At 61.1% G+C, this 57,671-nt stretch carries 48 protein-coding genes; 29 read left to right on the forward strand and 19 right to left on the reverse strand.

Annotated features, from left to right (window positions below; all coding sequences use genetic code 11):
- Positions 1-281 precede the first annotated feature (281 nt).
- The gene (rhtA, locus tag KVG87_RS16400; protein WP_016770790.1) at positions 282-1,169 is read left to right on the forward strand and encodes a threonine/homoserine exporter RhtA; all 888 of its coding nucleotides are present in this window, start codon (positions 282-284) and stop codon (positions 1,167-1,169) included.
- Between the two features lie 169 nt (positions 1,170-1,338).
- A complete protein-coding gene (locus tag KVG87_RS16405) occupies positions 1,339-1,620 on the forward strand; it encodes a hypothetical protein (RefSeq protein WP_041478482.1) in 282 nt (93 codons plus the stop codon).
- On the opposite strand, the gene KVG87_RS16410 is transcribed toward KVG87_RS16405, so the two are convergent.
- Positions 1,621-2,190, reverse strand: coding sequence for a TetR/AcrR family transcriptional regulator (locus KVG87_RS16410; RefSeq protein WP_217851589.1), 570 nt, complete (start codon positions 2,188-2,190; stop codon positions 1,621-1,623).
- Between the two features lie 91 nt (positions 2,191-2,281).
- Between KVG87_RS16410 and KVG87_RS16415 the strand changes: the two genes are divergently transcribed.
- Entirely contained in the window at positions 2,282-3,010 is a 729-nt protein-coding gene (locus KVG87_RS16415) for an SDR family oxidoreductase (protein ID WP_217851592.1), read from the forward strand.
- 41 nt (positions 3,011-3,051) lie between these two features.
- A complete protein-coding gene (locus KVG87_RS16420; RefSeq protein WP_125917374.1) occupies positions 3,052-3,648 on the forward strand; it encodes a 2-hydroxychromene-2-carboxylate isomerase in 597 nt (198 codons plus the stop codon).
- 44 nt (positions 3,649-3,692) lie between these two features.
- Here the strand turns inward: KVG87_RS16420 and KVG87_RS16425 are convergent, their stop codons facing one another.
- The 5 genes from KVG87_RS16425 to KVG87_RS16445 all read right to left on the reverse strand — a co-directional run bounded on the left by KVG87_RS16425 (position 3,693) and on the right by KVG87_RS16445 (position 8,391).
- On the reverse strand, positions 3,693-5,501 hold the full coding sequence (locus tag KVG87_RS16425; protein WP_217851594.1) for an aminopeptidase P family protein: 1,809 nt from the start codon (positions 5,499-5,501) through the stop codon (positions 3,693-3,695).
- A 68-nt stretch (positions 5,502-5,569) separates the two neighbouring features.
- Positions 5,570-6,736 (reverse strand): aminotransferase class V-fold PLP-dependent enzyme, encoded by a 1,167-nt coding sequence (locus tag KVG87_RS16430; RefSeq protein ID WP_217851596.1) that lies wholly within the window; start codon positions 6,734-6,736, stop codon positions 5,570-5,572.
- 205 nt (positions 6,737-6,941) lie between these two features.
- On the reverse strand, positions 6,942-7,556 hold the full coding sequence (locus KVG87_RS16435) for a LysE family translocator (RefSeq protein ID WP_076563682.1): 615 nt from the start codon (positions 7,554-7,556) through the stop codon (positions 6,942-6,944).
- Between the two features lie 101 nt (positions 7,557-7,657).
- Positions 7,658-7,927: a hypothetical protein gene (locus KVG87_RS16440; RefSeq protein ID WP_217851598.1), complete on the reverse strand. Its 270-nt coding sequence runs from the start codon at positions 7,925-7,927 to the stop codon at positions 7,658-7,660.
- 101 nt (positions 7,928-8,028) lie between these two features.
- Positions 8,029-8,391 (reverse strand): antibiotic biosynthesis monooxygenase, encoded by a 363-nt coding sequence (locus KVG87_RS16445; RefSeq protein ID WP_016770724.1) that lies wholly within the window; start codon positions 8,389-8,391, stop codon positions 8,029-8,031.
- Positions 8,392-8,484: 93 nt separating this feature from the next.
- Between KVG87_RS16445 and soxR the strand changes: the two genes are divergently transcribed.
- From soxR to KVG87_RS16495, 10 genes are all read left to right on the forward strand, one after another.
- Entirely contained in the window at positions 8,485-8,937 is a 453-nt protein-coding gene (gene soxR / locus KVG87_RS16450; protein WP_056788635.1) for a redox-sensitive transcriptional activator SoxR, read from the forward strand.
- Between the two features lie 111 nt (positions 8,938-9,048).
- On the forward strand, positions 9,049-9,507 hold the full coding sequence (locus KVG87_RS16455) for a VOC family protein (RefSeq protein WP_217851600.1): 459 nt from the start codon (positions 9,049-9,051) through the stop codon (positions 9,505-9,507).
- Between the two features lie 215 nt (positions 9,508-9,722).
- The gene (locus tag KVG87_RS16460; RefSeq protein ID WP_016770800.1) at positions 9,723-10,922 is read left to right on the forward strand and encodes a PepSY-associated TM helix domain-containing protein; all 1,200 of its coding nucleotides are present in this window, start codon (positions 9,723-9,725) and stop codon (positions 10,920-10,922) included.
- A complete protein-coding gene (locus KVG87_RS16465; protein ID WP_016770801.1) occupies positions 10,919-11,461 on the forward strand; it encodes a PA2404 family protein in 543 nt (180 codons plus the stop codon). The genes KVG87_RS16460 and KVG87_RS16465 overlap by 4 nt, the downstream gene beginning before the upstream one ends.
- Positions 11,458-11,796, forward strand: coding sequence for a hypothetical protein (locus KVG87_RS16470; protein ID WP_016770802.1), 339 nt, complete (start codon positions 11,458-11,460; stop codon positions 11,794-11,796). Before KVG87_RS16465 ends, KVG87_RS16470 begins: the two co-directional genes overlap by 4 nt.
- Entirely contained in the window at positions 11,793-12,368 is a 576-nt protein-coding gene (locus KVG87_RS16475) for a DUF6162 family protein (protein WP_217851603.1), read from the forward strand. Before KVG87_RS16470 ends, KVG87_RS16475 begins: the two co-directional genes overlap by 4 nt.
- Before the next feature lie 35 nt (positions 12,369-12,403).
- Entirely contained in the window at positions 12,404-13,333 is a 930-nt protein-coding gene (locus KVG87_RS16480; protein WP_217851606.1) for a metal ABC transporter substrate-binding protein, read from the forward strand.
- A gap of 134 nt (positions 13,334-13,467) precedes the next feature.
- Positions 13,468-14,181 carry a metal ABC transporter ATP-binding protein gene (locus KVG87_RS16485; RefSeq protein ID WP_164568664.1) on the forward strand — a complete coding sequence of 238 codons (714 nt, stop codon included), beginning with the start codon at positions 13,468-13,470 and terminating at the stop codon, positions 14,179-14,181.
- Positions 14,181-15,080, forward strand: coding sequence for a metal ABC transporter permease (locus KVG87_RS16490; protein ID WP_007917717.1), 900 nt, complete (start codon positions 14,181-14,183; stop codon positions 15,078-15,080). Before KVG87_RS16485 ends, KVG87_RS16490 begins: the two co-directional genes overlap by 1 nt.
- Positions 15,081-15,986, forward strand: a complete 906-nt coding sequence (locus KVG87_RS16495) for a metal ABC transporter substrate-binding protein (RefSeq protein ID WP_217851608.1) — start codon at positions 15,081-15,083, stop codon at positions 15,984-15,986. It abuts the gene before it with no gap.
- 176 nt (positions 15,987-16,162) lie between these two features.
- On the opposite strand, the gene KVG87_RS16500 is transcribed toward KVG87_RS16495, so the two are convergent.
- The 5 genes from KVG87_RS16500 to KVG87_RS16520 all read right to left on the reverse strand — a co-directional run bounded on the left by KVG87_RS16500 (position 16,163) and on the right by KVG87_RS16520 (position 20,729).
- A complete protein-coding gene (locus tag KVG87_RS16500; RefSeq protein WP_016770808.1) occupies positions 16,163-16,387 on the reverse strand; it encodes an MbtH family protein in 225 nt (74 codons plus the stop codon).
- An 82-nt stretch (positions 16,388-16,469) separates the two neighbouring features.
- A complete protein-coding gene (locus KVG87_RS16505) occupies positions 16,470-17,882 on the reverse strand; it encodes an aspartate aminotransferase family protein (protein WP_217851610.1) in 1,413 nt (470 codons plus the stop codon).
- Between the two features lie 142 nt (positions 17,883-18,024).
- A complete protein-coding gene (locus KVG87_RS16510; protein WP_217851612.1) occupies positions 18,025-18,510 on the reverse strand; it encodes a GNAT family N-acetyltransferase in 486 nt (161 codons plus the stop codon).
- A gap of 216 nt (positions 18,511-18,726) precedes the next feature.
- Complete coding sequence (locus tag KVG87_RS16515; RefSeq protein WP_217851614.1) at positions 18,727-20,052, reverse strand: ATP-binding protein; 1,326 nt, start codon at positions 20,050-20,052, stop codon at positions 18,727-18,729.
- The gene (locus KVG87_RS16520; protein ID WP_039759813.1) at positions 20,049-20,729 is read right to left on the reverse strand and encodes a response regulator; all 681 of its coding nucleotides are present in this window, start codon (positions 20,727-20,729) and stop codon (positions 20,049-20,051) included. Before KVG87_RS16520 ends, KVG87_RS16515 begins: the two co-directional genes overlap by 4 nt.
- Positions 20,730-20,883: 154 nt before the next feature.
- On the opposite strand from KVG87_RS16520, the gene dsbD reads away from it, so the two are divergent.
- The 3 genes from dsbD to dsbG are packed head-to-tail and all read left to right on the forward strand — an operon-like array spanning position 20,884 to position 24,244.
- Positions 20,884-22,617: a protein-disulfide reductase DsbD gene (gene dsbD, locus KVG87_RS16525; RefSeq protein ID WP_217851616.1), complete on the forward strand. Its 1,734-nt coding sequence runs from the start codon at positions 20,884-20,886 to the stop codon at positions 22,615-22,617.
- Complete coding sequence (locus KVG87_RS16530; protein ID WP_217851618.1) at positions 22,617-23,498, forward strand: TlpA disulfide reductase family protein; 882 nt, start codon at positions 22,617-22,619, stop codon at positions 23,496-23,498. Before dsbD ends, KVG87_RS16530 begins: the two co-directional genes overlap by 1 nt.
- On the forward strand, positions 23,474-24,244 hold the full coding sequence (dsbG, locus tag KVG87_RS16535) for a thiol:disulfide interchange protein DsbG (RefSeq protein ID WP_217851620.1): 771 nt from the start codon (positions 23,474-23,476) through the stop codon (positions 24,242-24,244). Before KVG87_RS16530 ends, dsbG begins: the two co-directional genes overlap by 25 nt.
- 122 nt (positions 24,245-24,366) lie before the next feature.
- Here dsbG and KVG87_RS16540 read toward each other — a convergent pair whose 3' ends face one another.
- The gene (locus KVG87_RS16540) at positions 24,367-25,182 is read right to left on the reverse strand and encodes an alpha/beta fold hydrolase (RefSeq protein ID WP_217851623.1); all 816 of its coding nucleotides are present in this window, start codon (positions 25,180-25,182) and stop codon (positions 24,367-24,369) included.
- A 192-nt stretch (positions 25,183-25,374) separates the two neighbouring features.
- Entirely contained in the window at positions 25,375-38,373 is a 12,999-nt protein-coding gene (locus KVG87_RS16545) for a non-ribosomal peptide synthetase (protein ID WP_217851625.1), read from the reverse strand.
- A 370-nt stretch (positions 38,374-38,743) separates the two neighbouring features.
- Between KVG87_RS16545 and KVG87_RS16550 the strand changes: the two genes are divergently transcribed.
- A complete protein-coding gene (locus tag KVG87_RS16550) occupies positions 38,744-39,298 on the forward strand; it encodes an RNA polymerase factor sigma-70 (RefSeq protein ID WP_008088195.1) in 555 nt (184 codons plus the stop codon).
- Positions 39,299-39,433: 135 nt separating this feature from the next.
- On the opposite strand, the gene KVG87_RS16555 is transcribed toward KVG87_RS16550, so the two are convergent.
- From KVG87_RS16555 to KVG87_RS16565, 3 genes are all read right to left on the reverse strand, one after another.
- Positions 39,434-40,447, reverse strand: a complete 1,014-nt coding sequence (locus KVG87_RS16555) for a GNAT family N-acetyltransferase (protein ID WP_217851627.1) — start codon at positions 40,445-40,447, stop codon at positions 39,434-39,436.
- 85 nt (positions 40,448-40,532) lie between these two features.
- The gene (locus tag KVG87_RS16560) at positions 40,533-41,330 is read right to left on the reverse strand and encodes a substrate-binding periplasmic protein (RefSeq protein WP_217851629.1); all 798 of its coding nucleotides are present in this window, start codon (positions 41,328-41,330) and stop codon (positions 40,533-40,535) included.
- Between the two features lie 93 nt (positions 41,331-41,423).
- Positions 41,424-42,047, reverse strand: a complete 624-nt coding sequence (locus KVG87_RS16565; RefSeq protein ID WP_217851631.1) for a TetR/AcrR family transcriptional regulator — start codon at positions 42,045-42,047, stop codon at positions 41,424-41,426.
- 184 nt (positions 42,048-42,231) lie between these two features.
- On the opposite strand from KVG87_RS16565, the gene KVG87_RS16570 reads away from it, so the two are divergent.
- The 8 genes from KVG87_RS16570 to ppnP all read left to right on the forward strand — a co-directional run bounded on the left by KVG87_RS16570 (position 42,232) and on the right by ppnP (position 51,649).
- Complete coding sequence (locus KVG87_RS16570) at positions 42,232-44,016, forward strand: acyclic terpene utilization AtuA family protein (RefSeq protein ID WP_217851633.1); 1,785 nt, start codon at positions 42,232-42,234, stop codon at positions 44,014-44,016.
- 12 nt (positions 44,017-44,028) lie between these two features.
- Positions 44,029-44,913 (forward strand): SDR family oxidoreductase, encoded by an 885-nt coding sequence (locus KVG87_RS16575; RefSeq protein ID WP_073472477.1) that lies wholly within the window; start codon positions 44,029-44,031, stop codon positions 44,911-44,913.
- 3 nt (positions 44,914-44,916) lie between these two features.
- Positions 44,917-46,533: a geranyl-CoA carboxylase subunit beta gene (gene atuC / locus KVG87_RS16580; RefSeq protein WP_217851635.1), complete on the forward strand. Its 1,617-nt coding sequence runs from the start codon at positions 44,917-44,919 to the stop codon at positions 46,531-46,533.
- A 30-nt stretch (positions 46,534-46,563) separates the two neighbouring features.
- On the forward strand, positions 46,564-47,721 hold the full coding sequence (gene atuD, locus KVG87_RS16585; protein WP_217851637.1) for a citronellyl-CoA dehydrogenase: 1,158 nt from the start codon (positions 46,564-46,566) through the stop codon (positions 47,719-47,721).
- A complete protein-coding gene (locus KVG87_RS16590) occupies positions 47,718-48,515 on the forward strand; it encodes an enoyl-CoA hydratase/isomerase family protein (protein WP_217851640.1) in 798 nt (265 codons plus the stop codon). The genes atuD and KVG87_RS16590 overlap by 4 nt, the downstream gene beginning before the upstream one ends.
- Before the next feature lie 203 nt (positions 48,516-48,718).
- On the forward strand, positions 48,719-50,680 hold the full coding sequence (locus tag KVG87_RS16595) for an acetyl/propionyl/methylcrotonyl-CoA carboxylase subunit alpha (protein ID WP_217851642.1): 1,962 nt from the start codon (positions 48,719-48,721) through the stop codon (positions 50,678-50,680).
- A 70-nt stretch (positions 50,681-50,750) separates the two neighbouring features.
- Complete coding sequence (locus KVG87_RS16600) at positions 50,751-51,293, forward strand: 3'-5' exonuclease (protein ID WP_217851643.1); 543 nt, start codon at positions 50,751-50,753, stop codon at positions 51,291-51,293.
- Between the two features lie 71 nt (positions 51,294-51,364).
- Positions 51,365-51,649: a pyrimidine/purine nucleoside phosphorylase gene (ppnP, locus tag KVG87_RS16605; protein ID WP_024013687.1), complete on the forward strand. Its 285-nt coding sequence runs from the start codon at positions 51,365-51,367 to the stop codon at positions 51,647-51,649.
- A 72-nt stretch (positions 51,650-51,721) separates the two neighbouring features.
- On the opposite strand, the gene KVG87_RS16610 is transcribed toward ppnP, so the two are convergent.
- Positions 51,722-52,528, reverse strand: a complete 807-nt coding sequence (locus tag KVG87_RS16610; RefSeq protein ID WP_217851644.1) for an MOSC domain-containing protein — start codon at positions 52,526-52,528, stop codon at positions 51,722-51,724.
- A gap of 190 nt (positions 52,529-52,718) precedes the next feature.
- A complete protein-coding gene (locus tag KVG87_RS16615) occupies positions 52,719-53,654 on the reverse strand; it encodes a chemotaxis protein CheV (protein WP_016770829.1) in 936 nt (311 codons plus the stop codon).
- 454 nt (positions 53,655-54,108) lie between these two features.
- Between KVG87_RS16615 and KVG87_RS16620 the strand changes: the two genes are divergently transcribed.
- The 3 genes from KVG87_RS16620 to KVG87_RS16630 all read left to right on the forward strand — a co-directional run bounded on the left by KVG87_RS16620 (position 54,109) and on the right by KVG87_RS16630 (position 56,592).
- A complete protein-coding gene (locus tag KVG87_RS16620) occupies positions 54,109-54,579 on the forward strand; it encodes a hypothetical protein (protein ID WP_217851858.1) in 471 nt (156 codons plus the stop codon).
- 463 nt (positions 54,580-55,042) lie between these two features.
- Positions 55,043-55,936, forward strand: coding sequence for a sensor histidine kinase (locus tag KVG87_RS16625; RefSeq protein WP_217851860.1), 894 nt, complete (start codon positions 55,043-55,045; stop codon positions 55,934-55,936).
- Positions 55,933-56,592: a response regulator gene (locus tag KVG87_RS16630; protein ID WP_041478445.1), complete on the forward strand. Its 660-nt coding sequence runs from the start codon at positions 55,933-55,935 to the stop codon at positions 56,590-56,592. Before KVG87_RS16625 ends, KVG87_RS16630 begins: the two co-directional genes overlap by 4 nt.
- Here KVG87_RS16630 and yegS read toward each other — a convergent pair.
- Positions 56,576-57,493 (reverse strand): lipid kinase YegS, encoded by a 918-nt coding sequence (yegS, locus tag KVG87_RS16635; protein ID WP_217851645.1) that lies wholly within the window; start codon positions 57,491-57,493, stop codon positions 56,576-56,578. The two genes, KVG87_RS16630 and yegS, sit on opposite strands and share 17 nt — an antisense overlap.
- Positions 57,494-57,671 lie beyond the last annotated feature (178 nt).

A 57,671-nucleotide genomic window follows, 5' to 3' on the forward strand; every position in this document is an offset into this window, starting at 1 on the left:
GCACATCACTGCTCTTTCAACTCCTTCCAGGCTTCGATGATCTGAAGCAAGCCGCTGTCGAAAACTGCCTAACTCTTTGAATCTCAAGGAGTTTTCCGTTTCGACTGCGCCGGAAGTGGGGCGAATTATAGACCTCTGGAATCTGCCGTCAACCGTTAATTTCGCTTTTCTTTCAAATCAGCAAAAACGCTTTCTATATATAGACGCGACCCCATCCAATGCGCAGTATATTGCCCACTACCACAACAATACTGTGTTTTTGCCTTGGATGCTGCCGCGCAATGAATGATCAACCTCGCTCCCTTGCTTCCACATTGTTTCCGGTTTGCCTGCTCATGATAGCCATGGCGTCCATCCAGTCGGGCGCTTCTCTGGCCAAAAGCATGTTCCCCATTATCGGCGCACAAGGAACAACCACTCTTCGATTGATCTTTGCCAGCGTGATCATGCTGCTGATACTGCGCCCATGGCGTGCAAAGCTGACCGCCAAGTCTCTTCGTACCGTGATCGTCTACGGGATGGCATTGGGCGGAATGAACTTCCTCTTCTATATGTCGCTGCGCACAGTGCCGCTAGGCATCGCCGTTGCGCTGGAATTCACCGGCCCTCTGGCTGTAGCTATATATGCCTCTCGCCGCGCCATAGATTTTGTATGGATTGCGCTTGCTGCGGCCGGCTTGCTTCTATTGATACCCACCGGCGCTACCACTGCCGGTATTGACCTGGTCGGAGCGGGCTATGCGTTGGGCGCCGGGGTCTGCTGGGCGCTGTACATTCTGTTCGGGCAGAAGGCCGGCGCCGACAACGGAGTGACGACGGCAGCACTCGGCGTGATGATCGCCGCGCTGTTCGTGGCGCCGATCGGAATCGTTCATGCAGGCGCTGCGCTGCTTACACCATCACTGATACCGATTGCTATCGGAGTCGCCATTCTGTCCACCGCCCTGCCCTATACCCTGGAGATGGTCGCCCTGACCCGTATGCCCGCGCGCACCTTCGGCACGCTCATGAGTATCGAACCGGCCTTCGGAGCACTATCAGGTCTGCTTTTTCTCCAGGAATACCTTTCATTGTCACAATGGCTGGCCATCCTGTGCATTATTCTGGCGTCAGTGGGCGCAACCATGACCATGGGCAGTGGAGCAAAGCCTGCTGTCGCTGCCGACTGAAGCGTAATAGAAAGTGGGGTCTGGTAATTGGCGCTCATTTAGGCCATGTTTAGCTGCGTAACCCATCGCCAGGCATGGATTTTTTCGCAAAGGACGGCACAACGCTGCAAACGCGAGCGAATACAGGCAGACCCGAGCACCAGACTCGCGGCCGCTATTAAGGATGGTAATGAAACGAATTTTGCTAATGATCGCCCTGCTGGCGATCGCGAGTTGCGCGGCGACTTCGGAAACCCAGGTCAAACGCGGCAAGAAGGGACTGCACATCAACTGTTCCGGTCTTTCATCCTCATGGGACAAGTGCTACACCAGCGCAGCCAACTCCTGCGCTCCCAAGGGCTACAAGGTAATCGCCAAATCCGGGGATGCCGTCGAGGAACCTGGCGATTATCCGTTCGGCCTGAACCCCGCCGGTTATACCAGCCGCAGCATGATCGTCATCTGCAAATAACTACTCGGCTCGTGGCAAAGCGAGCTGACGAGTGATTTGCTCATGACTCGAGCGCAACACCGTACGCTGCACGTCCGGTGTTGCCAGCATTCGCGCGACCACCAACGCCCCCACACATTGCGACAGCACCGACCAGGCCAGACTCTCGCTTTCCAGTATCTCAGCCCAGCCCTGCTGAAGGCGGCAGATCCATTCTTCAGCCTGCTCACGCACCTGTACATCGGCACGGGCAATCTCCGCGCCCAATGTCGGCAGCGCGCAACCGGCCTCGGGTTGCTCGACGTGGGCCATGCTCAGGTACTGCTTCAGACAACGCTCCAGCCGCTGCCGATCTGCACCGCCCTGGCCACCAAGGCGCTCAAGACTTTCACTCAACTCTCGCTCGACGATGGCAGCGAACAACGCATCCTTGGATGAAAAGTGGCTGTAGAACGCGGCGCCACTCAAACCGATGGCTTTCATCAGGCCATCCACGCCCACCGTGGAAAACCCCGATTTCTTTGCCGACAGCGCGCTGCTTTGCAGCAATCGTTCGCGGGTTTCCGATTTGTGTCCGGCCGAATAACGCATGTCCTCTCCTGAAATAGCTCGCCTTGACGCTGCCCGAATCCTAGCATAACGTTCGTTAACTAAACGATCGTTAACCAAAAAGGGTTCACCCATGAATAACAAGAAGGTCGTGTTGATTGTCGGGGCCGGCGATGCCACCGGCGGGGCCATTGCCAAACGCTTTGCCAGTGAGGGTTTTATTGCCTGCGTAACCCGGCGCAGCGCCGACAAACTGCAGCCTCTGGTTGACGCAATCATCGCTGAGGGCGGTGAGGCCCATGGTTTTGCCTGCGATGCGCGCAAGGAAGATGACGTCATCGCCTTGATCGAAGACATCGAAACCCGCGTCGGCCCGATTGACGCCTTTGTCTTCAACATCGGCGCCAACGTGCCTTGCAGCATTCTCGAAGAAACTGCGCGCAAATATTTCAAGATCTGGGAGATGGCCTGCTTCTCCGGTTTTCTCAATGCCCGTGAAGTGGCCAAGCGCATGGTCACTCGGCAGCGCGGCACGATTCTGTTCACTGGTGCCACGGCCGGGCTGCGCGGTGCTTCTGGATTTGCCGCTTTCGCCGGAGCCAAACACGGCATCCGCGCACTGGCGCAAAGCATGGCGAGAGAGTTGGGACCGATGAACATTCATGTCGCCCACGTAGTGGTTGATGGTGCGATCGACACCGACTTCATCCGCAGCAGCTTTCCCGAAAAATACGCGACCAAGGATCAGGACGGCATTCTCGATCCAGAGCACATCGCCGAAAACTATTGGTATCTGCACAGTCAGCCACGGGATGCCTGGACCTTCGAGCTGGACCTGCGCCCATGGAACGAACGCTGGTAAGCCCTCCCCCCTCATTACAACAATAAGAGAGCGATTTGATCATGACGAAAACCGTGGAATTCTATTTCGACCTCGGCAGCCCGACCACCTATCTGGCGCACACCCAGCTAGCGAAAATCTGCGCCGATACCCAGAGCGAACTGATCTACATCCCGATGCTATTGGGTGGCGTGTTCAAAGCCACCGGCAACGCTTCGCCGGCAATGATTCCGGCCAAGGGCCGCTACATGTTTCAGGACCTCGATCGCTTCGCCAAACGCTACGGCGTACAGCTCAGATTCAATCCGCACTTTCCAATCAACACGCTGATATTAATGCGTGCCGTCACTGGCATGCAGATGCGCCAGCCGCAGCGTTTCGCCGAGTTCGTCGATTGCCTGTTCAAGGCGCTTTGGGTAGAAGGCCGTAACCTCAACGATCCGCAAACCGTTGCCGCCGTGCTGACTGAAAACGGCTTCGCCCCCCAAGAGATAATGGCGCTGACCAACGATGAATCAGTAAAAGCCGCACTCAAGGAAAACACCGAAGCCGCCATCAAGCGCGGCGTTTTCGGTGCCCCCAGCATGTTCATTGGCGATCAGTTGTTCTTCGGTCAGGATCGACTCGACTTCGTGGAAGAGGCATTGCGCCAGGATTGAAGCCGAGCCCTAAGGCACCGCGAGCGGTGCCTTGGGTAAATCGATCAAATGGCCACAGTGCGCTCGTTCAGCCAGCTCAGCGCCGCACCATCCAGCAATGGACTCAGTCGCTCACGCACTTCACTGTGATAAGCATTGAGCCACTGCTTTTCTTCCTGAGTCAGCAGGTCAGCAATCAGGCAGCGGGTATCGATCGGGCACAGCGTCAGGGTTTCGAACTTGAGGAAGTCGCCGAATTCGCTGCTGCCGGCCTCACGGTTCATCGCCAGGTTTTCGATGCGCACACCCCAGCGACCCGGACGATAGGTGCCGGGCTCGATCGAGGTGATCATCCCCGGCTGCATTGCCGTTTGTGGCGCCGGTGCCGCCTGATAGGCAATTACCTGCGGACCTTCGTGAACGTTGAGGAAATAGCCCACGCCATGACCTGTGCCGTGACCGTAGTCGACGTTGTCAGCCCAGATCGGCGCACGAGCGATGGCGTCGAGCAGCGGCGACAGAATGCCTTTCGGAAATCGTGCCCGCGAAAGCGCAATCACGCCTTTCAACACGCGCGTGCAATCCTGTTTCTGCTCCTGGGTCGGCGTACCCACCGGGACCATGCGCGTGATGTCTGTGGTACCTCCGAGGTATTGACCACCGGAATCGATGAGCAACAGACCATCACCCTCGATCAACGCATGCTCCTCTTCAGTAGCGTGATAGTGCGGCATCGCACCATTGGCGTTGAACGCGGCAATAGTGTTGAAGCTCAGCGAAACGTAATCGGGACGCCGCTCACGGGCAGCGGTAAGTTTCTCGTCGATGGTCAGTTCGGTGATGCGCTCGCGCCCCCACGCTGACTCCAGCCAGGCAAAGAATTCGCACAACGCCGCGCCATCCTGCTCCATGGCTTCACGGATGTGCTGCGCGTCGGCTTCGCTTTTCTGCGACTTGGCCAGCGTGGTCGGGTTGAGGCCTTCGACCAGTTTCACGCCACTGTCCAGGTTATCCAGCAACCCCGTGGTCACTCGCGCCGGATCGACCAGCAGGCTCGCGCCACTCGGCACAGACCGCAACGCATCGGCCACTTCGCTGTAGTCACGCAGCGTTACGCCATCCTGCTCCAGTACGGCGCGCAGATCGGCATCGACCTTGCTCAGCGCCACGAACAGCGTGGCCTGTTGCTGATTGATCAAGGCGAACGAAACAAACACCGGATTGAACGAAACATCACCGCCACGCAGGTTGAACAGCCAAGCGATGTCGTCGAGGGTGGCGATGAAATGCCAATCGGCGCCACGCTCTTGCAAGGCTTCGCGCAATTTCGCCAGTTTCTCGCCACGGCTGATAGTCGCTTGCGGCGGCAGATGCTGATAGATCGGCGCGTTCGGCAGGCTCGGGCGATCACGCCAGACTTCCTGCAACAGGTCGAAATCGGTGCGCAGGCGAGCACCGCGTGCCTCGAGCTTGCTGCTCAGTGTGCGCGCCGAAGCCACCGCCATTACCGCACCATCGACCGCAACCACGCCGCCCTCGGGGGTTTGCTCGGCCAGCCAGTCCAGCGGGCTCGGTTGCCCCGGTTGCAGCTTGACCAGTTCGATGCCGCTGCCGTTGAGCTCTTTCGTCGCCTGTTCCCAGTAACGACTGTCGGCCCACACGCCGGCGAAATCCGCAGTGACGATCAGCGTACCGACCGAACCGTGGAAACCCGACAGCCATTGCCGGCCCTGCCAGTAACCCGGCAGGTATTCCGAAAGATGCGGGTCGGCGGACGGCACCAGCAGCGCATGGATGCCTTCGCGGCGCATCAGTTCACGGGTATGCGCCAGGCGCTGAGGCACCGATCCTTCGGTCAAGGTGTGGGAACTCATCATGTCTCCTGCTAATCGCGTCATCGTTATTGTTCGTAGCCTTCGCGGCCATGGAAAGCGTCGGCTGTTTAAAGCCCCGTCGCCCAGAATGCCGGAGCACTGGCGCAGGCGGTTGTGATCAGGTCAACGGCCTTGTCGACATCCTCGACGGTGGTAAACCGCCCGAGGCTCAAGCGAATGGTGCGCCCCGCCAGCCGCGCATCATGCCCGAGCGCGAGCAGCACGTGGGACGGCGCATTACTTGCGGAATTACACGCCGACGTCGCGGAAAACGCGATCGAATGGCTCAATGCGGCGCTGTTGAACTCGCCCTCGCTGAAGGTCAGGCTCAGGGTGTGCGGAATACGTTGCGAGGCACTGCCATTGAGGCGCACGCCGGGCAACTTCAAAAGCTGTTCGAGCAAGCGTTCGCGCAAAGCGATGATGGATTTTTTCTCTTCATCGAATGCGTCGGCGGCCAAAGCGAAAGCAGCGCCCATCCCGGCAATCTGATGAGTCGCCAGGGTTCCGGAGCGCAGGCCACCTTCATGACCGCCGCCGTGGATCTGTGCCTGCAAGCGTTGCTGCGCCTGCGGGCCGACATACAAGGCGCCGATGCCCTTGGGGCCGTAGAGTTTGTGTGCGGAAAACGACATCAGATCCACCGGCCAGCGGCTCAGGTCGATCGCGACTTTGCCCGCGCCTTGCGCCGCATCCACATGAAACAACGCCTGCCGAGTGCGCACCACTTCGCCAATCGCCTCGACATCGTTGACCGTGCCCAACTCATTGTTGACCAGCATCAGCGAGACCAGAAAGGTGTCGTCACGCATCGCTTCGCTGACCGCTTGCGGCGTGATCAAGCCTTCCGCGTCCGGCACCAGATAGGTCACGGCAATGCCCGAATCCTGCAATTGCCGCGCGGTGTCGAGAATGGCCTTGTGTTCGATCTGACTGGTAATGATATGGCCGCCGGGAATGCCACGGGCCTGAGCGACGCCTTTGAGGGCGAGGTTGTTGGATTCGGTGGCCCCGGAGGTCCAGACAATCTGCTCAGGCTGCGCGCCGACCAGATCGGCAACTTGCCGACGTGCCTGCTCGACCGTCTGCCGGGCCTGCTGGCCGAAAGCGTGGGAGCTGGACGCCGGGTTACCGAAGTTACCGTGAAAACCCAGACACTCGATCATCACCTGGATGACCCGCTCATCCACCGGGGTGGTGGCGGCGTAATCGAAATACAACGGACGTGTGTTCATAAAGGACTCGCAGAGCGTGTTCCGGGATCAGGAGGCTCGTGTCTGCAAACGACAATGCACAGCCTCGTGAGCTGTGCATGGGTTCGAGAGCGTCATCAATACCTGATCGGATGCCGTTAAAGAAGTAGGGCTTCATTTAAAAGTGCGTAGGAACGCTCCTGAAACCGAGCTTAACAGGCATCGGGCCGGCGATTGAAGCAATGCGTCAGTGAAAGCTTTCCAGAAGTAACGGATACAGCGAGATCACCAACAGCGCCGCCATGCCCCAATTGAACACGCGCAACCAGCGCGGATCTTTCAGCACATTGCGCAACAGCGTGCCGCACGCCGCCCACAGGCCGACACTGGGCAGATTGATGATGGCGAACACCGCCGCGATGATCACGACGTTATAGAAATAACCCTGCATCGGCGTGTACGTGCTGATGGCACCGATGGCCATGATCCATGCCTTGGGATTGACCCACTGGAACGCTGCGGCGCCCAGATAGCTGATTGGTTTAGCCTCGCCGTGGGCACTGTCGCCGACCGGGCCGGAGTGGGCGATCTTCCACGCCAGATACAACAAATACGCCGCGCCGACATATCGCAGCACCGTATACAGAATCGGATAGGCCTGAAACACCGCGCCAAGGCCGAAGCCCACCGCTACCACCAACAGGAAGAAGCCGCAGCTGATGCCGAGCATGTGCGGAATGGTGCGGTTGAAACCGAAATTCACTCCGGAAGCCAGCAACATGGTGTTGTTCGGCCCCGGTGTGATCGAGGTGACAAGGGCAAACAGGGCGAAGGCCAACAGCAGATCAAGTGAGAGGTTCATCGAGGCAGTCCATCCAGGGTCATTCAGCTGTTGACCCTATCCCACACGGCCCGGCAAACCCACGGACAGTTAGGGAAAACTTCAAGCAGTACAGTTTGCTTTCAGCTTTGACGACCGTGCAGCTGTATGGCACGTTCGGCACTCATCTCACCCTGTTGGTCGAAGCCAAAAGTCTTCTGCGGCTGACCGAGCAATTGGGCTTTTTTCGCGTGGTATTCGTCGAACGACAAGCCGCTGCGGTTCAGCGCTTCCAGCGCCAGTTCGCGGGATTCTTCAGCGGTGTAAGGGCGCAGCTCGGGCGAAACATGGCCGGCACAACCGGCGAGTACGGAAACAGCGAGCATCAGCGAAACAGTCAGTAAACGGTTCATGGGAGCGTCCTGGCGAGCAATGTGGGGTCGATGGAGAAAGGCTACGCCCGGGCACGCTCGCGCAGAAATCAACGCTCTCAATAGTGGCTATCAGCTTTGCGCTAATACTGGCTGACCGGCAAACGGCAGTGCAGCGCGTCGTCGTGGCTGCGGGCGATACTGCTGTGCACCTGGAACGAATTGAAGGTCACGGTTTTCGCCCGATGGGTGCGGATCAACTGCCAGAAATCCTCTTCGCCGCTTTCGAAACTGCGAAATGCCGCCTCCCCCGCTTCGCGACTTTGCCACTGCAAAAAACTCAGCACGCGGCGGCCGTCGTCGCTGGCCTGCACGCTGGCGCTGAGAAACCCGTCGTATCGCTGGGCCAGCCCCTCGGTCTGCGTCGCCAATGCCGAGACCAGCGCTGCTTGCTGGCGGGGTTCGATTTCGAATTCGATCAATTGGGTAAAGCTGCGATTGCTCATGGAAAGCCCCCACTCATGTTGAAGCGAGCCTTGCGACCCGAAGAGCTGCAGGGTAAAACCTCTAGTTAAGTCAAGGTCAAGAGTATTTTCCGCATGATCAGCAAGGACCAGGTGCACAAGCCTCTCACCGTGGGCGAGGTTGCTGCGCGCAGTGGCGTCGCAGTCACGGCGCTGCACTTTTATGAAGCCAAAGGTTTGATCAAGAGTGAACGCAATGCCGGCAACCAGCGCCGCTATCCGCGCGCCGTCCTGCGCCGGGTGGCGTTGATCAAAGTTGCGCAACGGCTGGGGATACCGCTGGCGGAAATCGGCGAAGCGCTGAAGATCCTGCCGCAGGATCGCGCGCCGTCGGCGGCGGACTGGAAAATGCTGTCTGAACAATGGCAGCGCGAGCTCGATGAACGGATCAGGCAACTTACGCTGATGCGCGATCAGCTCACCGGGTGCATCGGCTGCGGCTGTCTGTCCATGGAGGCGTGTCCGTTACGCAATAAAGGCGACATGCTCGGTGACCGAGGGCCAGGCCCGCACTTTCGCGATGAGTGATGACGCTGCTCGTCGGCGAACAATTTGCGCAGCAAGGACGGTTCTATAGTGATTGCTCCGGGTAAATCCGGTGTAACCACATCTGTTGAAAACAAAAACAGGGAGAACGTCATGAGCGTCAAACCCATTCCCGAGGGGTATCACAGCATTACCCCGTATCTCGGCATCCAACAGGCCGCCGAGGCCATCGAGTTCTACAAGAAAGCCTTCAACGCCAGCGAAGTCATGCGCCTGACCATGCCCGACGGCAACATCGGCCACGCCGAGCTGCGCATCGGCGACAGCGCGATCATGCTCGGCACGCCTTGCGATCAGGGGCCGCTGAGCAATCCGCAGCAGGCAGTGTCGATCGGCTTGCACCTGTATGTCACCGATGTCGACCAGTCCTTTCAACAAGCGCTGGATGCCGGCGCGCAAAGCGTCTCCGAGGTCAAAGACCAGTTTTACGGTGATCGCAGCGGCACGCTGAGAGATCCGTTGGGCCATCTGTGGTTTCTCGCCACGCACAAGGAGGATCTGAGCGAAGAGCAGATTCGCCAGCGGGCGATGGAGATGTTCAGCCAAGGCTGAGGGCTTTTTGCCTCGGATCGACCGGCAAAAATGCACTGCCGATGTAATTGCGAAACATTTACTTTCATATCCGCTTTCGGGATTTTCTTCGCTCATCCGTCTTATAGGAATGCAGGCCGTTCGCGTAGGCAAAAGCCACGAACGGCCTCCCGGGGGAGTTCCGTGCTGCGAAGCCCGTAGCCCGGCCCCTTCCACCGCAATCAAGACGCGCAATCATGTCGAAGAAATCCCGTTCCAAACTGTGGTTCCTGGTGCATAGCTGGCTGGCGTTGCCGATCTGGTTCTTTGTGCTGATCGTCTGTGTTACCGGCACGCTGGCGGTGGTCAGCCAGGAGATTGTCTGGCTGGCCAACCCGCAAATGCGCGCCAGTCAGCCGTCGGACGATGCGCCGCGACTGAGCTACGACCAGATTCTCGCCGCGATCAAACAGGCCGAGCCGCAAACCCTGGTGCAGAGCATCAATCGTCCGGACGAGTCGCACTTTGCCCTCGATGTCGAAGTCAGCTACCCCGACGGGCGCTCGTTGACGGTCTATGTCAATCCGTACACGGGGGTCATTCAGGGCACCGCGCCAGCCTTCGATTTCAAGGCCTTTACCCGCGCCCTGCATGGCTGGTGGCTGGTGCCGTTCACCAATGGCTATAGCTGGGGCTGGTATCTGGTGTCATTGCTCGGCGTGCCGATGCTGGTGTCGCTGATTACCGGGCTGGTGGTGTACAAGCGCTTCTGGAAAGGTTTTCTGCGCCCGACCCTGCGCGTACGCCATGGTGCGCGGATCTTCTGGGGCGACTTTCATCGCCTGTGCGGCATCTGGTCGATCTGGTTCATCGCGGTGATCTCGATCACCGGCATCTGGTTCCTGATCAAGGCGATCCTGTTCGATAACCAGATTTCCATTTCCAGCGAGCCGATCATCCCGGCGATGTCCCGCGAAAGTGTGCCGATCTCGGCCGCCGGCACCCCGCCGCCGCGCATCAGCCTGGACCGCGCCATCGAAATCGCCCAGCAGAAGATTCCGGGGCTGGAAGCCAGCTACGTCAACCTGCCGGGCAATGCCTACTCGCACATGAGCGTCAGCGGCCGTGGCTGGTATCCGCTGATGTATCAGACCGCGACTCTCAACCCGTACAACGGCGAAATGGCCTCCTCACGGTTGCTGTCCGATCGCTCCTCGCTGGAATTCGTCACCGAATCCATGCGCCCGCTGCACACCGGCGACTTCGGTGGAATCTGGATCAAGTTGATCTGGTTCTTCTTCGGCCTGTTGCTGAGCATGATGATCCTCAGCGGCCTGCTGATCTGGACCAAGCGCACCGCGTTGGCCACCGCCAATGCGCTGAAACGCGAGGACAAGAAAAACCGCGTCACCGCCCAACCGGCGCTGCGCCGTGAACCTTCGGAGGCGAGCCTGTGAACAAAGCCATCTCGGTCACACCGCCGTCGCGCCTGTCGCGTTTCTGGCACAAGTGGCGTTTCCACATCAATGTCCTGCTGTTGCTGATCCCGCTGGGCTTCATGCCGAAATACTTTGCCGATGCCTCGCTGTTTCGCGGCGACAGTGGCCTGGGCCAGCGTGAGATAGGCACCGTTCAGGTCGGCCCGTGGAGCCTGCGCCTGGCCGAACTGCGCGACGAGGCGCCGCACCTTAGCGGTCCGGCCGGCTATATGAAGGATTTCACTGCCGCCGTTTGTGATACCTGCGTCGAACAGGTCAAGGCCACTTACCTGCGCATCGGCAAACCGCGCAGTCTGCGCGCCGCTGGCACGATCTTCTTCGGCACCCCGTACCGCATGGGCACGCAAATGCCGATCCCGGCAAAGACCAAACCTGACGCCGAGCTGTGGATCACCATGGAAGGCTGGGACGGCAGCATGCACCAAGCCGCGATTCCCCTGAGCCAAGCCTCCCCCGCCACGGTTGCGTGGCTGAACAAACAAGGAGCCAAACCATGACTCGCTCACCCCTTCAGACCCGTTTGCTCGCCAGCGCTGCACTGCTGCTGAGCGCCGGTTTCAGCGCCAGCGCCCTGGCGCACAATCCGATGTGCGAATGCAAAGCCATCGATGCCGAACAGATCAAATGCACCGGCGGTTTCTCCGACGGCAGCGGCGCGCCGGGGGTGACCCTCGATGTGATCGGCTATGACGAAACCATTCTGGTGCCGGGCAAACTCGGTGACGACTCAACGCTGACGTTCAAGAAGCCCGGCAGCGAGTTCTATGTGCTGTTCGACGCCGGCCCCGGCCACGTTGTGGAAATCGACCAGGCGGATATCGAAGCCCCATGAGTAGCCCGACGACGCAAGTGGTACGCCCGGCCGGCGCCGGCCATGAAACCCTCAACGTGCTGCTGTTGTGCTTGCTGATCCTCGCGGTCGCCGGCTCGGTGGTGGCGTGGCGCGGGGTTTCCCATGAACCGGAGCCGGTCGCCAGCAACCAGTACGACGCCCGCCGCGATCTCAGCGCCGCTGAGCAAGGCATCTATGCCGACCTGCGCGTGACCCTCGACGAAATCCGTCTGCTGCGCGAAGAGCAACAAGCCCTGCCGACGCCACAGGTGCTGGCCGAAGAAGGTTTCGCGCCGTTCGCGCAGGACGCCAGTTCGGTCAGCCGTGGCGGTCACGCATGGCAGATGTTCGCCGATCGTGCCTATTTCGGTCGGAGTGCGACGCCTGATGTCGCCGGTTCGTTTTTGATGCGTGTCGGCACTGACGCCAACGCGGCGCCGGACATCTGGCTGAACCGCAGCGCCGACCTCGCGCCTGCGGAGGATCTGTCCGACGCGGCGCTGTCCGCCGCTGGCTGGAAACAGATCGTCGCGCAATTCGATGCCGGGGTTACCCGCGAACATCGCCATTGATTCCTCGCCTTTATCCGAGAGAAGACTGCTTGCCCATGTCCATTTCATCTCCTCGCCGTCCATTGTTACGTCTGTTTCTGCTTGGCCTGTGCTCCTGCCTGCTGAGCCCGTTGGCCAGCGCCGAGCAAGGCAAACGCCTGCGTATCGGCATCACTCTGCATCCGTATTACAGCTACGTCGCCAACATCGTCGGCGACAAGGCAGAAGTGGTGCCGCTGATTCCTGCGGGCTTCAATCCGCACGCCTACGAACCACGCGCCGAAGACATCAAGCGCATCAGCGGACTGGACGTGATCGTGCTCAACGGCGTCGGCCATGACGACTTCGCCGACCGGATGATCGCCGCCAGCGAAACACCCAACGTCAAAACCATCGAAGCCAACGAGAACGTGCCGCTGCTGGCGGCCACCGGTGTCGCTGCGCGCGGCGCCGGCAAAGTGGTCAATCCGCACACGTTCCTGTCGATAAGCGCCTCCATCGCCCAGGTCAACAACATCGCCCGCGAGCTGGGCAAGATCGATCCGGACAATGCCAAGACCTACACCCAGAACGCGCGTGCCTACGGCAAACGCCTGCGGCAGATGCGCGCCGACGCCTTGGCCAAACTGACCCAGGCACCGAACGCCGAACTGCGCGTGGCCACGGTGCACGCGGCTTACGACTATCTGTTGCGCGAATTCGGTCTGGAAGTGACGGCCGTGGTCGAGCCGGCCCACGGCATCGAGCCAAGCCCGAGTCAGCTGAAAAAGACCATCGACCAGTTGCGTGAACTCGACGTCAAAGTGATCTTCTCGGAAATGGATTTCCCGTCCAGCTACGTCGACACCATCCAGCGCGAATCCGGGGTGAAGCTGTACCCGCTGTCGCACATTTCCTACGGCGAATACACCGCCGACAAGTACGAAAAGGAAATGACCGGCAACCTCAACACCGTGGTTCGGGCGATTCAGGAGTCGGGGGCATGACGTCGAAAGAAACCCTGATCCCTGACAGCACCAATAACCCGGTGGGAGCGAGCCTGCTCGCGAAGACGCCGGATCAGGCAACATCTTCGCTGAATGACACTCCGCATTCGCGAGCAGGCTCGCTCCCACAGGGGATGACCGGGCCATCGCTGGAGTTTACGGAAGTGAGCCTGACGCTGGGGCGCACGACGATTCTCGACAAGGTCAGCTTCCAGGTGCAGCCCGGCAGCGTGCATGCGCTGGTCGGCCCCAATGGTGGTGGCAAGAGTTCGCTGATCAAGACCCTGCTCGGGCAGATGCCGCATCAGGGCCGGCTCAGCCTGCACTGGCCCGGCGAGCCCGGCACCATTGGTTACGTTCCGCAGGCGCTGGAGTTCGATCGTGGCTTGCCGATGACCGTCGACGATTTCATGGCCGCCATGTGTCAACGCCGCCCGGCCTTTCTCGGCTTGAGCAAACACTATGCCGGCGCCATCGGCGAAGCGCTGGAGCGGGTCGGCATGCAGGACAAGCGCAAGCGGCGCATGGGCGCGCTGTCCGGCGGTGAGCGCCAGCGGGTGCTGCTCGCGCAGGGTTTGATTCCGGCGCCGCAGCTGCTGGTGCTCGACGAGCCGATGTCGGCCCTCGATGAGGCCGGGATCCAGGTGTTCGAACGTCTGCTCACTGACTGGCGCGCAGCGGGCATCACCGTGCTGTGGATCGAGCATGATCTGGAAGCGGTGGGTCGGCTGGCCGATCGGGTTACCGGTCTCAACCGCCGCGTGCTGTTCGACGCCACACCGCAACAGGCGCTGACTCCGGAGCGTCTGCTGACGCTGTTTTCCACCCATCCACGGAGCGCGGTCTGATGAGTTACGAAGCCTTTCGTTTGATGGTCCAGGGTTGGGCGTCTTCCGGTTATCTGCCGGAAGCGCTGGCCTACGGTTTCGTGGTCAACGCCTTGCTCGCGGGCCTGCTGATCGGCCCGGTGCTGGGCGGGCTCGGCACGCTGGTGGTGGTCAAGCGCTTCGCGTTCTTTTCCGAAGCAGTCGGCCATGCCGCGTTGACCGGTGTTGCCATCGGCATCCTGCTCGGCGAACCCTACACCGGCCCGTACGGCAGTCTGTTCGGCTACTGCCTGCTGTTCGGCATCCTGCTCAACTACCTGCGCAACCGCACCGGGCTGGCACCGGATACGCTGATCGGTGTGTTTCTCTCGGTGTCACTGGCACTGGGCGCGAGCCTGCTGCTGATTCTCGCCGGCAAGATCAACGTGCACATTCTGGAAAACGTGCTGTTCGGTTCGGTGTTGACCGTCAACGGCAATGATCTGGCGGTGCTGGCCATCGTCGGTTCGCTGGTCATGGCCCTCGCCCTGCCGCTGTACAACCGCATCATGCTCGCCAGTTTCAATCCGCAACTGGCGGCGGTGCGTGGCGTAGCGGTCAAGACCCTGGATTACCTGTTCGTGATTCTGGTGACCTTGATCACCGTCGCCGCCGTGAAGGTGATTGGCGCGATTCTGGTCGGTGCCTTGCTGGTGATTCCAGCGGCAGCGGCGCGCTTGCTTAGCCAGTCGCTCAAAGGTTTTTTCTGGTGTTCGGTGCTGATCGCTACCGTCAGCACCCTGTGCGGGATTCTTGCGCCGATCGTATTCGATCTGCCGATCCCGTCCGGCGCCGCGATCATTCTGGTCGCCGGCATCGCTTTCGCCCTCGCCGCCATTGCGCGCGGCGTCGTCCCCAGCCTGAAAGGGAACCTTGGATAAATGGCTTTTTCATTGCGTAACCTGACTCTGGCCATGGCCCTGTGTGGCGTGGTCTGCACTCCGTTGATGGCGGCTGAAACTGCGAAACCGTTGCGCGTTCTGGCCTCGTTACCGATCACCTATGGATTGGGCGAAGCATTGCTCAAGGGCACGAACGTCAACCTCGAACGTGCGGCGCCGGCCAACCTTCCGGGTAGCCGTCAGACTGCGTATTTCACCGGCCGTGGCGCTCCGGCGCTGAGCAAACTGGCCACCGGCGCGGACGCGGTAATCGGTCTGCGTTCGCTGTGGGCCGATGATCCGCTGTACCCGATCGCGCGGCGCAGCAATATCCGTATCGTCGAAGTCGACGCTGCGCGCCCGGTCGACGGTGCGCTGCCCGGCATCGCCGTGCAGCCGGGCCTGCAGGTTGATGATCTGAACAGTCAGCCATGGCTGGCGAGCAACAACATGGGGCGCATGGCCGATGTGATGGCCGCAGACCTGGTGCGCCTGGCACCGAGCGCCAAACCTTCGATCGAAGCCAACCTGGCGGCGTTGAAACAGCGCTTGCTGAAACTCAGCGCGGACACCGAAGCGCGCCTGGCCGAAGCGGACAACCTCAGCGTAATGAGTTTGAGCGATCACTTCGGCTATCTGATTGGCAGCCTCAACCTTGAACTGGCCGGACAGGACGCGCGGCCTGATGCCGAGTGGACGCCAGAGGAGTTGAAGAAGCTGACGGCGACGCTAAAGGACAATGACGTGGCAGTGGTGCTGCACCATCGCCAGCCAGCGGAGCCGGTGAAAGCGGCGATTGCCGAATCCGGCAGCCGTCTGGTGGTGTTGAGTACCGATGCGGCGGATCCGCTGGCGGAGCTGGAGGGGAATGTGGATTTGTTGCTCAAGGGGTTGAGCGGAGCGTAGTTTCAGTAAGTCCGCGTAATCGTTCTTCGCGAGCAGGCTCGCTCCCACAGTTGAAATGCGATCCCCTGTGGGAGCGAGCCTGCTCGCGAAGAGGCCCGCACCCACAACGTCACTCTCCAGACATGAAAAAACCCGCTGACCATCACTGGCCCAGCGGGTTTCTTTTGCCCGGTAGCTTATTGGGCCGCGACTTGTGCATCCATCTTCTGGCGCAGGCTCAACGGGCGCATGTCGGTCCAGACTTCTTCGATGTAGGCCAGGCATTCCTTTTTCAGGCCGCTCTTGCCCACGGTGCGCCAGCCTTGCGGCACAGCTTTGTAATCGGGCCAGATCGAGTATTGCTCTTCGTGGTTGACCACGACCTGAAAGAGGATGTCCTCGCGGTCGAATACTGACGTCATGCTGGTTCTCCATCGTTGTAAGGTCGGCTGCACAAAGAATGCAGCCGGGTATGTAGAAAGAACGTTCGCCGCGCGGAAAAATTTACAGCGCGGTGGTGGCAGCGGCCAATGCGCGACCGAAGATCTCGGCCACCCGGTCGACTTCCGCGGCAGTGATCACCAGCGGCGGCAGGAAGCGCACCACTGCGCCATGGCGACCGCCCAGCTCCAGAATCAGGCCACGCTTGAGGCATTCACGCTGAACCAGCGGCGCCAGACGCGCAAACGCTGGCGGATGACCGAGCGCGTCGGGCGCGCCGTTCGGGTCCACCAGTTCGACGCCGAGCATCAGGCCGCGACCACGAATATCGCCCATCTGCGGGAAGTCGCGTTGCAGGATGTGCAGATGCTCGCTGAGTCGATCACCCATGGCGGCTGCGTGCTCGCAAACCTTGTGCTCCACCAGATAGCGCATCACCGCTGAACCGGCGGCCATGGCCATCTGATTGCCACGGAACGTGCCGGCGTGGGCGCCCGGTTGCCAGGTGTCGAGCCAGTCGCGGTAAACCACCACCGCCAAGGGCAGGCTGCCGCCGATGGCTTTGGACAGTACAACCACATCCGGAACGATGCCCGCGTGTTCAAAGGCAAACATCTTGCCAGTGCGGGCGAACCCGCTCTGGATCTCATCGACAATCAGCGCCACACCAGCCTTCTCGGTGATCCGGCGCAAGCCGCGCAACCACTCGATGTCCGCCGGTATCACGCCGCCCTCGCCCTGCACCGCCTCGACGATCACCGCCGCCGGCAATTGCACGCCAGCCTCGGGATCGTTGAGCAGGCTTTCCAGATAACTCAGATTGGCGTTGACGCCCGCTGCGCCGCCAAGACCGAACGGGCAGCGGTAATCGTAGGGGAACGGCATGAACTGCACGCCGTTGCTGAGCAAGGCACCCAGTGGTTTTTTCGGCCCCAGGCTGCCCATCAGGCTCAACGCACCTTGGCTCATGCCGTGATAACCGCCGGAAAATGACAGCACGGTGCTGCGCCCGGTTGCGGTGCGCACCAGTTTCAGCGCGGCTTCCACGGCGTCGGTGCCGGTCGGGCCACAGAACTGGATCTTCGCTTGCGCCGCCAGCTCCGTCGGCAGCAGTCCGAACAGGTCCTGGACGAATTGATCCTTGACCGGCGTAGTCAGGTCGAGGGTGTGCAGCGGCAACTCATCGGCCAGCACTTGCTGGATCGCCTCGATCACTACCGGGTGGTTGTGCCCCAGCGCCAGCGTGCCGGCGCCGGCCAGGCAGTCGATGAATGTACGTCCTTCAACATCCTCGACATACAAGCCCTTGGCACGCTTGAGCGCCAAGGGAATACGCCGAGGATAGCTGCGCGCGTTGGACTCCTGCCGGCTCTGTCGCGCCAGCAACGGTGATTCGTTGAATTCGTACAAGGTTTCCGCCGGCGCCGAGGCGACCCGGGCCGACGACGCTTCGATAAGACTGGTGGCGACTGACATCTCTCGACCCCTCAATTCGCTATGGATAGTGACCAGAACAGCACACCGACAGGTGCGCGTTCCGGTCGCGGGGCGCACTTGCAGGTTTTCCTGTTCTGGAAACGCTTCAGCGCGGTGCGGATTTACACCCTTGATCGAGTTGTCACGGCAGTGAGGACAAAGGTTTGCGCAGCGGCACGGTTTGCAAGCCGATGGAGTGGCCGGGTGGCGCTGCCTGTTGGTAACCCAGATGCCGATAGAACGCCTCGGCGGTGCGGGTGCTGTTGAGGTGCACATGCTGCACACCACGAATGCGCAACCAACCCTCGAGATTGTGCATCAGCGCCCTGCCGACGCCCCGGCGAAAGGATTCCGGCTGGACGTAACACAGCAGGATTTCGCCACTGACCCGGGCCATGCCCACACCAACCGGTTTGTCTTCGAACGAAGCGATACAGAGATAAAAGTGTGGGTCGGCGAGCCGGCTACTGATGAAATCGGCGGAGGAGCGCTTGAGCCAGTCGCTGACCAGAAGTGGATGGTTGCGGTGATCGAGTGCACATCCGATACGGATCGAGCGCTCGACAATACGGTTGATGATGCCGGTGTCGGCCAGAGTGGCCGAACGAACGCAGACGGGTGCTTCCATGGCGCAGTTCCCTCAATCCATTGAGTCAAAGCTGCGTTGACCTTAGCCCCGGCCCTGGCGGATAGCGAACGCCGAGAAGTTACATTTGATGTGGAAGAACGTGATCATTTGTGGGAGCGAGCCTGCTCGCGAAAGCGTCAGGCCAGTCAACGTCGATGTTGAATGACTTACCGCATTCGCGAGCAGGCTCGCTCCCACAGGGGATCTGAGGTGAGATCAGAGGGCTTGCAACGGCATGGTCAGTTCGACCCGCAAGCCGTCCGGGCGGCTGTCGAAATGCAGGGCACAATCACAGCGCTGAACAATCGCCTGGACAATTGCCAGCCCCAGCCCGCAACCGGTGCTCTGCCCGTTGCGCCAGAAGCGCTGGGTCAGATGCTGCAAATCATCCGGCGCAATGCCCGGACCATGGTCACGCACGACAAAACGCACACGATTGCCGATGCTCTCTAGGTTTACCTCGACCGCGCAATCTTCAGGCGTGTGACGCAAGGCGTTGTCGAGCAGGTTACGCAGTGCAGCAATCGCCAGCACGGCAGGCATTTGCAGCGGCGCGGCGGACAGATCGTCAGGCACGTGCAGTTTGATCCGCAGCCGTTCACCGCCAGTGGCGTCCTGAATCGCCAGTCTGGCCACTTGCTCGGCGCTGCATTGCGAGCCGTCATCGAACGACAGGCTGCCTTCGACCCGCGCCAGCAACAGCAACTGTTCAAGGGTGCGATGCAAGCGATCGGCACCCTCCTCGGCGCGCGCGAGCGACTGATCGCGGGCGCTGCCGTCGGTCATGCGCGCCACTTGCAGGTGGGTCTTGATCGCCGTCAGCGGACTGCGCAGTTCATGCGCGGCGTCACCGGTCAAGCGACGTTCACGCTCGATGGTCTTGCCGATGCGCTGGAACAATTGATTCTGGGTTTCCAGCAACGGCTTCAATTCGCTGGGAAACGCCTGCAACTGCAATGGTTCAAGAGAGTCGGCATTGCGCCGCATCAGCGCCTCGCGCAGTCGATTGAGTGGCGCCAGCCCCTGACCGATGCCCAGCCACAGCAGGCACAGGCAACCCAGCAAGGCCACACCGACCGGCACCGAAGCAGCGAGCAGAATCGACATGTTCAAGGCTTCGCGCTCGATCTGCCTATCCGCCGTAGTGATGCGCACATCGCCGCGGGCCAGGGTGAAACTGCGCCACGGTGCGCCGTCGATCATCTGATCGTGGAAGCCCATTTTTTCCGCTTCCAGCGCTTGCTCGGGGTTGTTATGGCTTCGCGCGAGAATCTCGCCGCGCAATGAGCTGACCTGACAAGCCATGCCCCCGGGAATATTCAGCTGTTCGGCGCTGAAATGGGTGCCCTCGCCCTTGCTCGGCAGCGTCGGCAATTGCTCGAGCAAGCCGGCGACCATGCGCGCGGAGGCCACCAGACGCTGGTCGAGGGAAAACATCATCTGATTGCGCAGATCGCTGAGCATCCACGCCGCCGCCAGCGCCCAGATCAGCGCGAACGCCGCGCCAAGCGTCAGGCTCAGGCGCAGTCGCAGACTCATCATTTGCCTTGCTCTGCGCCATCGGCAGGCCCGAGGCGATAGCCCAGACCGCGCACGGTTTCAACGATGCCTTTGCCAAGCTTGCTGCGCAGATGATGGATGTGCACGTTCAGCGCGTTGCTTTCCAGCTCGTCGTTAAAGCCGTAGACGCTGTCCTTCAGTTGCTCGGTGGACAGCACCCGGCCGCGATTGTGCAGCAGCGCCTGCAACAGCGACTGCTCACGACGCGACAGGTCCACCGGTTGCCCGGCCAGACGGGTTTCGCGGCTGCTCGGGTCGTAGGTCAGCGCGCCGTGCTCGATCAGATTGACGCTACGACCGGCCACCCGGCGCAACAGGGTTTGCAGGCGAGCGAACAGTTCGCGCAGGTCGAAAGGCTTGAGCAGATAGTCGTCGGCGCCGGCCTGCAGACCATCGACACGATCGGTCACCGAGTCACGGGCAGTTAGGATGAGAACCGGAATTTCCAGGCCGCTCTGCCGCAACTGTTGCAGCAACTTGAGGCCATCTTCGTCCGGCAGGCCGAGATCGAGCACCATCACATCGAATTCGGCGACCTTGAGCATCGCCCGCGCCTTGGACGCGGTGTTGACGTGCTCGACGGTCAGACCCTGGGCGGTGAGGCCGGCAACGATGCCGCTGGCAATCAGCTCGTCGTCTTCGCAAACCAGTACGTGCATGGTGAATCCCACAGAAAAAAGCGGATTAGGCAGTTGGCCGATTAAGCTGACATTATGGCGCCCAACGTCACTGCGACAAGGGCATGGCGGTTAATCATCGGTTAATCGCCGCTGCCCATTGTGCACCTCACTTGCACAGGGACAAGGCTTCTCCATGCGTCATTTTTTTGTTTTGTTTGCGTTACTGATCTCGGGCCTGGCCCAGGCTGGAAACAATCCTTTCGATACGAAACCGGACTTCTTGCCGGTCGACCAGGCGTTCGTGTTGACTTCCGAGCATCTGGATTCAGGCGAAACCCAGCTGTTCTGGCAGATCACCGACGGCTATTACCTGTATCAGAAACGCCTGAAATTCGATGGTCTCGCCGCTGATCAGCAGCCGGTGTTGCCTGAAGGCGAATCCCACAGCGATGAGTTCTTCGGCGAGCAGCCGGTCTATCGCCAAGGGCTTGAAGTGAAAATCCCGGCGGCGGCCAGCGGTCAGATCAAAGTCAGTTATCAGGGCTGCGCCGATGCCGGTCTGTGTTATCCACCGCAAACCAGGGTGATCGATCTGGGTGGCAAAGCCGCAGCAACAACAGGCGCTGAAGCCCCGGATCAGGCTTTGGCCAGCAGTCTGCAACAACGAGCGCTGGGCTGGAGTCTGCTGGTGTTCTTCGGACTTGGTCTGCTGTTGGCGTTTACCCCGTGTTCGCTGCCGATGCTGCCGATTCTGGCGGGGATGATCGTCGGCAGTGGCGCCACACCACGGCGCGGGTTTGCCTTGGCCAGCAGCTACGTGATCTGCATGGCACTGGTTTATGCGGCGATGGGCGTGATTGCTGCGCTGCTCGGTGCGAACTTGCAGGCGTGGTTGCAGAATCCGTGGTTGCTCGGTGCATTTGCGGCGATTTTCGTGATCCTGGCGCTGCCGATGTTCGGCTTCTTCGAGCTGCAACTGCCGGTGGTCCTGCGTGATCGCCTGGAACATGCGTCGCGCAGCCGCAGCGGCGGCAGCCTGATCGGCGCCGGTGTGCTGGGCGCATTGTCCGGTCTGTTGGTCGGGCCGTGCATGACCGCGCCACTGGCCGGCGCGCTGCTGTACATCGCGCAGAGCGGTAACGCGTTGCACGGCGGTCTGATTCTGTTTGCACTGGGCATCGGCATTGGTGTGCCGCTGTTGCTGCTGGTCACCGTGGGCAACCGATTCCTGCCGAAACCCGGGGCGTGGATGAATCTGCTCAAGGGCATATTCGGCTTCCTCTTTCTTGCCACTGCATTGTTGATGCTGCGCCCGGTACTGGATCCGTCGTTGTGGCTGGGGCTGTGTGGCGCTCTGCTGTTGATCGCCGCTTACAGCTCATGGAAACAATCCGAAGGTTTTGGCCACGTCGCGCAAATGTTTGGCGCCCTGTCCTTGTTGCTCGGTTTGTGGGGCAGCGTGTTGGTGATTGGTGCGGCGGGCGGCAGCGATGATCCGTATCAGCCATTGCAGGTCTACAGCGCCGGCGGTGCAGCCAGTGCAGCGCCAAGTGGCCACGATGCCTTCATCACCATCAAGGAACCGACCGCCCTGCAACGCGAACTCGACGCGGCCAAGGCTCAGGGCCAGTGGGTGTTGCTCGATTACTACGCCGACTGGTGTGTGTCGTGCAAAGTCATGGAGAAGAAGGTGTTCGGTGAGGCCAAAGTCATGCAGGCCCTGAGCGATGTGCGCCTGCTGCGCCTGGATGTGACCGCCGACAACGCTGCCAGCCGCGAGCTGCTCAGTCGCTATAAAGTGCCGGGGCCGCCGACGTTCATCTGGATCGGCGCTGACGGCGAAGAACGCCGCAGCCAGCGCATCACCGGCGAGGTCGATGCCGATACCTTCCTGCAACGCTGGTCCGCCACCCGAGATGCCAACTGATGCTGACGTTCACCCTCGGCACCTTCGCCATCGCGCTCAACCACCTGCTGCTGATCAGTGCTCTGGCGCTGGCGACGTTTGTCGGCTGGCGAGTCGCCAAGCGCGGCGGCGAGAACCCCGAGTCAGCGCTGTTCAGTCTGTTCTTGCTGGGCATGCTTGCGGCGCGCATTGCGTTTGTCGCGCTGTACTGGTCGCACTATCGCAATGACCCGTGGCAGATCATCGATCTGCGTGACGGCGGTTTCCTCGCCTGGCCCGGGGTCATCGTGCTGTTGCTGGCGGCGTTGTATCGCGGCTGGCGCCGGCCCGCTTTGCGTCGACCGTTGGGCTTCGGCGTGGTGAGTGGCGTGGCGTTCTGGCTGCTTGCCACCCTCTCGCTGAATATCTACGAACAGGGTACGCGCCTGCCGGATATATCCCTGCGCAACGCCGCTGGCGAAACCATCAAGCTCAGTGAGTATCAGGGCGGGCCGCTGGTGATCAACCTGTGGGCGACCTGGTGCCCGCCATGCCGGCGAGAAATGCCGGTGCTGGAAAACGCCCAGCAGCAGCGCCCGGATCTGACGTTTCTGTTCGTCAATCAGGCCGAGAGCATGCAAAGCGTGGCCACGTTCCTGGAAACCCAGGGCCTGAGCCTGAACAACGTGCTGTTCGACCGCCGCGGCCGTCTCGGTCAGGCCGTGGGTTCCATGGCGTTACCGACTACGCTGTTCTATAGCCCGGACGGTCGCTTGCTGACCAGTCACCTCGGTGAACTGTCGAACGCCAGCCTCGCCCGCGCCCTGGAAACCTTCGACACTTCACCTTCAAGCCCGAATCAGGCCGTTGCCCCGGCCAACTCTGCAAGGAAACTGCCATGCCCCGCCTCCGCCACCTGCTGACGCTGACCCTGGGCACTGCCCTGCTGCACTTGCCGTCGGTGCAGGCTGCTGAAGAACTGCCCGCCGCAATCAAAAAGATCGAAGCCAAGGGCGCGAAAATCGTCGGCCAGTTCGACGCCCCCGATGGCCTGCGCGGGTACGCCGCGCAATACCAGAATCGCGGCATGGCGCTGTACCTGACCCCGGACGGCAAACACGTCGTGGTGGGTAATCTGTACGATGCCGACGGCAAGGACCTGAGCAGCGAGCCGTTGCAGAAACTGGTCTACGCACCGATGTCCAAGGAAGTCTGGGCCAAGTTCGAGGCGAGCAACTGGATTCAGGACGGCAACAAGGATGCACCGCGCACGGTGTACCTGTTCAGCGATCCGAACTGCCCGTACTGCAACATGTTCTGGGAACAGGCGCGACCATGGGTCAAGGCCGGCAAAGTGCAGTTGCGCCACATCATGGTCGGCATCATCCGCGAAGACAGCCCTGGCAAATCAGCCGCGCTGCTGGCGGCGAAAGACCCGGCCAAGGCCCTGGAAGATCATGAAAAGGCCGGTAAGGGCAGCGCGCTCAAGGCCTTGAAAGACATTCCGGTCGCCGTGCAAACCAAACTTGCGGACAACATGCAGTTGATGGAAGACCTCGAACTACAGGCCACCCCGGCAATTTTCTACATGGATGACAAAGGCGAACTGCAACAACAGCAAGGCGCGCCTTCGCCGGACAAGCTGGTGAAGATTCTCGGGCCTAAGTAGTTTTTCATTGCTTGGACCGGCCCTTTCGCGAGCAGGCTCGCTCCCACAGTTGACTGCATTCCCTCAGCAAGAATGCGATTAACTGTGGGAGCGAGCCTGCTCGCGAATGAAGCTCACTCGGTCTAGCGGTTGCGCTCGGCCAGAAACGCCAGCAGTGCCTCAGTCACAAACCCGGGATTCTCCAGATTGGAGATATGCCCCGCCTCCGGTACCAGCACGCACGGGCAACCGATCAATTCAGCCATTTCCCGTGCTTCCGAGGGTGGCCGGGGTTTGTCCTGGTCACCGCACAGCACCAGCGTCGTCGCCGGGTTCAGCTCGCCCAGGCGTGGCAACAGGTCGTCGCGACCAAACGTGATGCGTCCCATCGGGACGATGCTTTCGCGCAAACGCTCGGGCGAGTAGCTCTGCAGTTTTGCGCGGAAGCCCTGATACAGCGCCGACTGCGGGTCGATGCCCGGGCGGAAGAAGATCGGTACGACGATGTCGAGCAATTGTTCGGAGATAGTGCCGCTGTCTTCGATCTGCTTGAACAACGAGAAGTAATACTGCCGGGTCGGTTCCGGCTCGACGCCGACGTAGGTGTCCATCAGCACCAGACCGTTGAGACGTTGCGGGGCGGACAGCGCCAGGCGCGCGCCCCACATGCCGCCGACCGAAAGCCCGACGAGGGTGACGTGGTCGATGTCCAGATGATCAAGCAAGGCCTGCGCCTGTCGGGCGATGTCATCCAGCGATGTCGTTCCTTCAGGTAACTTGCCGGACTCGCCATGGCCCCACAGATCCAGGGCGATGACGCGATAGTGCGGGGTCAGCGCGGCGATCTGCGGCGCCCACATCGCTTGGTCCCAAAGGTAACTGCCGGCCAGCAACACGGCGGGGCCGGTGCCTTGATCAATGTAGTGCAGTGCTTGTCCGTCAACCGTGAAAAAGGGCATCGACCACCTCCGCGAGAAAAAACAGAAACGGCAGACTGAGCTGCCGGTTGTTGATCGTCAAGGATGGAAATGTACGGCAATGTACAGACGCCATTCGCGAGCAGGCTCGCTCCCACAGGGGATTTGTGTTCACCACGGATCCCGTGTGGGAGCGAGCCTGCTCGCGAAGAGGCCGACCCAGGCATCGGAGGACTACAACCCCTCCAGCTCCGCCATCAGATCATTCAACCGATCAACCTTCTCCTCCGTAATATCACTGGCCGCCAGCCCATCGATGTACTCGGCCAGTTCCTCCACCGTACTGCACTCGAACATCGCGCGCAGCGGCACATTGCGTTGCAGGGCTTTCTGTACCCGCGACGCAATTTGCGTAGCCAGCAACGAATGCCCGCCCAGTTCGAAGAAGTTGTCGCGCACGCCAACCCTTTCCACTTTAAGCACCTCAGCCCAGATATCAGCCAGGGTCTGCTCCAGCTCATTGCGCGGCGCCAGATAATCCTCGCTCTGCAACTGACCGATCTCCAGCGTTGGCAAGGCTTTGCGGTCGAGTTTGCCGTTGGCATTGAGCGGCATCTGCTCCAGCCACAGCCAGTGCAGCGGCACCATGTATTCCGGCAGTTCGGCGCGCAGGCGCTGCTTGATCCGCTCCAGACGCTCTCCCGGATTGAGCGCTGCATCGGCCGCGACCAGATAACCCACCAGATGCTTGCCGTTGACGCCCTCCTGCACACCAACCGCCGCGTCGCGCACTTCCGGTTGTTCATGCAGGCGCGCTTCGATTTCACCGAGCTCGATGCGGTAACCGCGAATCTTCACCTGATGATCGACGCGGCCGACATATTCCAGCACGCCGTCAGTGCGCCGCCGTGCCAGATCACCGGTGCGGTACAGGCGCTCGCCCGGCGCGCCGAACGGATTCGGCACAAACACCGGCGCGGTGCGCAGCGGATCGCTGACGTAACCGCGACCGACGCCGGTCCCGGCAACACATAGCTCACCCACCGCGCCCAAAGGCACCAGTTCCAGCGCGCCATCGACCAGGTACAGCAAGTTATTGTCGGTCGGCGTGCCGATCGGCAAATAGCTGCCGCGCGTCGAGGCCATGTCGACGCGGAAGAACGCCACGTCATCCGAGCATTCCGCCGGGCCGTAAGCATTGACCAGACCAATATCCGGGTAACGCAGCAGCCATTGATGGGCCAGTTCCGGCGGCATCGCTTCACCGGTCGGCAGCATCCAGCGCAAGCCGTCGAGGCTCAGGCGCTCGGAGCCAAGCATGCCCTGAATCAGCGACGGCACACTTTCCAGCACGGTGATGCCCTGCGCCTGTACATGCGCCAGCAAACCTTGCGGATCGTGGGCAATCGCGTTCGGTACGATGTCGACCCGCGCGCCGAACAACGGCGCGGCGAGGAACTGCCAGACGGAAATATCGAAGCTTTGCGAGGCGGTCTGCGCGATCACATCGGCCGCGCTCAAGTCGAGGTACGGGCGTTTGCTCAACTGGTTGTTGAGCATGCCGCGCTGCTCGACCATCACGCCTTTTGGCAGCCCGGTCGAACCCGAGGTATAGATCACGTAAGCGAGATTGTCCGGGCCGCTGTGAATGCCGAGATTGTGCGTCGCTGCCACCGATGCCTGGACCTCTTCCCATATCAGCAGGCGCGGACGATTCGAACAGCCAAACTCTTCGAGCAGGGTCTGCGCCTGCTCAAGGCAGGCTGCGCTGCACACCAGCAACGGCGTGCGGCTCAGCTCGATGATGCGGCTCAGGCGCTGGCTCGGCAGACCCGGGTCCAGCGGCAGGTAACCGGCACCGGCCTTGAAGCTGCCGATGATCATGCCGAGCAGGTCGAGATTACGCTCGGCCAGCAGCGCCACCGGTTGGTCCATGCGCACACCGGCAGCGACCAGGGCATGGCCGAGGCGGTTGGCGTTGTGGTTCAGTTCGGCATAGCTCAATTGCTCCTCGAGGCAACTGGCGGCAATACGCTGCGGATGCGCCGCGACCTGCGCTTCGAACAGCGCCACGTAGCTTTGCTCCAGCGGGTAGTCGTGGCCGCTCTGGTTGCAACCGTGCAGCAGGAAGTCGCGCTCTTCGTCGCCCAGCAGCGGCAGATCGGCCATGTCGCCATGGAAGCCGTCGACCAGCGCCAGCAGCAGGCGCTTGAACTCACTGAGCATGCGCTCGACCGTCGCCTCGTCGAAGTAACGCTGGTCATAGGACAGGTGCAAGCCAAGGTCATCGCCCGGGTAACACACCGCCGTCAGCGGGAAGTTGGTGTGGGTGCGACCGGAATCCGAGCTCGCATTCAGGCTCTGTGCACGATCAAGCACCGAGACTTCCACCGGGGCGTTTTCGAAAACGAAGAGGCTGTCGAACAGCGGCTGGCCTTTGGGCAATTCGCTCTGTTCCTGGATGTTCACCAGCGGCAGGTATTCGTACTCGCGCAGTTGCATGTTGCTGTCGAGCAAAGCGCTGAGCCATTGACGCACGCTGCTGCGCTGATCGTCCGCAGGCATCTTCACCCGCAGGGCGATGCTGTTGATGAACAGGCCGACAGTGCGCTGCATTTCCGGCATCTCCACCGGACGCCCGGCCACGGTGACGCCGAAGAGCACATCGCGATCACCGCTCAGACGCCGCAAAACCAAAGCCCACGCTGCTTGGGCGAAAGTATTGACGGTCAATTGGTGAGCCTGCGCCAGTTCCCGCAGCCGTGCACCGTCTTCAACGTTGAGGCGGGTGTAACGGTCGCCGACGATCATGCCGCCGCTTTCACCAGCGTGTTCGCGCAGGAACGGCCGGTCGCTCGGGATCGGCGTGGTGCGCTCGAAGCCTTGCAGATTCTGCCGCCACCACTGCCGCGCCTCGGCCAGGCTTTGGCGTTGCAGCCAGCCGATGTAGTCGCGATAACGCGGCGGCACGCTCAACTGCGCTTCACGACCTTCACCGAGGGCGCTGTAGATTTCGAAGAAGTCGTTCATCAGCAGAGAACGGCACCAGGCGTCGATGAGGATGTGGTGGTTGCTCATCATGAACCAGTAACGCGCCGCGCCGACCTTGATCAGGCGCAGGTGGAATGGCGCCTGATTGAGCAGATCGAACCCGGCCTCGCGCTCGCTTTTCAGCAGCGCTTGCAGCTTCGGTTCCTGCTCGGTTTCGGCGACGGCGCTCCAGTCCAGATACTCGATCGGCGTGCGCCCCGGCGTGTGAATCACTTGCAGCATGTCTTCGCCAACGTTCCAGCAGAACGAAGCGCGCAACGCTTCATGACGAGCGACCACCGCTTGCCAGGCCTGGGCGAAACGCTCGGGGTCGAGTTCGCTGTTGATGCGATAACGATCCTGCATGTAGTACAGACCGGTGCCCGGCTCGAGCAAGGTGTGCAGCAACATGCCTTCCTGCATCGGCGTCAGCGGGTAGACATCTTCGATATGCGCGGCCGGCACCGGCAGCGCATCGAGTTGCGCCTGAGTCAGTCTGGCCAGCGGGAAGTCCGATGGCGTAAGGCCGCCGGCTTCGTCTTGCAGACAATGGGCGATCAGGCTTTGCAACTCACCGAGGTAGGCATCGGCCAGATCGTTAATGGTTTGCGCCTCATAACGCTCGGCACTGAAAGTCCAGCGCAGCAGCAGTTCACCGCCGTAAACCTGACTGTCGACACTCAACTCGTTCGGCAACGGCGCCTGCGGATCGTGGGCGGCACCGATTGGCTCATCGAGAGGACGGAACAGCGCATCGCTGCCGAAGCTCTGGTCGAACTGCCCGAGATAGTTGAAGGTGACCTGCGCCTGCGGCAGCGCGGCCATGCTCTGGCGGCAGCCGTCATCGGCCAGATAACGCAGCACGCCATAACCGAGACCTTTGTGCGGCACGGCGCGCAGTTGTTCCTTGATTGCCTTGATCGAAGCGCCCTGCCCGGCAGCCTCTTCGAAGTTGTGCGGGGTCAGGCGCAGCGGGTAAGCGCTGGTGAACCAGCCGACCGTGCGGGTCAGGTCGATCTCGTCGAACAGGGTTTCGCGCCCGTGACCTTCCAGTTGAATCAGTGCCGAGGGCTGACCGCTCCAGCGGCACAGCACACGGGCCAGCGCGGTCAGCAGCAGGTCGTTGACCTGAGTGCGATAAGCGCTCGGTGCCTGTTGCAGCAGCTGTCGGGTGCGCTCGGCATCGAGGCGTACGCTGACGGTTTGCGCATGGCGATTCTGCCTGCCGCCCTGCGGGTTTTCGCAAGGCAGATCGGCGCTTGGCCCGGCCAGTTGCGTTTGCCACCAGCCGAGTTCTTCACGCAGGGATTCGCTGCCGGCGTAGGCCTGCAAACGCGCGGCCCAGTCCTTGAAGGCGCTGGTTTTCGCCGGTAGTTTCAGCGGCTGCGCAGCGTCGAGCTGGCGATAGGCGGTTTGCAGATCATCCAGCAGCACGCGCCACGACACACCGTCGACCACCAGGTGGTGGATGGCGATGAACAGACGTTGCTGAACATCCGCAACATCGACCAGCACTGCGCGCAGTAACGGGCCGTTGTGCAGATGCAGACTGCATTGCGCATCGGCGAACAGGGCTTCGCACTGATCCGGCGAATCGACGCTGACTTGCCAGAGCAGATCCTCATTCGTCAGCGCTTGATGCGTCGCGTGCCATGCATCATCGGTTTCATTGAAACGCAGACGCAGCGCATCGTGTTGCTCGATCACCGCCAGCAAAGCTTGCTGCAATCGTTGCGGCTCGAGGCGCACAGTCGGTTCCAGCAACAGCGCCTGATTCCAGTGCTGGCGCTGGGGAATGTCCGTATCGAAGAACCAGTGCTGAATCGGCGTCAGGCGCGACTCGGCGACCACCAAACCTTGCTCGGCAGTCACTTGCTGGGTGCGACTGGCAACGGCGGCGAGCGTTTGCACGGTCTGATGCTGGAACAGGTCGCGCGGGCTGAAATGAATGCCCTGCTGACGCGCGCGGCTGACCACCTGAATCGACAGAATCGAGTCGCCGCCGAGTTCGAAGAAGTTATCGTTGAGGCCGACCTGCCTGACGTTGAGCACGTCGCACCAGATCTGCGCCAGGGTCTGTTCCAAGGCGTTGCTCGGTGCGACATAGTCCTGACGATTGAGCTCCAGATCCGGCGCCGCCAAGGCGCGGCGGTCGAGTTTGCCGTTGGCGGTGAGCGGCATGCTCGCCAGCAGCATCAGTTGGGTCGGCACCATGTAGTCCGGCAGTTGCGCCTTGAGGTGCGACTTGAGCGCTTCGCGCAGTTCCGCCTGTTGCGCTTCGCCGTGTCCGGCGACATCGGTAACGAGGTAACCCACCAACTGCTTGCCACTCGGCGCATCCAGCGCCAGCACCACCGCTTCGCGGATCGAAGGGTGATCGAGCAGGCGCGTTTCGATTTCGCCCAGTTCGATGCGGAAACCACGGATTTTTACTTGATGGTCTATCCGGCCCAGATACTCGACCAGACCATCAGCACGCTGGCGCACCAGGTCGCCGGTGCGATACATGCGCCCGCCATCAGCGGCAAACGGGTCAGCGACAAAACGCTCGGCGCTGATGCCCGGGCGGTCGTGATAGGCCTGAGCCAGACCGGCGCCGCCGACAAACAATTCACCGGTCGCGCCTTGCGGCACCAAGGCCAGATCGGCATCGAGAATGTAGGCGACTCGCGACCCGATCACGCTACCGATCGGCACACTGCCGGCGCCCTCTTCCAGTACCTGCGGCGCCAGACTGGCCAGCGGCATGACCACGGTTTCAGTCGGGCCGTAAGCATTGAAAAACTGCGCCGGTTGGAATGCCGCGCGGATGCGCTGTAGATGCTCGCCGGTCAGCGCTTCACCGCCGGTGATGATCATGCGCACCGGCAGGACGTCATTCTGCGTGGCAAGGAACTGCGCCAACTGGCTGCCGTAGCTCGGTGTGAAGCCGAGGACGTTGATCCGATGCGCACGAATCAAGCCGCAGATTTCTTCCGCGTCCCACTGCCCTTGCGCCCGCAGCACCACCTGCGCACCGCTGAGCAGCGGCACCAGCAGACGTTCGGTGGCGGCGTCGAAGTTGATCGAATAGAAATGCAGTTCACAGTCGTCCGGGCGCATGCCGAAGCGTTCGATCACGGCCTGACAGTGCATGGCAATTTCGCCGTGGGAGACCACCACGCCTTTCGGTTTGCCGGTCGAGCCCGAGGTGTAAATCAGGTAGGCCTGATGTTGTGGCAGGCTGATAAACGGCAGCTCGCTGGCCGGGTAGTCGGCCAATCCCGGGCTGTCATCTTCCAGACACCAGCGCGCCACGTCTGACGGCAAGTTACCCAGGGCCTGAAACATCGCCCGATCGCTGAGCAGCAGACCGATGCGGCTGTCTTCGATCATGTAATGCAGACGGTCGAGCGGGTACTCCGGATCCAGCGGCACATAGGCGCCGCCAGCCTTGAGAATCGCCAGCAGGCCGATGACCATTTCCAGCGAACGCTCCAGCGCCAGACCCACCCGCACTTGCGGGCCGACCCCGCGTTCACGCAGCGCCCAGGCCAGACGATTGGCACGGGCATCGAGTTCGGCGTAGCTCAGGGTCTGCCCGGCGAAGGTCAGCGCCGGCGCGTCTTGGCGCGCCAGTGCCTGTTCGGCAAACAGATGATGAATGCACTGGTCGAGACGATGCTCGCCCGGCTCGATGCCGAGGCTGTCGAGCAGCTGCTGTTGCTCAGACTTATCGAGCAACGGCAGTTCGCTGAGACGTTGCTGCGGATCAGCGATCAACGCTTCAAGCAGGTTGCGCCAATGCCTGGCCATGCGTTCGATGGTCGGTTCGTCGAACAGGTCGGTGCTGTAAGTCAGGCAGCAGCCGAGGCGATGGTCGAGATCGGTGACTTCCAGATTGAGGTCGAACTTGGTCGCCCGAGCATCGTTGGCCAGATACTCGACGGTCATCCCAGCGAGCGTGCGGCTCTGCTGGAATTCCCAGCGCTGCACGTTGCACATCACCTGGAACAGCGGGTTGTAAGCCGCGCTGCGTGGCGGCTGCAAGGCTTCGACCAGATGATCGAACGGCAGATCCTGATGGGACTGGCCTTCGATAACGGTGTGGCGCACCTGCTCGAACAGTTCGCCGACCGACATCTGCCCGTCGAGCTGGCAACGCAGCACCTGGGTGTTGAGAAACGCCCCGATCAGCCCTTCGCTTTCCGGGCGAATGCGGTTGGCCACCGGCGCGCCGATGCGCAGGTCGGTCTGGCCGCTATAGCGGTAGAGCAATGTGGCGAGCGCGGCGGTCATGGTCATGAACAGGGTCAGGCCGTTTTGCGCATTGAACGCCCGCACCCGCGCAGCGAGATCGTCGCTGAGGTCGAAACGGAACAGCTCGCCCTGATGGCTCTGCACCGGTGGACGCGGACGGTCGCCGGGCAGTTCCAGCAGCGGATGTTCGCGACCGAGTTGCGCGGTCCAGTATTCGAGCTGGCGCTGGCGCTCGCCGGACTCCAGCCACTGGCGCTGCCAGACGCTGTAGTCGAGGTATTGCACCGGCAGCGGCTCGAGCGGCGAGGCGCGCTCATCGACGAACGCTTCATACAGCGCGCTGAGTTCACGGGCAAAGATGTCCATCGCCCAGCCTTCAGTGACGATGTGGTGCAGGGTCAGGACGAAGTAATGCTCGTGCTCGGCGGTCTTGACCAGACAGGCACGCAGCAACGGACCGGTTTCCAGATCGAACGGCTGGTGCGCTTCTGCATCGGCCAGTTGCTGGACTTGTTGTTCACGCATAGCCGCCGGCAGGCTGGAGAAATCCTTCCAGCCCATGCGCACGCCGGTCTCGGCATGCACCTGTTGGCGGGCGACGCCGTCAACGCTGGGGAACGTAGTGCGCAGGGTTTCGTGGCGCAGGATCAGTGCCTGCAACGCCGCCTCGAAATGCTCGACATGCAGCACGCCGCGCAAGCGCGCCATGCCGCCGACGTTGTACGCCGGGCTGTCCGGTTCCATCTGCCAGAGGAACCACATGCGCTGCTGCGAATAGGACAACGGCACCGCTTGGCTGCGATCGACTTTGCCGATCGGCAACTGTTGGTTGGTGCGGCCGCTGACCTGGATCAGGCGAATCTGTTCGGCGTAATCGCCCAGTTCGCTGTGCTCGAACAAGGTGCGCAGCGGCAGTTCGACGTCACAGGCCTGACGTGTGCGCGAAATGATTTGCGTGGCCAGTAGCGAGTGACCGCCGAGCGCGAAGAAATCGTCGCGCAGGCCGATCTGATTCAGACCGAGCACTTCGCGCCAGATCGCGGCGATTTGTTGCTCCAATTCGCTGACCGGTTCGACGTGTTCACGCACCTGCCATTGCGGCTCGGGCAAGGCGCGGCGGTCGAGTTTGCCGCTGGGACTCAGCGGCATCGCGTCAAGGCGCAAAAGTTGCGCCGGGACCATGTATTCCGGCAGCTCAGCGGCCAAAGCGTTCTTCAGTCGAGCGATTTGTTCGTCGGCATTTTCCTGCGCATCGCTCGCCGTGAAGTAGCCGATCAGTTGCGCACCGGCAGCGGTTTCCCGCACCAGGACCACGGCTTGGGCGACGCCATTTTGCGCCAGCAGTCGCGCCTGGATTTCTTCCGGTTCGACGCGAAAGCCACGCAGTTTGACCTGCTGATCGAGACGGCCGAGGTATTCGATCACGCCATCCGAGGACCAGCGCGCACGGTCGCCGGTGCGGTACAAGCGGGCGCCCTGCTCGCCCAGTGGATCGACGACAAAACGCTCGGCGGTCAACGCCGGACGACCCAGGTAACCGCGAGCCAGACCAATACCGCTGATGCACAGCTCACCCGCCACACCCGCCGGCACTGGATTGAGATCGGCATCAAGGATGCGGCAGACCACATTGCCCAGCGGCCGGCCAATCGGCGAGCGCTCGCCATCGACAGTTGTGCAGTGCCAATGAGTGACGTTGATCGCGGTTTCAGTCGGCCCGTAACGGTTGTGCAATTGCACCGTCGGCAGTTGCGTCAGCACACGGTTGCGCAACTCGGCGGGCAAGGCTTCACCGCCGGAAAACACCCGGCGCAGGCTGGTGCATTCGGCACTCAGCGGCTCATCGATGAACAGCGCCAGCAGCGGCGGAACGAAGTGCAGCGTGGTCACGCCGTATTGCTGGACCCGTTGCGCGATGCGATGCGGGTCGCGGTGCTCGCCGGGGGCGGCAAGCAGCAGACGCGCGCCGGTGATCAGCGGCCAGAAGCATTCCCACACCGAGACGTCGAAACTGATCGGCGCTTTTTGCATCAGCACGTCGGTTTCGTCGAGACGGTATGTGTCCTGCATCCATTGCAGGCGCTCGGCCAGCGCGGCGTGGGTGTTGCCGACGCCTTTCGGTTGCCCGGTGGAACCCGAGGTGTAAATCACGTAGGCGAGGTTGTCGCCGTGCAGGTGCAGGCCCGGTGCCTGGCTCGGCCATTTATCCAGGTGCAGCGCATCCATGGCGATCACGCTGACGCCATCGCTGGCCGGCAGACGCTCGAGCAATTGCGTCTGGGTCAGGAGCAGTTCGACGCCGCTGTCGCGGAGCATGTACGCGAGGCGTTCGGCCGGATAATCCGGATCAAGCGGCACATAGGCGCCGCCAGCCTTGATGATCGCCAGCAGACCGATCAGCAGTTGCGGCGATCGCTCGGCGGCAATGGCCACGCACACGTCAGGGCCGACGCCCTTGTCGCGCAGGTAATGGGCGAGCCGGTTGGCTTGCGCGTGCAGCTCGGCGAAATCCAGAGTACCGCCGTCCCACACCAGCGCGGTGCGTTGCGGGGTTTTGCGCAGTTGTTGCTCGAGCAGTTCCGGCAGCCATTGTTGCGCCGGGGTGCACGGAGCGACGCTCCAGTCTTTCTGCTGATTCTGCTCGCCGGCGGTCAGCAAGCGCAGATCGCCGATGGCCTGCTGTGGCTGTTCGCAGACCTCGCTGAGCAAATTATGGAAATGCTCGGCCAGGCGCTCGATAGTCGTGGCATCGAACAGTTCGCTGGCGTAGTCGAACGCCAAGCTCAGACGCCCGTTGCGATCTTCTTCGCTGTGCAATTGCAGATCGAACTTGGCTTCGCGGCTGTGCCACGGCAGTTCTTCGGCGAGCAGACCCGGCAGGCGCTTGAGCGCACTGAGGTCGCGCTGCTGATGGTTGAACATGACCTGGAACAGTCCCTGTTCGCGGGCCTGCGGGAAAGCTTCGAGCAGTTGCTCGAAGGGCAGATCCTGATGGGCCTGGGCGCCGAGTGCGGCTTGGCGGGTCTGGTTCAGCAACTCGGCAAATGTCAGGCGCGAATCGATTTGCGCACGCAACACCTGGGTATTGATGAAGAAGCCGATCAGGCTTTGGGTTTCCAGGCGCGGACGGTTGGCGTTGGGCACGCCGATGCGAATGTCGCGCTGACCGCTGTAGCGGTGCAGCAAACTTTGCAACGCAGCGAGCAGAAGCATGAACGGCGTGGCCTGGTGGGCCTGCGCAGTCTGGCGGATCGCCTCGCTGAGTTCGGTACTCAAGCGCACGCTGTGACGCGCGGCGCTGTGGTTGTGTCTGGCCGAGCGCGGGTGATCGGTGGCCAGTTCCAGTGGCGGATGTTCTTCGCCCAACTGCGCTTTCCAGTACGCCAGTTGCCGCTCGCCCTCGCCTTGCGCCAGCCATTGCCGCTGCCAGTTGCCGTAATCGGCGTATTGCGTGGGCAGTGCTGCCAGTGTCGCCGGCGCACCTTGGGTTGCCGCCGCGTAGAGACGCGAGAATTCGTCGAGGAGGATATTCAGCGACCAGCCGTCGGCGATGATGTGGTGCAGGGTCACCAGCAATTGATGCTGTTCATCATCGAGGCGCACCAGCGTCACTCGCAGCAACGGGCCTTTTTCCAGATCGAACCGAGTGCGCGCCTCGTCTTCGCGAATCTGCTCGGCGCGGGCTTCGCGCTCGGGAATTGACAGGTCGCTGATGTCGATCAGTTGCAGATTGAGTTCGGCAGCGGCGAGCACTTGCTGCAATGCCACGCCGTCGCGCTCGAAGAAACGTGTGCGCAAGGATTCGTGGCGTTCGATCAGATGCTGGAAGCTGTTGCGCACGGCGTTTACGTCGAGCTCGCCACGCAGGCGCAGACCACCGGGAATGTTGTAGGCACTGCTCTGTGGATCGAGTTGCCAGGTGATCCACAGACGGTTTTGTGCCAGCGATTGCGGCATCGGTTCGCTGCGCGACAAGGTGCTGATCGGACCTTGAGCGCTGCCGCCGTCCTGTTTTAGCTGCGCCACAGCGGCAGCGAAGGTGGACAGGGTTGGCGCTTCGAACAGCAGGCGCAGGCTCAGCTCGACACCGAGTGCTTGGCGAACCCGCGCGACCACTTGCGTGGCGGCGATCGAGTTGCCGCCGAGCAGAAAGAAATGGTCGTCGCCACTGACTTGCTTGACGTTGAGTTGCTCGGCCCAAATTTGCCCGATCAACGCTTCAAGGTCCGAAGTGCTGCTGGTCGCGGTTTCCGTTGCCGCTGTAATCGAAGGGAACAGCGCGTAACTGTCGAGGCTGCCATCAGCCAGACGATTGCGGCACGCCGAGCGCTGCAGTTTGCCGCTGGAGGTTTTCGGCAACGCGCCCGGATTGAGCAGCACAACCACGCTTGGCGCCTCCTGATACGCCTCGGCCACGGCTTGGCGAATGGCTTTGATCAGCGCATCTGGCGCGAGGATTTTCTGCACGCTGCGGCTGATTTCCGCAGCGATGCCGATGCCCTCTTCGCCGTTTTGAGTGACCGCGAACGCCGCCACACGCCCCTTGCGCACCACTTCGACTTCGCGCTCGACAGTCTGCTCAATGTCCTGCGGATACAGGTTATGGCCACGGACGATGAGCATGTCTTTCAGGCGTCCGGTGACGAACAGTTCGCCGTCACGGATAAAACCCAGGTCGCCGGTGCGCAACCAGGTGCGGCCGGCATGCTGAACAAAAGTCTTGGCGCTGGCTTCGGGATTGCGCCAGTAACCGTGGGCGATGCTCGGGCCGGCGGCCCAGACCTCACCGACGGCGTTGTCGGCGAGTTCTTCGAGGGTATTCGGTTCGACGGTCAGCACCGCGTGCTCAGGCTGGCTGATGCCGCAGCTCATGATCGCGCTGCCGTCGCCCGGCTCGGCGCGGTTTTGCGCCAGCGCCTGATCGTCCACGCGCAACGCCGGGATGCCGGTGCCGCGCGGTGTGCCAGCGACAAACAGGGTCGCCTCGGCCAGACCGTACGAGGCCATGAAACTGTTGTCGCTGAAACCGCAAGCAGCGAATTTTTCCGCGAAGCGCTCGAGGGTATCGAGACGGATCGGCTCGGAACCGGAATAGGCCACGCGCCAGCGGCTCAGATCGAGGCGCTCAAGGGCCGATTCGCTGACCCGCTCACTGCACAAACGGTAGGCGAAATCTGGCCCGCCGCTGATGGTGCCGCCGTATTCGGCAATCGCTTCCAGCCAGCGCAACGGCCGGCCGAGGAAGTACGCCGGCGACATCAGAATGCACGGCACGCCGCTGAAAATCGGTTGCAGCAGACCACCGATCAAACCCATGTCGTGGTACAGCGGCAACCAGCTGACGATGACGTCGTCCGGGTTGACGTCGATGCCGAAACCGTGACGGATCAGCAGTTCGTTGGCGACCAGATTGCCATGGCTGACCTGCACGCCCTTGGGCAGCGCGGTGGAGCCGGAGGTGTATTGCAAAAAGGCGATGTGTTCGGGCGGCAGGCTCGGTTCAATCCAGCTTTCGGCCAGTGCGCTGTCGAGGGTATCGACACACAGCAGCGGCGGCGCGCCGTCGATTTGTTGCAAGGCATCGCGCAGATCGGCGCTGGTCAACAGCAGCTTGGGCTCGGCGTCGGCGATGATCGACAGCAATCGCTCCTGATGATGACGACGCGCCGATTCCGGCGGATAGGCCGGCACCGCAATCACACCGGCATACAGGCAACCGAAAAACGCCGCGACGTAATCCGCGCCGCTGGGAAACAGCAGCACCGCACGCTCACCGAATCCAGCCTGAGCCTGCAACGCAGCGGCGATGGTGCGCGCGCGTTGATCCAGTTCGCGATAGCTGAGCACCACAGTCTGATCCGGGTTTTCGGCGAGAAAACGCAAGGCCAGTCGGTCCGGCGTCAGGGCCGCGCGACGCTTGAGGGCTTGGACCAGGGTGCTGGGGAGTTCGAACGCGTCGGTCATGAGGTTTCCTGCCTGAATTCGGCTTGCAAGTGGAATCGGGTGGCTGCGTCACACCTGGCGAGAGGCGTGCGGGGCGCGGTCTGTGCCGACCGCGCAAGGCATCGGAATGCGCTGAGGCCGGGGATCTGCACCCGGGCCATTCACTAATGAGAACGGATGGACTGTGGAAATAATTAGTCGGCAGGCACGACGTCCAACGGGGCCAAGGTGCGGCGGCGTGTCGCAGTTGGCAAAACACATCGCCTTACAGCAATACCTCTCTTTCTCATTTGACAATCATTATCATTCAACATAATTTGTCGCTCGATGTGTAGGACGGCGCCGTCCCCCGAGGCCCTCCCACTAACCTATTGGCAGCAAGGTGATTTCCATGACGGAACAAGTATCCACAAGCAGGTGCGATTCACCGCTACTTCAGGCATTCGTCGACAATCGACTGATTCTGGTCAAGATTGCAGCCCGCATTACCGGTTGCAGGTCTCGTGCAGAAGACGTGGTTCAGGATGCGTTTTTCCGACTGCAATCGGCGCCGCCGATCACGTCGTCGATCAAGGCTCAGCTGAGCTACCTGTTCCAGATCGTGCGCAACCTCGCCATCGATCACTACCGCAAGCAGGCGCTCGAACAGAAATACTCAGGCCCGGAAGAGGAAGGCTTGAACGTGGTGATTCAGGGCGCTTCGCCGGAAACTTCGCACATCAACTTCTCGACTCTGGAACACATCGCCGATGCGCTGACCGAACTGCCCAGCCGCACCCGCTATGCCTTCGAGATGTACCGTCTGCACGGCGTGCCGCAGAAAGACATCGCCAAGGAACTGGGCGTATCGCCGACCCTGGTCAACTTCATGATTCGTGATGCTTTGGTGCACTGCCGCAAGGTCTCGGGCAGTCGGCGGGATGCGGTGATTGCGGGTCGTCGTTAGGATCCGGATTTTGCGTCAACCATTCGCGAGCAGGCTCGCTCCCACAGGGTTTGATTAACGACACAAATCCAGTGTGGGAGCGAGCCTGCTCGCGAAAGCGGCCTCAGACTCAACGCAATACCGAGGCCGAACGCATCAGGCCAGCTTGCACCGATCAAAAAACCGCTCCCGCCCCAGAATCATCAGCGCCGCGCGCTTGTGCGGGAAATCGAATTCCTTCTCGCAGTGAAAGCATTGGTTGTGCATATGCCCGATCATCTTCGCGTTGTCGGCACGTGGCTCGGCGACCACGCGCTGGGTGCGTGGATCATCGAGAAACAGGTAATGCACCAGCGCCGATAACCAGCTCGCCACTTTATGCGGGCCGCGATGACTTTCTTCGCCGACCAGCATGTGAATGCCACGATCGTAATCGCCGGCATCGTAGAACGGCGCGATGCGATCTTCCTTGGCCCAGTAGGCTTCGAAATAAGCGAACGGCTGATCATCAAAACAGCCGATCAGCGTCAGCGTGTGCGGATCGGCATCGAGCTTGCCGAGGTATTCGCGATGCTGCTCAATGCTCCCCTCCTCCTGCCAGAAACTCGCCACGCGAGGGCTGTTCTGCCAGCGATTGAAGCGCGACAGATCTTCTTCGATTTCCAGCGTACGCAAGGAAATCCACGCGCCGAGCCGTGCATCGAAACGCCGATAGACTTCACCGCGCGGCTTCACCGGTCGCAGCGGATGGCGCTGGCCCTGGCTGATGACCATTTGCTGCGGATAGCTGCCGGTCAGTGAAGTGCCCAGCCACGGCTGCGGCAGTTGCCAGAACAACGTGCGCTCGCAGCGATACTCGCCGGCGACTTCGGTGTTGATCAGCAAACCACTGAATAAGGCTTCGGTCGGTGGCTGATCGAGTTGCCAGGTCAATTGCCGACACGCCGGGTCACGGGCGAACAACCAATAACAGGCGGCCCACAAGGCTTGCCCGGGCGGCAGGGCAAAACGTTCATCAAGCTGGATCGGGCCATTGGCCTCGCGGTCCAGGCGCAGCCGAATCAGCGGTTGCCCGTCCAGGCTCAGGCTCAGCCGGCTCTCGGTAGCATCAGCGATCAATTGACTGCCCGAGGGCAACGCCAAGGCAGTAAGGTCATTCAGATTGGACATGGGTCGGGCTCACGTAATCGTCGACAGTTCAACGAAGTGACGTGAGCCGGGAGGGGAAATTTAAGCGCGAGAGGCAATTAGCGCTTCAGTGATGAGGCGCCGGCATCACGGCAATCCTGTAGGGCTCGAAAATCCTCAGCAATTCGCCGTTGTCGCGCAAACGCTGCAACAGATTGCCGAAGGCTTCGCCGGTGATAGGAGCGCTTGGCCGCAGAATCGCGTAATGGTGATAGATCTGATCGGTACGCTGCGACGCCAACAGCTCATCGCGGACCTTCTCGTTGCGCAGCAGGTAATCGAACAGATAGGAACGGGTGACCAGGGCAATGTCGGCGCGCCCGCGCAGGACCATCAGCAGGTTGCTGTCGTGGGAATAGGTCAGCGTCGCGTTGTAGTTTTTCGCGAGATATTTCGGGTCGGCGTTGAAGTCGGCGAATTCGTAGTGATAACCGCTGAACAGCGCCAGACGTTTGCCCGACAGGCTCGAGAAATAGTTTTGCTGGCGGCCGTCTTCGCGTTGCGCGACGAAAATCTCGGCGTCTTCCAGGCCCATGTCGACGTCGTCGTGGGGAATGTCCTTCCAGCCCCACTCGGGGTTCTCGAAGATCGCCATATCGATGCGGCCCTGCTTAAAATCACCGAAGCGGCGCGGGATCGACGTCGGCACCAGAACGAACTGATAGTCGCTCTGCGAGCGGTTCAGTGCCTCGACCAATTGCGGCAACAGGCCGGTATCGGCGCCGTTTTCCGGGCGAATCGTATAAGGCGGGAAATGCGCGGCGCCGACCCGGACCAATTGCGCTGCTTGAGCGGGCAATACCCATAACGCAGCCAGCGCAGCGAGCAGCAGCCCGGCGGCTGTCCGAATTGGCGAAGACTTCAAAACACCCCACTCCCCGAAAAAAATAGCGATCAATGCATTCAAGCTAGGCGGTTTCGCCGACTTAGCCAGTTTCCCGGCCGGTCCGACAACCGTTCAACGCGCTTCGAGGACCAGAATCAACGCTTCATCGGCGAGTTGATCGAGGCTCAAACTGCCGCCGGCACGGAACCAGGTGGTGGTCCAGGACAGTGCGCCGGTAAGGAAACGTCGGGTAATAAAAACGTCGCCGCGAATATAGCCGGCGTCCTTGGCCTCGCCCAGAACCTGCAACCAGATGTCTTCATAAACATCACGCAAAGCGAGCACTTTAGCCTGACCGTCCTCGGACAATGAGCGCCATTCGTACACCAGCACCGCCATCGCCTCGCCGCTGCCGCCCATGATCGACTGCAACTCGCAGCGAATCAGCGCCAGCACTTTCTCGCGCACGTCGCCGGCTTCGGCCAGGGCTGCGCGCATCAGCGCGGTGTTGTAGCGGATGGTTTCCTCCATCACCGCGCGGAGAATTTCATCCTTGCTTTTGAAGTGATGAAAAATACTGCCCGACTGGATGCCCACAGCGCTGGCCAGATCACGCACCGTGGTGCGCTCGTAGCCTTTGTTGCGAAACAGGTGAGCCGCCACTTGCAGCAACTTGCCGCGGGCGCTGTCCGGGTCGGTCAACTGGCCTTGCTCGACCAGTTCGCGCATGACCCGCAGGGCTTTTTGCTCGTCCACCCGTTCTCTCCTACAGTCGATCAGTGTGTTGCCCCCTGTAACCGCAGGGTTGCGCGCAATTTAAGCCGCGCGCGGGCACCAAGCAAGCGCTTGGGCAGAAGAATGTTTCGCCTGTTTACAAACCAAGCGCTTGCTTGGTAGCCTCCAGACACTTCTGTCGCAGGTCCCTGAGTCGGAGATAAAAATGCCAACCACCGTGCGAATCGGCTGCGCCAGTGCTTTTTGGGGCGACACCTCCACCGCTGCCGCCCAGCTTGTCTCCGGCGGAAACCTGGATTATCTGGTGTTCGATTATCTGGCCGAGATCACCATGTCGCTGATGGCCGGTGCGCGTCTTAAAGATCCCCAGGCCGGATTCGCCGGGGACTTCATTGAAGTGCTGGCGCCGCTGCTGACGCAACTGGCCGAACAGAAAATCCGCGTGGTCAGCAATGCCGGCGGAGTCAATCCGCAGGCTTGCGCGGCGGCCCTGCAAGCGGCCTGTGACCAGGCTGGGGTCCAGCTGAAGATCGCCGTGTTGCTCGGCGACGACTTGCAAGGACAGCTCAAAAACCCCGCCGATATCCGCGAAATGTTCAGCGGCGCCCCATTGCCGCGGATGTGCGTGTCGACCAACGCCTACCTCGGCGCGCCGGGGATTGTCGAAGCGTTGCGCCTGGGTGCCGACATCGTCATCACCGGTCGGGTGGTCGACAGCGCCGTGGTCAGTGCGGCGCTGATTCACGAATTCGACTGGTCGTGGCATGACTACGACAAACTCGCCCAGGCCGCGCTGGCCGGGCACATCATCGAATGCGGCGCGCAGTGCACCGGCGGTAATTTCACCGACTGGCGCGAGGTGCCGGATTACGAGCACATCGGTTTCCCGATCGTCGAGGTCAGCGCCGATGGCCAGTTCCTCGTCAGCAAACCCGAAGGCTCCGGCGGACTGGTCACGCCGTTGACGGTCGGCGAGCAGATGCTCTACGAAATCGGCGATCCGCAGGCCTATCTGTTACCCGACGTGATCTGCGATTTCACTCAGGTCAAACTTCAGCAACAAGGCAAAAACGTCGTGCACGTGCACGGGGCCAAAGGCCTGCCGCCCAGCGACAAATACAAGGTCAGCGCCACGTACCCGGACGGTTTTCGCTGCACCGCCAGTTGCCTGATGGCCGGCATCGACGCGGTGGACAAGGCGCGGCGGGTCAGTCAGGCGATCATCGACAAGACCGCCGAGATGTTCAGCCTGCGCGGCTGGGCGCCGTACAGCGAAACCCATGTCGAACTGCTCGGCAGCGAAGCCACCTACGGCCCACACGGCCAGCGCCGCGACAGCCGTGAAGTGGTGATCAAAATCGCCGTACGCCATCCTGACAAACGCGCGCTGGTGCTGTTTTCCAAAGAGATCGCCCAGGCCGCGACCGGTATGGCGCCGGGTTTGACCGGCATCGTCGGCGGTCGTCCGACCGTATACCCCCTCATCCGTCTGTTCTCTTTCCTCATCGATAAAAGCGCCTGCACCCTGCAAATCGACATGGCCGGTGAGCGCCATCCGTGCGCCCTCCCCGACCCAGTGGCCCTCGACAGCGCAGATTTGCCAATCGCCCATCAACCACCCAAACCCCAGGGCCGCGCCGATGCCAGTGTGCCGCTGGTGAAACTGGCGGTAGCGCGCTCCGGCGACAAGGGCAACCACAGCAACATCGGCGTGATGCCGCGCCATCCCGATTACCTGCCGTGGATCGCCGAAGCGCTTACCACCTCGGTGGTGGTCGACTGGATGCGCCACGTCCTCGATCCGCTTCTCGGGCGTGTCGAACGCTGGTATCTGCCCGGCACCCACAGCCTCAACTTTCTTTTGGAAAACGCCCTCGGCGGTGGCGGTGTCGCCAGTCTGCGCATCGACCCGCAAGGCAAAGCCTTCGCCCAGCAACTATTGGAAATCCAGATCCCGGTGCCCCAGAGCATCGCCGAACAGCTCGACTAGAGGATGGTGTGCATGGCTTACGCGTCGATTTTCCGCGCCGATCTGTTCAGCGGCCAGAACCTGATTGTCACCGGTGGCGGCAGCGGCATCGGTCGCTGCACCGCCCATGAACTGGCGGCCCTCGGCGCCAATGTGCTGCTGGTCGGGCGCAAGCCGGAAAAACTCGAAAAAGTCGCCGCCGAAATCACCGAGGACGGCGGCCGCGCGCACTGGAAGGCCTGCGATATCCGCGATGAAGAAGCGGTCAAGCAACTGGTCAAAGAGCTGATCGCCGAACACGGGCCGATCCACGGTCTGGTCAACAATGCCGGCGGCCAGTACCCTTCGCCCTTGGCCTCGATCAATCAGAAGGGCTTTGAAACCGTGCTGCGGACCAACCTGGTCGGCGGCTTTCTGATGGCCCGCGAAGTGTTCAACCAGTCGATGAGCAAACACGGCGGCAGCATCGTCAACATGCTCGCCGACATGTGGGGCGGCATGCCCGGCATGGGCCACTCGGGGGCAGCGCGCTCGGGCATGGACAATTTCACCAAGACCGCCGCGTTCGAGTGGGGTTACGCCGGGGTCCGGGTCAACGCCGTGGCGCCGGGCTGGATTGCGTCCAGCGGCATGGACACTTACGAGGGCGCATTCAAAGCGGTGATTCCGACCCTGCGCGAGCATGTGCCGCTCAAGCGTATCGGCACCGAATCGGAAGTCAGTGCGGCGATCGTGTTTCTGCTCAGCCCGGCGGCGGCATTCATCAGCGGCACCACAGTGAAAATCGACGGTGCCGCCAGCCTCGGCAGTCGCGCCTGGCCGCTGCACAAGGCCAGCCACAGCGAATCGTTCAATGGTTTCCACCGCGCGTATTTACCAGAAGTGTTGCGTCCCGACGTGCTCAAGGACAAGGAATAAGCCATGGCGCAGATTCAGTCGCAACTCGATCCGCACAGCGAAGCGTTCGCGCGCAACCGCGCGGCCATGCTCGCCGCCATCGAGCAGGTTCAGCAGCTCGAACAGAACCTGCTGAACAAGGCCGCCGAAGCCAAAGACAAATTCAGCAAACGCGGGCAACTGTTGCCCCGCGAGCGCCTGAACCTTTTGCTCGACCCCGGCGCGCCGTTCCTCGAACTGGCCAGCCTCGCCGGCTACAAATTGCATGACGACAAGGACGGCAGTTCGGCCGGTGGCGGGCTGATTGCCGGCATCGGTTATGTCTGTGGCGTCCGTGCGATGGTGGTCGCCAACAACAGCGCAATCAAGGGCGGCACAATCTCGCCGAGCGGCCTGAAAAAATCCCTGCGCCTGCAACAAATTGCTCGGGAAAACAAACTGCCGATGATCACTCTCGCCGAAAGCGGCGGTGCCAACCTCAACTACGCGGCGGAGATTTTTGTCGAAGGTGCGCGCAGTTTCGCCAATCAGGCGCGCATGTCAGCGATGGGTTTGCCGCAGATCACCGTGGTGCACGGCTCGGCCACCGCAGGCGGCGCCTATCAACCGGGGTTGTCGGATTACGTGGTGGTGGTGCGCGGCAAGGCCAAGCTGTTTCTCGCCGGCCCGCCATTGCTCAAAGCGGCGACCGGCGAAGTGGCCAGCGATGAAGAGCTCGGTGGCGCCGAGATGCACGCGCAGGTCGCCGGTACCGCCGAATATCTCGCTGAAAACGATGCCGATGGCCTACGTCAGGTCCGCGAGATCATGCGCATGTTGCCCTGGAACGAACAGTTGCCCTGGCTGCCGGAGCCGCAATACAAGGAACCGCTCTACCCTATCGACGAACTGCTCGGGCTGATCCCGGACGATGCGAAAAAGCCCTACGACGTGCGCGAAATCATCGCGCGGATTGCCGATGAGTCGGACTTCCTCGAATTCAAAGGCGAGTTCGATCAGCAAACCCTTTGCGGCCAATTGAAAATCCAGGGCCGCGCCTGCGGCTTCATTGGCAACAACGGCCCGATCACCCCGCAAGGTGCGAGCAAGGCGGCGCAGTTCATCCAGTTGTGCGACCAGAGCCAGACGCCGCTGCTGTTTTTCCACAACACCACGGGGTTCATGGTCGGCACCGAATCGGAACAGCAAGGGGTGATCAAGCACGGCTCGAAACTGATTCAAGCGGTGGCCAACGCACGGGTGCCTAAACTGACCATTGTCGTCGGTGGTTCCTACGGCGCCGGCAACTACGCCATGTGCGGGCGCGGGCTCGATCCGCGCTTCATCTTCGCCTGGCCCAACAGCCGCACGGCAGTAATGGGCGGCGCACAGGCCGGCAAGGTCTTGCGCATCGTTACCGAAGCCAAACAGCTCAAGGACGGCATTGAGCCGGATCCGAAAATGCTCGACATGCTCGAACAGATGACCGCGCAGAAACTCGACAGCCAGTCCACCGCACTGTACGGCAGCGCCAACCTGTGGGACGACGGCCTGATCGACCCGCGCGACACCCGCACCCTGCTCGGTTACTTGCTGGATATCTGCCACGAAGCCGACATGCGCACGCTGCAACCCAACAGCTTCGGCGTCAGCCGCTTCTGACCGCCACGGATCCTACGGAGAACAACAACAATGATCTTCACCCCGGAACACGAAGCCCTGCGCCGCACCGTCCGCCAGTTCGTCACGCACGAGATCAACCCGCACGTCGAAGATTGGGAAAAGGCCGGACGCTTTCCCATCCACGAAATTTTCCGCAAGGCCGGTGAGCTGGGCCTGCTGGGCATTTCCAAGCCGGAAAAATTCGGCGGCATGGGCCTCGATTACAGCTATTCGATCGTCGCCGCCGAAGAGTTCGGCACCATTCATTGCGGCGGGATTCCGATGTCGATCGGCGTGCAGACCGATATGTGCACACCCGCCCTCGCCCGCTTCGGCTCCGATGAATTGCGCGAAGAGTTCCTCCGGCCGGCCATCACGGGCGAACAGGTCGGCTGCATCGGCGTTTCCGAAGTCGGCGCCGGCTCCGATGTCGCCGGGCTGAAAACCACGGCGCGCAAGGACGGCGATGACTACGTGATCAACGGCAGCAAGATGTGGATCACCAACTCGCCGAGCGCCGATTTCATCTGCCTGCTGGCCAACACTTCGGACGACAAGCCGCACATCAACAAGTCGCTGATCATGGTGCCGATGAACACCCCCGGGATCAGCCTCAGTTCGCACTTGGACAAGCTCGGCATGCGCAGCTCGGAAACCGCGCAGGTGTTCTTCGACAACGTGCGCGTGCCGCAGCGCAATCGCATCGGCCACGAAGGCGCCGGGTTCATGATGCAGATGCTGCAGTTCCAGGAAGAACGCCTGTTCGGCGCGGCAAACATGATCAAGGGCCTGGAATATTGCATCGACAGCACCATCGAGTACTGCAAGGAGCGCAAGACCTTCGGTAATGCGCTGATCGATAACCAGGTGATCCACTTCCGCCTCGCCGAATTGCAGACCGAAATCGAATGCCTGCGCGCACTGGTCTATCAGGCTACCGAGCAATACATCAAAGGTCAGGACGTCACCCGACTGGCATCGATGGCCAAGCTCAAGGCCGGACGCCTCGGCCGGGAAGTCAGCGACAGCTGCCTGCAATATTGGGGCGGCATGGGCTTCATGTGGGACAACCCGGTGGCCCGCGCCTATCGCGATGTGCGCCTGGTATCGATTGGCGGCGGCGCCGACGAAATCATGCTGGGGATCATCTGCAAACTGATGGGCATCCTGCCGGGGAAAAAGAAATGAGCAGCCTGCCCGATTGCCAGACGCTGTTGCTGGAACTGCATGGCGGCGTGCTGCACATCACCCTCAACCGCCCGGACAGCCGCAATGCGATGAGCCTGCAAATGGTCGCCGAACTGCGCGCGGTGCTGGCGGCGGTGCGCGATGACCGCACAGTGCGGGCCTTGGTGCTCAGCGGTGCCGGCGGGCACTTCTGCGCCGGTGGCGACATCAAGGACATGGCCAATGCCCGGGCTCAGGGCGCGGACGCTTACCGCGAGTTGAACCGGGCGTTTGGCGCGTTGCTGGAGCAAGCCCAACATGCGCCGCAAGTGCTGATCACTGTGCTGCAAGGCGCCGTGCTCGGCGGCGGCTTCGGCCTGGCTTGCGTCAGCGATGTTGCGATTAGCGATCACCAGGCGCAGTTCGGTTTGCCGGAAACCAGCCTTGGCCTGATCCCGGCGCAAATCGCACCGTTTGTGGTGCAACGGATAGGCCTGACCGAAACCCGCCGACTGGCCCTGACCGCAGCGCGTTTCGATGGCCACGAGGCGCATCGTTTGGGGCTGGTGCATTTCGTTGAACAGGATGCGCAAGCGTTGGCCGAGCGACTGGATGAGGTCTTGCAACAGGTGCTGCGCTGCGCACCCGAAGCGAATGCGGTGACGAAAAAATTGTTATTGGCCAGCGCCGGGCAGCCTTCGAGTGAATTGCTCGATGAGGCGGCGCAGTGGTTCAGCGCGGCGGTAACCGGAGACGAGGGAATCGAGGGGACCATGGCTTTTATGCAGAAACGCAAACCTCGGTGGGTCAGCTAAAAGCTTCGCGAGCAGGCTCGCTCCCACAGGTCGAAATGCATTCCAAATGTGGAAGCGAGCCTGCTCGCGAAGAGGCCCGCACCTTCGCCGCCCAAAACTCAGGAGCGCCCGAATTCGCGGTTGAAATGCATTCCAAATGTGGGAGCGAGCCTGCTCGCGATGAGGCCATCACATTCAACGCCAAAAAACTCAGGAACCCCACCATGCCCACCCTCCACAAAATCCTGATCGCCAACCGCGGTGAAATCGCCTGCCGCATCCAGCGCACGGCCCAGGCGCTGGGCTATCGCACCGTCGCGGTTTTCAGCGACGCCGACGCCGATGCGCTACACGTGCAAATGGCCGATCAGGCCGTACACATCGGCCCGGCGCCAGTGCAGCAGTCCTACCTCAACATTGCGGCGATCATCGACGCCGCCCGACGCTGCGGCGCCGATGCGATTCACCCGGGCTACGGCTTTCTCTCGGAAAACGCCGATTTCGCCCGCGCCTGCGCCGAGGCAGGGCTGATTTTCATCGGCCCCAGCGTCGAAGCGATCGAACTGATGGGCAGCAAACGCCTGTCGAAAATTGCCATGCTCGACGCGGGCGTGCCATGCATTGCCGGCTATCAAGGCGCAGCGCAGGACGACGCGACCCTATTGGCCGAAGCCGAGCGCATCGGCTATCCGCTGATGATCAAGGCCAGTGCCGGTGGTGGTGGACGTGGCATGCGTCTGGTGCACGAGGCCAGCGAACTGGCGGCGCAACTGCGCACCGCGCGGTCCGAAGCAATGAACGGTTTCGGTAGCGACGAGTTGATTCTTGAGCAGGCGTTGATCGAACCGCGCCACGTCGAAGTGCAGCTATTCGGCGACCAGCACGGCAATCTGGTCTACCTCGGCGAACGTGATTGCTCGATCCAGCGCCGCCATCAGAAAGTCATCGAAGAAGCGCCGTGCCCGGTGATGACCGCCGAGCTGCGCCAGGCCATGGGCGAAGCGGCGCTCAAGGCCGGGCGCGCGGTGGATTACGTCGGCGCTGGCACCGTGGAGTTCCTCCTCGACGCGCGCGGGCAGTTCTACTTTCTGGAGATGAACACCCGTCTGCAGGTCGAGCATCCGGTGACGGAATTGATCACCGGGCTGGATCTGGTCGCGTGGCAGTTGCTGGTCGCCGAAGGTCAGCCGATACCGCTGACGCAGGAGCAGGTCCGCCTCGACGGTCACGCCATGGAAGTGCGCCTCTACGCTGAAGATCCCGCTGCGGATTTTCTCCCGCAAACCGGCCGAATTGCCGCATGGCAGCCGGCTTCTGATCACGGCGCACGGATCGATCACGGTCTGCTTGAAGGTCAGTCGGTCAGCCCGTTCTACGACCCGATGCTGGGCAAACTGATCGCCCACGGTGCCACCCGCGAAGAGGCGCGGCGCAAGCTGTTGCGTGCGGTGCAGGACACGGTGCTGCTTGGCGTGCAAAGCAATCAACGCTTGCTCGAAGGCCTGTTGCAACATCCGCAGTTCATCTGTGGCGATTTCAGCACCGCCTTCATCCAGCAACATTTTTCCAGCCATGCCAGCCTCAACACTTATGTGCCGACGACGGAGCAACTGGCGATTGCCGTGGTGTTGTTCTATCAGGCCAGCGCCCTGCCCCATCGCGCCCCGTTGAATGGCTGGCGCAACAACGCCAGCGTGCCGTTGCACTATCGACTCGGCAGTGACGAGCAGGACTGGACGCTGTCGGTGCTGGCGCGCAAATCCGGCGAATGTGTCGTGCAGCTGGGCGAACGCACGCTGGAGTTGAAAATCATCAAGCACACCGCGCAATCGGTAACCATGGAAATCGACGGCCTGCGCCAGCGTTATGCCTACCGTCTGCACGATGGGCAGCTATGGCTGTTCACGCATCCAGGCAGCCTGCGCCTGGAGGATCGAACTCATGCGCCGATCGACAGTCAGACCAGCGTCGCCTCCGGCACCCTGAAAGCGCCGATGGACGGTGCCATTGTCGATGTGCTGGTCAGCGAAGGCAGTACGGTCAGCAAGGGACAATTGCTGGTGGTGCTGGAGGCAATGAAAATGGAGCATCCGTTGAAGGCCGGCATCGATGGCGTGCTCAAACGGGTGCAAGTGAAGGTCGGCGATCAGGTAAAAAATCGTCAGGTTCTGTTGCAGGTCGAGTAGTCGCCCGGGCACAAGCGCGGGGTTTGACTACGCTCTGATAAATCAGAACGCGGAAATCAGGAACCCTGCGATGCCCCATTGGCTGGTCATAGATCTGGAAGCCACCACAGACGAGGGTGGCTGGCCGGTCACGGAAATGGAAATTATCGAGATCGGTGCGACCCTGGTCGACCGCGCCGGGCGCGAGCAGGATCACTTCCAGCGCTTCGTCAAACCGACCCGCCGTCCATTGCTGACGTCGTTCTGTCGGGAGCTGACGCACATCAGCCAGGCCAATATCGATTCGGCGCAACCGCTGAGCGACGTCTGGCCAGCCTTTGAGCGCTGGCTTGCGCAGCATCAGGCTCGCCTTGAAGGCTGGGCCAGTTGGGGCGGTTACGATCGCCAGCAATTGCTGCAGGAGTGGCAGCGCCTGCACATCGACAGCGGCCTGAGCAAAGTCCCGCACATGAACCTCAAACAGCGCTTCGCCAAGGCCCGCCGCCTGGAACGACCGCTGGGGCTCAACGCCGCGTTGCAACTGGCGGGCATGCAGTTCAACGGCCAACAACATCGCGCGCTGGAAGATGCCCGCAATACTGCACGGTTATTGCCGCTGGTCCTGCCGCTTTAGACGCGTGACGGCGCGAAAAGCCTTGTGCATACTGGCCGCCCCCTTTTAAGCCCTTTTCGAGGAATCCGCCCATGTTTAAAGTCAACGAGTACTTCGACGGCACCGTCAAGTCGATCGCCTTTGGCACCGCTGAAGGTCCGGCGACCATTGGCGTCATGGCCCCGGGCGAATACGAATTCGGCACCAGCCAGCGCGAGATCATGCATGTGGTGTCCGGCGCGCTGAGCGTAAAACTGCCAGACAGCAGCGACTGGGAAACCTTCGCCGCCGGCAGCCAGTTCAACGTCCCGGCCAACAGCAAGTTTCAGCTGAAAGTCGAAGTGGATACCGCTTACCTGTGCGAATACCGCGGCTGATCCCGACGGTTTCACAGCGCAAAAAAATGCCCGCGTCCAAAAGACCCGGGCATTTTTCGTTTCAGCGACAACCTATTCGAGGATTTCCACCGGCATGCCGACTTCCAGGCGGCCTTTGCCGTCGTTGACCAGATTCTGTCCGAACATCGCGCCATCGGCGGTTGAGCGATGTTTCTGTAACGTCGCGAACGGCTCGCGATCGGCGCTGCGCTCACCGGTTTGCGGGTCGACAGTGGTCATGATGCAACGCGCGCACGGCTTGACCACGCGGAATTCGATATCGCCGATGCGAATGCGTTTCCATTGGTCCTCGGCGTAAGGCGCGCTGCCTTCGATCACCAGATTCGGACGGAAGCGCAGCATCTCCAGCTCTCGCCCTACCGTTTCCGAGAGCGCCAGCCGCGAGGCTTCGCCGATCAGCAGCAATGGATAACCGTCGGCGAACGCCACTTGATCGTCATCCTTGCCGAAACCCGCTTGCGTGGTACGTGCCCGCTCCAGCGGCATCTGCACCAGACGTGTCGGCTTGCCGAGGAAGTCGCTGACAAACCGCGCGGCTTGATCACCGGCGTCCGGCACCCGCAGGGTGTCACGCCAGATCGTCACACCGCGCAGCTCGGCGTCGGCAGCGGGCAGCGCGACTTCGATAGCACCCTGCTCGGGAGCGCTGAGGGTCAGACCGCCGCCGGCATTCCATAACGCCGACAACTGACTCATCTTCGCTTCGGCACGCTGGGTCAGAAAGCGCCCGCTGGCCTCGTCCACCAGCATCCAGCGTCGGTCGCCCGCCAGCCCGAGCTTGTCCAGCTCAATGCTTTGCAGCATTTCGCCCTTGCCGGATTTCAACGGGTAACGATAAAGCGCGCTCAGACGCAGCATGGCCAGCTCCCTGATGGAAAAACGCCACCCTATACGAGCTTCAATACCGAATCAAAGCCGTCATTAATGTAAATGCACTTCTGTGGGAGCGAGCCTGCTCGCGAAGAGGCCGGCACATTCACCATCAATGTGTCCGACCCTGCGCTTTCGCGAGCAGGCTCGCTCCCACAGGAAGCAAAATGTGCGTGTTTCAGGCCGGCACGGCGTCGAGCATCAGACGCTGGCGCACCACGTCGACCAGTTTGTCCGGCTGGAATTTGGAAAGGAAGTTGTCGCAACCGACTTTCTTCACCATCGAGTCGTTGAAACTGCCGGACAGCGAGGTGTGCAGCACGACATACAGGCCACGCAGGCGAGGGTCGTTGCGGATCTCCGTGGTCAGGCGATAGCCGTCCATTTCCGGCATTTCCGCGTCGGTGAAAATCATCAGCAGTTTGTCGGTCATGTGCACGCCGGTATCGGCCCAGGCCTTGAGCATGTTCAAGGCTTTCAGACCGTCGCTGGCAATGTGCATTTTCACCCCGAGCTGTCCGAGGGTATCGCGCAATTGCGAGAGCGCTACATTGGAGTCGTCCACCAGCAACACTTCGCGGCCACGGGCGCGCTCCAGTACCGGATCGTCGAGTTTCTCGCGCGAGACCTTGGCATTGTACGGGACGATTTCCGCGAGGACTTTCTCGACGTCGATGATCTCCACCAGTTGATCGTCGACCTTGCTGATCGCGGTCAGATAATGCTGGCGGCCGGCACTGGTCGGCGGCGGCAGAATGGCTTCCCAGTTCATGTTGACGATGCGGTCGACACCGCCGACGAGGAAGGCCTGCACCGAACGGTTGTATTCGGTGACGATGATCGTGCTGTTCGGGCCCGGCACCAGTGGGCGCATGCCGATTGCCTGGGAAAGGTCGATCACCGGCAGGGTCTGTCCGCGCAGATTGACCACGCCGCAGACGAAGGGATGACGCTGGGGCATCAGGGTCAGCTTGGGCAATTGCAGCACTTCCTGAACCTTGAACACGTTGATCGCGAACAGCTGGCGTCCGGCCAGGCGAAACATGAGGATTTCCAGGCGATTCTCACCCACCAGTTGCGTGCGTTGGTCTACCGTGTCGAGAATGCCGGCCATCAATGACTCCTGGGCTTGTTCTGATGAATTCACTATGGGGGTTTATCGGCTGCATTCAGCTAATCTTGATTGCTGTAAAGCGCGTCGCTAAAAATGCCACAAACGGCCATTGATGTCACACTGACATCATGCTTTACTGGCAATCGTGATTTCATCTGCTAGATTCATTGCGGCGCGACCTCGGTTTGCACGTTAGGTTCCCGCGCCTAAGGGATTCCCCTAGGATCAATCAGGCCCAACCTGATATTCGCCATTTCCAATAGCCATTACTGTGACGCCATTCTCATTGCATGAACGGAGTCAGGCTATTGTGTGCGATCGCAATTCAGTGGCAACCCACCCTCTGGAACCCCTCGGTCCGTGCACCTGCACCGCCGGGCGCGATCTGCCGACGATTCACGGTCGTCGCCACACACGGCCATCCGTCAACCAACACGACGTGGTGGAGATGAACATGCCAATCGACCGTAAAGACTGGGCGCAACGCTTCCCCGAATTTCTGGTCGAGGCCGAAACGCTTCTCGCCAAGTCCGAAGAATGCCTGAGCCATCTGCAACTGATCAGCAACGACAAGGATGCCATCGACTGCATGCTCGGCACTCTGCTGAAGCTGGCCGGCCGTGCCGAAGCCTTGGCACTGGAAGCGATCTCCGAGTTTTCCCTGCACATCTACAGCCTGCTCAATTTGCAGCAGGACCACGTCGATCTGCACGAGCAGGCCCTCGATGCGTTACGCGACTGCCTGACCTTGATGGCGTGGCAGCTCGAGCTGGTCGATCCCAAGACCGGGCAGCTGACCCTGGATAAAAGCGAACAGACTGATCTGCTCGAAGCCTTCGCGGCACAAATGGGCCAAACCTCGTTCGAGCCCAAGATGGTGAGCAAACGTTTGCTCTCTTCATCCTTTACCGCGCGCCAGGCTTGAGCCGGTAAGTCGCGATATTGTCGTAAATGAATACTTCGTGCCTGAAAGCGACAATCCGGGGCAAATAATCAGCCCGACCAACGGTTAATTTTCAGGTGCCGCCATCAGGGTTTTCCCTGTGTGCACCCAGCGACACTTCCAGGCAAATCGAAGTGGCCCAAATACAACAACTCCAACTTTTTCCAATATGGAACTTGCGTCCACGATCCGATATTTCCTGACTGAATGGACATATATAGCAACCGCGACCAACGGTATGTTAAGTGGTATTATGCCGCCGGTTAGTTGCCTGCCGGTTAATGGCATACTGACTTCAGTGTTACCTTTTCGATGTTATTGCCAGTCAATGATCGCTTAATGAATGCGGATTGAATCAATAACATAAATGACAGTATTTCCACACAGAGATCCGCCAGTCACCGGTCGGTCTGCCCGCAGCGAACATCCATTGGCTCCATCCGTTATGTACGCCAGTCTCAAGTCACTTATCACATGGCCACCTTCTCGGGAAAACGCCCGGCGCTTCACACTTGTCCTGTGTGTTCTGGCGACCTCGGGCAGTCTGCTGGCGTATGTTGTTTCCGCACGCCTTCCTTTGGGATTGCTGGCGCTCGACATCGCCGCCACCGCGTGCGTCTGGGTGCAATATCGCTTGTCACGCAAATCGATCAAGTTTCAGCCACAAGAGTTGGCTGATCGACTTCTGCAAGTCCAGGAAAACGAGCGTCATCGCCTCAGCCGTGAATTGCACGACGATATCGGCCAGTTGCTCACTGCCGCCAAGCTGCAAAGTGACTGGCTCAAACGCCGCCTGCCGGAGGATCTGCAGGAACAATGCAAGGTGCTCTGCGACACGCTGGATGAAACCCTGAACAAGGTGCGTGACGTCTCGGCGATTCTCAATCCACGTCAATTGACCAGCCTGGGCCTAGAAGCCAGCCTGCGTGCGCACTTGCTCAAGACACTGGCCAACACGCCGGTCAACTGGAGTCTCGATTGCCAGCAACGGCTCAACGGCATCCCCGAGGAAATGGCCGTCGCCGCGTTTCGCATCGCCCAGGAAGCGGTGACCAACATCCTGCGCCACGCACAGGCAAAAAACCTGTTGATTCGGGTACAGCGATTGCCGCAAGGTCTGACGCTGTTGATCAGTGATGACGGCCTGGGTTTTGCCCCGGCGGCCGACCCGGCCAGAGAAGGCCAACGCGGCATGGCCGGAATGGCCGAGCGCATCGAACAGTTGGGCGGCACATTGAGCGTTATCAGCGAGCCGGGCAAAGGCACTCGAATCGAAGCACTTTTCCCCTGGGCGCCGCGAGCGCTCGAACGGGCCAGTACGAATAAGGTTATGCGTTGACTTGTAACTTACTTCTGGTGGATGACCACTCGCTGATCAGAGCCGGCGTGCGTGCTCTGGTTCTGGATATTCCCGGTTACGCGGTAATCGGCGAAGCCAGTGATGGTTCGCAATTGCTCGAAATGGTCGAGCAACTGAGCCCCGACATCGTATTGCTGGACATCTCGATGAGGGAAACCGGTGGCCTGGAAGCGCTGCAACGCCTCAAGCGTGTGCGGCCGCAGAGCAAAGTGCTGATCCTGTCGATGCACACCGATCCGGCGCTGATCATGCAGGCGCTGGAGTCCGGCGCCCACGGCTACCTGCTCAAGGACACCACGGCCACCGAGCTCGAGCACGCGCTGGAAGCCCTGCGCAACAACGAACGCTACCTCAGCCCGGCCATCGCTCACACCGTGATCAATCAGGCACTGACCCGCAACCAGAAAAGCCAGCCGGACATCGCCGATTCGCACAATCTGACCGCGCGCCAGCTGGAAATCCTTCGCCTGATCGTGCGCGGCAAATCGACCCGGGAAATCGCCAACGGCCTGGGCTTGAGCGTCAAGACCGTGGAAACCCACCGCGCACAGATCATGAAGCGCTTGCAGATCTATGACGTGGCGGGCCTGGTGCTGTTCGCCGTGCGTGAGCAGATCATCAGCCTTGATGACTGATTGACGGTTGTTGGCCCAATAACGGCGAGTCTTTCGGCAGATGCACCTGCAACGCTGCAGGTTTCGCAACAAAACGCAGACTGTCACCCTCCAGTGGCTCGCCGTCGAGATTGATGCTCAGCCCTTCGGCGACCTTGATCTCGACCCACGGCAATCGCGCCCGCACGAACATGTTGTCGAGGCCGAAGCCCTCGCTCAGCAGATTCTTCAGCGTGCCGACCAGTTCTTGCGGTGCCGGCAGGATACTGATGTCCAGCAAACCATCGTCAACTTGTGCCTCGGGGCACAGCACATGGCCGCCACCCGCCTGCCGGCCGTTACCGATGCCCAGCGCCAGCAGCTCACCCTGCCAATGGAAATCCGGGCCTTGCAACTCGCCGTAAGCGGCATGCAGTTCGCTGAACCGGGTCAGGCCGGTAAATAGATAAGCGGCGCCGCCCAAGACCTTTTTCAGATCTTCCGAAGTATTGGCGGTCACCTGGCTGCCGAATCCGCCGGTCGCCATGTTCAGGAAAATCTGCCCGCCCACTTCGCCCAGATCGATATCCGAGGGCTGAACATCCAGTAGCTCAAGGGCTTCGGCAGGCTCCAGGGAAATACCGGCGGCGCGGGAGAAATCGTTGGCGGTTCCCAGCGGCAGCAACACAAGACTGGCTTTTTGCGGATGCTGCGCCAGCGCCTCGGCAATATCGCGCAAGGTGCCATCACCGCCACCGGCGATGATTTTGCTGTAGCCGGCCGCCAACGCTTCCTCGACCAGACGCTGGGCGTCGCCGGCCTCCCAGGTCACTCGCACAGCCAGCTCCCAGCCTTGCTCACGCTTGGCTTCGACGGCAGCGCGGACATCCTCGTTGAGTGCCTGTTTGCCATGCAAGATCAGCAGTGCCCGGCGTTCACTCATAACGTCACTCCAAGAATTGAAATCGATTGAAACATCTTGACCACTGTGCGCCTTAAAAAAGCCACCGAGCTGGCAATTAATTCTTCGTCCAACTGCTGGCGTCCTACACAGCGGTATTTTTTCTTACGAAACAAGAGGAATCGGCTTAATTGACCCCGTCCGACCATTGGGTCACCGT

This window comes from Pseudomonas siliginis, assembly GCF_019145195.1.
GTDB classification, from domain to species: Bacteria; Pseudomonadota; Gammaproteobacteria; order Pseudomonadales; family Pseudomonadaceae; genus Aquipseudomonas; species Aquipseudomonas siliginis.

Coding starts and splice junctions, on each gene's coding strand:
- KVG87_RS16480 (WP_217851606.1), top strand. CDS start 12,404: ATGTCCATTTCATCTCCTCGCCGTCCATTGTTACGTCTGTTTCTGCTT.
- KVG87_RS16425 (WP_217851594.1), bottom strand. CDS start 5,501: ATGAGTTCCCACACCTTGACCGAAGGATCGGTGCCTCAGCGCCTGGCG.
- KVG87_RS16410 (WP_217851589.1), bottom strand. CDS start 2,190: ATGCGTTATTCGGCCGGACACAAATCGGAAACCCGCGAACGATTGCTG.
- KVG87_RS16430 (WP_217851596.1), bottom strand. CDS start 6,736: ATGAACACACGTCCGTTGTATTTCGATTACGCCGCCACCACCCCGGTG.
- KVG87_RS16570 (WP_217851633.1), top strand. CDS start 42,232: ATGCCAACCACCGTGCGAATCGGCTGCGCCAGTGCTTTTTGGGGCGAC.
- KVG87_RS16500 (WP_016770808.1), bottom strand. CDS start 16,387: ATGACGTCAGTATTCGACCGCGAGGACATCCTCTTTCAGGTCGTGGTC.
- KVG87_RS16610 (WP_217851644.1), bottom strand. CDS start 52,528: ATGCTGCGTCTGAGCGCGCTTTATCGTTACCCGTTGAAATCCGGCAAG.
- KVG87_RS16440 (WP_217851598.1), bottom strand. CDS start 7,927: ATGAACCGTTTACTGACTGTTTCGCTGATGCTCGCTGTTTCCGTACTC.
- rhtA (WP_016770790.1), top strand. CDS start 282: ATGAATGATCAACCTCGCTCCCTTGCTTCCACATTGTTTCCGGTTTGC.
- KVG87_RS16445 (WP_016770724.1), bottom strand. CDS start 8,391: ATGAGCAATCGCAGCTTTACCCAATTGATCGAATTCGAAATCGAACCC.
- KVG87_RS16615 (WP_016770829.1), bottom strand. CDS start 53,654: ATGGCCGGCATTCTCGACACGGTAGACCAACGCACGCAACTGGTGGGT.
- KVG87_RS16455 (WP_217851600.1), top strand. CDS start 9,049: ATGAGCGTCAAACCCATTCCCGAGGGGTATCACAGCATTACCCCGTAT.
- KVG87_RS16575 (WP_073472477.1), top strand. CDS start 44,029: ATGGCTTACGCGTCGATTTTCCGCGCCGATCTGTTCAGCGGCCAGAAC.
- KVG87_RS16475 (WP_217851603.1), top strand. CDS start 11,793: ATGAGTAGCCCGACGACGCAAGTGGTACGCCCGGCCGGCGCCGGCCAT.
- KVG87_RS16515 (WP_217851614.1), bottom strand. CDS start 20,052: ATGATGAGTCTGCGACTGCGCCTGAGCCTGACGCTTGGCGCGGCGTTC.
- dsbD (WP_217851616.1), top strand. CDS start 20,884: ATGCGTCATTTTTTTGTTTTGTTTGCGTTACTGATCTCGGGCCTGGCC.
- KVG87_RS16520 (WP_039759813.1), bottom strand. CDS start 20,729: ATGCACGTACTGGTTTGCGAAGACGACGAGCTGATTGCCAGCGGCATC.
- KVG87_RS16470 (WP_016770802.1), top strand. CDS start 11,458: ATGACTCGCTCACCCCTTCAGACCCGTTTGCTCGCCAGCGCTGCACTG.
- KVG87_RS16625 (WP_217851860.1), top strand. CDS start 55,043: ATGTACGCCAGTCTCAAGTCACTTATCACATGGCCACCTTCTCGGGAA.
- KVG87_RS16420 (WP_125917374.1), top strand. CDS start 3,052: ATGACGAAAACCGTGGAATTCTATTTCGACCTCGGCAGCCCGACCACC.
- KVG87_RS16510 (WP_217851612.1), bottom strand. CDS start 18,510: ATGGAAGCACCCGTCTGCGTTCGTTCGGCCACTCTGGCCGACACCGGC.
- KVG87_RS16550 (WP_008088195.1), top strand. CDS start 38,744: ATGACGGAACAAGTATCCACAAGCAGGTGCGATTCACCGCTACTTCAG.
- KVG87_RS16555 (WP_217851627.1), bottom strand. CDS start 40,447: ATGTCCAATCTGAATGACCTTACTGCCTTGGCGTTGCCCTCGGGCAGT.
- KVG87_RS16540 (WP_217851623.1), bottom strand. CDS start 25,182: ATGCCCTTTTTCACGGTTGACGGACAAGCACTGCACTACATTGATCAA.
- atuD (WP_217851637.1), top strand. CDS start 46,564: ATGATCTTCACCCCGGAACACGAAGCCCTGCGCCGCACCGTCCGCCAG.
- KVG87_RS16490 (WP_007917717.1), top strand. CDS start 14,181: ATGAGTTACGAAGCCTTTCGTTTGATGGTCCAGGGTTGGGCGTCTTCC.
- atuC (WP_217851635.1), top strand. CDS start 44,917: ATGGCGCAGATTCAGTCGCAACTCGATCCGCACAGCGAAGCGTTCGCG.
- KVG87_RS16530 (WP_217851618.1), top strand. CDS start 22,617: ATGCTGACGTTCACCCTCGGCACCTTCGCCATCGCGCTCAACCACCTG.
- KVG87_RS16620 (WP_217851858.1), top strand. CDS start 54,109: ATGCCAATCGACCGTAAAGACTGGGCGCAACGCTTCCCCGAATTTCTG.
- KVG87_RS16435 (WP_076563682.1), bottom strand. CDS start 7,556: ATGAACCTCTCACTTGATCTGCTGTTGGCCTTCGCCCTGTTTGCCCTT.
- ppnP (WP_024013687.1), top strand. CDS start 51,365: ATGTTTAAAGTCAACGAGTACTTCGACGGCACCGTCAAGTCGATCGCC.
- KVG87_RS16600 (WP_217851643.1), top strand. CDS start 50,751: ATGCCCCATTGGCTGGTCATAGATCTGGAAGCCACCACAGACGAGGGT.
- dsbG (WP_217851620.1), top strand. CDS start 23,474: ATGCCCCGCCTCCGCCACCTGCTGACGCTGACCCTGGGCACTGCCCTG.
- KVG87_RS16590 (WP_217851640.1), top strand. CDS start 47,718: ATGAGCAGCCTGCCCGATTGCCAGACGCTGTTGCTGGAACTGCATGGC.
- KVG87_RS16505 (WP_217851610.1), bottom strand. CDS start 17,882: ATGTCAGTCGCCACCAGTCTTATCGAAGCGTCGTCGGCCCGGGTCGCC.
- KVG87_RS16460 (WP_016770800.1), top strand. CDS start 9,723: ATGTCGAAGAAATCCCGTTCCAAACTGTGGTTCCTGGTGCATAGCTGG.
- KVG87_RS16415 (WP_217851592.1), top strand. CDS start 2,282: ATGAATAACAAGAAGGTCGTGTTGATTGTCGGGGCCGGCGATGCCACC.
- KVG87_RS16485 (WP_164568664.1), top strand. CDS start 13,468: ATGACCGGGCCATCGCTGGAGTTTACGGAAGTGAGCCTGACGCTGGGG.
- yegS (WP_217851645.1), bottom strand. CDS start 57,493: ATGAGTGAACGCCGGGCACTGCTGATCTTGCATGGCAAACAGGCACTC.
- soxR (WP_056788635.1), top strand. CDS start 8,485: ATGATCAGCAAGGACCAGGTGCACAAGCCTCTCACCGTGGGCGAGGTT.
- KVG87_RS16595 (WP_217851642.1), top strand. CDS start 48,719: ATGCCCACCCTCCACAAAATCCTGATCGCCAACCGCGGTGAAATCGCC.
- KVG87_RS16545 (WP_217851625.1), bottom strand. CDS start 38,373: ATGACCGACGCGTTCGAACTCCCCAGCACCCTGGTCCAAGCCCTCAAG.
- KVG87_RS16405 (WP_041478482.1), top strand. CDS start 1,339: ATGAAACGAATTTTGCTAATGATCGCCCTGCTGGCGATCGCGAGTTGC.
- KVG87_RS16495 (WP_217851608.1), top strand. CDS start 15,081: ATGGCTTTTTCATTGCGTAACCTGACTCTGGCCATGGCCCTGTGTGGC.